Source organism: Rhodoferax sp. GW821-FHT07G04 (genome assembly GCF_059418585.1).
This window is the reverse complement of record NZ_JBWKQD010000008.1, coordinates 1-57,136: the sequence shown is the minus strand read 5'-3', so window position 1 is coordinate 57,136 and position 57,136 is coordinate 1. Positions and strand designations below refer to the sequence as shown.

Genomic DNA, 57,136 nt, shown 5'->3' with positions numbered 1-57,136 from the left:
TCCCTGCATAAGCGGCGCCTGCATTTCCATCAGGGCTTGCATATTCTTCTCAAGGTAGCCCCCCATGAAGCCCTGCATGGTGTGGCCGTAAAACCGGATGATGTTGGCCAGCACAGCAGCGGTAAACATGGGCGTGCCGTTGGCCTCTTCTTCCAAGATGATCTGCAACAGGATGCTGCGTGTCAGATCCTCACCCGTCTTGGCATCGCGCACAGCGACGGGCTCGTTCTCCATGACCAACTGCTTGATCTCGGCCAACGTGATGTAGCTGGATGTATCGGTGTCGTACAGCCGTCGATTGGGGTACTTCTTGATGACCCGTTGTGCGGGCTTTCTGTCTGTCGTAGATTTGTTTTGCATATCGCCGAACGGCTTCCCTGGGGATCCAATGTGTATTGCAGTGCAACAGATTCTAGGGATTCGATGAAGAGGCCCAACCTGGGATTACCCTATGGCCCCATTTGGCACAGGCATCAGAAACAAAAAAGCCCCGCCTCCACAAAGGAGACGGGGCATATTTTGGTAGGCGCAATTGGACTCGAACCAACGACCCCCACCATGTCAAGGTGGTGCTCTAACCAGCTGAGCTATGCGCCTACAAGTATTCGAGAGGCCGAAGTATAGCAGTAAAAATAAGGGCTCCCGAAAACGCGGCACCACGGCATCGGCTTGGGCCATAATTGACGTTAACGTAAACGTCAACCTTTCATCCACTCCACAAGGAAAACACCATGGAAATCGCAGGCAAAGTATTTATCGTGACCGGTGGCGCATCGGGTCTGGGCGAGGGCACAGCCCGCATGCTCACCGCCAAAGGCGCAAAGGTTGTCATCGCCGACATGCAAGCCGAAAAAGGCGAAGCCATTGCCAAGGAATTGGGAGGCGCCTTTGTGAAGTGCGACGTGAGCCAAGAAGCCGACGGCCAAGCTGTTGTCGCCAAAGCTGTATCTCTGGGCAAGCTGATGGGCTTGGTCAATTGCGCAGGCATTGCCCCCGCCGAGAAAACTGTTGGCAAGAATGGTGCACACAGTCTGGCCGTATTCAGCAAGACCATCACCGTCAACCTGGTCGGCAGCTTCAACATGATCCGCCTGGCAGCGTATGCCATGTCCAAGAACGAACCCGAATCCACTGGTGAACGCGGCGCCATCATCTCCACCGCATCGGTAGCAGCGTACGACGGACAAATGGGCCAGGCGGCCTACAGCGCGTCCAAAGGCGGCGTGGTCGGCATGACACTGCCCATCGCACGTGATCTAGCCCGCAACGGCATCCGCAACATGACAATTGCCCCCGGCATCTTTGGCACTCCCATGATGTTTGGCATGCCCCAGGAAGTGCAAGACTCTTTGGCAGCCGCCGTACCCTTCCCTTCCCGCCTGGGCACGCCACAAGACTATGCCAAGCTGGCCGTGCACATCTTTGAAAACGACATGCTCAACGGCGAAGTGATCCGTTTGGACGGCGCCATCCGCCTGGCACCGCGATAACCTGCTTACACGCCAAAGCCATCGTCAGCAGCGATCACCGCTCCGTTGACGAAATGGCTTTGGTCCGAGCACAGCATCACGATCAACGCGTCCAGATCCTGCGGCTGCCCTACCCGCTTGCGCGGCAGCATCTGGATCAGTTTTTGGCCGGCCTCGGTCTGCCAGTGGCGGTGGTTGATTTCGGTGTCAATGTAGCCGGGGCAGATGGCATTCACATTGACGCCAAAGCGGCCCCATTCCAAGGCCATGGCCTTGGTCATGTGAACCACAGCCGACTTGCTCATGCAGTACACGCCGATCTGCGGCAGCACCCGCAGGCCGGCCATGGAGGCCACATTGATGATGCGCCCACCCGTGTAGCTGCCCGGCGCAGAACCGGTAGCCCGCGCCAGCATGCGCTTGCCCACCTCTTGGGCTACAAAGAATGCACCTTTGACGTTAGTGTTGAACATGTAGTCGAAATCATCAGGCGACACGTCTTGCAGACGCTGCGTGGTGCTGACGCCCGAGTTGTTGACCAGAATGTCGATAGAACCTACCTCAGTCTCCGCATGGGCCACCGCGGACTTGATGGAGTCGTGGTCGTTGACGTCCAGTTCGATGACGTGGGCATCGCCGCCTTCGCCATTGATGGTGGCCCGCAAGTCTTTGAGCTTTTCGACGCGCCGAGCGGCCAGCACAACGGCCGCTCCCGCTGTCGCCAAGGTGCGCGCAAACTGTGCGCCCAAACCGCTGGATGCCCCGGTGATGAAGGCCACGCGGCCTGAAAGATCGATGGTGTATGCCATTTAGAGAACCTCCACGAATAAAAAAGTACGACCGTGCTTTTGCATAGATTCAACGCATAAAATGCCAAGCGAACCCAGCCAAGGCACTGCACGGTTTGGCTGAATCCTACAGTTCCCATTATTGAACGAGACACACCATGACCAACGAGGAAATTCTTGCCCAATTCGGCCCCCGTGAAGCGATGGAATACGACGTTGTTGTCGTGGGTGGCGGCCCCGGTGGCTTGGCATCGGCCATCCGCATCAAGCAGCTCGCCGCAGAAAAAGGCAAAGACGTTTCGGTTGTGGTGCTGGAAAAGGGTTCGGAGCCGGGCGCGCACATCTTGTCGGGTGCCATCATGGACCCGATCGCGCTGACCGAACTCTTCCCCAATTGGAAGGAAATGGGTGCACCGCTGAACCAGCCGGTGACGGATGACGCCTACATGTTCCTCGGTGAAAAAACTGGCGTGCGCGTACCCAACATGGTCCTGCCGCCCTTCGCGCACAACCACGGCAACTACATTGTCAGCCTGGGCGCTGTGACCAAGTGGCTGGCCGAACAAGCCGAAGCCCTGGGCGTCGAAATCTTCCCCGGCTTTGCCGCCGCCGAAGTGCTGTACAACGACAACGGTTCCGTCAAGGGCGTGGCCACCGGCAACATGGGCGTGGGCAAGGACGGTGAGCCGACTGAGAACTTCCAGCTCGGCATGGAATTGCTGGGCAAATACACGGTGTTTGCCGAAGGCGCACGCGGCCATTTGGGCAAACAATTGATCGCCAAGTTCAAATTGGACGAAGGCAAAGACCCACAAAGCTGGGGCATTGGCATCAAAGAGCTGTGGGAGATCGACCCCAGCCGCCACGAGCCTGGCTTTGTGATGCACACCGCCGGCTGGCCGATGGAATCCGACACCTATGGCGGCGCATTTTTGTACCACCTGGAAGGCAACAAGGTCGCACTGGGCTTTGTCACCGGCCTGGGCTATTCCAACCCCTACCTCAGCCCGTTTGAAGAATTCCAGCGCTGGAAAACCCACCCCAATATCCGCTACTACTTCGAGAACGCCAAGGGCGAAATCACCGCCAAGCGACTGTCGTATGGCGCACGCGCCATCAATGCCAGCGGCATCAACGCGCTGCCCAAGACTGTGTTCCCCGGTGGTTGCCTGATTGGTTGTAACGCGGGCTATTTGAATGTGGGCCGCATCAAGGGCAGCCACGCTGCCATCAAGACCGGCATGCAGGCCGCAGAAGCCGCCTACGACGCAGTGGTGGCAGGCCGCCAGCACGATGAGCTGAGCGCCTACCCCGAAGCCTTTGAGAAGAGCTGGCTATACACCGAGCTGAACAAGGACCGCAACTTCAAGAACTGGTTCAAGTACGGCCTGACCGTTGCCACCATCATGAACGGCTTTGAGCAACTGATTTTGCGCGGCCGCATGCCCTGGACGCTACGCCGCACCAAGCCCGACCACGCCTACCTGAAGCCCGCAGCCGAGTGCAAACCCATCGTCTACCCCAAGCCCGATGGCAAGCTGACGTTTGACCGCCTCTCCAGCGTGTTCATCAGCAACACCAACCACGAAGAACACCAGCCCGCGCATTTGACGCTGAAGGACGCATCGGTTCCGGTGAATGTCAACCTCGCCAAATATGCCGGCCCCGAGGCGCGCTACTGCCCAGCCGGTGTGTACGAGTTTGTGCCCGACACCGCCAAGGGTGGTGATGCCCAACGCTTGCAGATCAATGCGCAAAACTGCGTGCACTGCAAGACCTGCGACATCAAGGACCCCACGCAAAACATCGTCTGGGTCACGCCCGAAGGCGGTGGCGGTCCCAACTACGCCGGCATGTAAGAAGAGACTCGGCAGTGCCGGCCCAGGGCTCTGCCGTTACCCCTCACGTCTTGCAATCCCTGGGCACAGTGGTATTCTGAAGCTTCCATGCGCCACCTGTTGCTACTGATTGCGGGTTTATCCATTGGGCTCGCTGCCCGGGTTGATGCAGCAGACCGCGTGGTTGCCTGTGGCGGTGACAACAATTGGCCGCCGATGTCCTATGCGACGCCAGACAACCCACAGGTCAAGGGCTTTTCAGCAGATGTGCTGCGCGCCATCTTCCCCCATGACCACGACTTGCTGATCCAGTTGCGCCCTTGGGTGCGCTGTTTGACCGAAGTCACACGCAGCGACGGTGCGGACATCGTGATGTCCTTTCTGCGCAATCCGGAGCGAGACAAACAGTTCCTGTTCTCGCGCCCCTATGTCAGCCTGACACCGGCCTACATCTACCTGAGCAGCCGCTACCCTACGCCACCGGTGCGCACGCTGGCTGATCTGGGTACGCTCAAGGTCTGCGCCCTGCGTGGGGCGTCCACGGCCTACACCAAGCTACCGCCCGAAACCATCGATGCCGGATCCAACGGCTACACCAGCCTGATGGTCAAGCTGAACAAAGAGTACTGCGATGTGGTCGTTGACATGCAGGAGGTCATCCAAGGTCATCGCAAATTGGGCACTATCCCCTTGGTAGCAGGCCAGCACACGGTGGCTCTTCTGCCAGAGACCGAGCCGCACCCCCTGCACTTCGGCATCGGCCGCAGCAACCCGCAGGCCAGCAGCCTGGTCGAGCGCCTGGACCGTGGCATCCAGAACCTGCAACGCACCGGCGCCTTGGCAAAAATGCAGGCCAACTACCAGCTCAGCCGGTAGTGGCTTGTTCCATGGTTTAACTAGCGGTTAACCCGCCATCCACTGGCAGACCAATGCCGGTCGTAAAGCCGGCCGCATCGCTGCACAGGTACAGCACGGCAGCCGCAATCTCTTCCACCTGGCCAATGCGGCCCACGGGGTGCACCAGCACCGCCATCTCAGCCTTCTTGGGATCCGAGTCCCGGGCGCGGCGGTACATCTCGGTGTCGATGACCGCAGGGCACACTGCGTTGATACGGATGTTCTTCTTGCCGTACTCCACCGCAGCGCTCTTGGTCAGACCCATGACGGCGTGTTTGGATGCTGCATAAATGCCCATCTTGGGCGCCGCGATCAGGCCTGCCACCGATGCCGTGTTCACAATCGCACCACCGCCCTGCTTCAGCATCGCGGCCAGTTCATATTTCATGCACAGCCACACGCCCTTGACGTTCACGTCCATGATGGCGTCGAACTCGGACTCCGTGCCATCGGCCAACTTACCTTTTTCAATGTCGATGCCGGCGTTGTTGAAGGCATAGTCCAGTCGACCGTAGGTAGCGACGGCTCCCTCGACCAAGGCCTTGACCTCGGCATCGCGCGCCACATCGCAGCGCACAAAGCTGGCCGTACCACCCGCATCGCGGATCTGGGCCACGGTGCCCTCGCCGCCATTCACATCCACATCCGACACCACGACCTTGATGCCTTGGGCTGCGAATGCCAGTGCGGTCGCGCGGCCAATGCCATTGCCTGCGCCAGTGACCAGTGCAACCTGGCCGGAGAATGCTGTCTTGCTCATCGAAATGTTTCCTTTTCCTTATGCCAAAGCGGCGAGATAGGGTGCGAGTTCCTGTTTGGCGATCGCGTTGTTGTGCACTTCATCCGGACCATCGGCCGTGCGCAGATGGCGTGCATAGGCGTAGTACGAAGTCAGCAAAAAGTCCTGGCTGAAGCCCCCCGCACCATGTGCCTGGATAGCCCAGTCAATGACCTTGCAGCAGTTGTTGGGGGCGGCGACCTTGATCATTGCAATCTCCTTGGCCGCTACTTTATTGCCAACCGTGTCCATTCGGTGTGCCGCATGTAACACCAACAGCCGCGTCTGGTCGATCAGCGTGCGGGATTTGGCGATGCGCTCGCGCCACACGCTCTGGTCCGACAGCGGCTTGTGAAAGGCCACGCGCGACACCACGCGCTTGCACATAAGCTCCAGCGCCGCCTCGGCCATGCCTACGACGCGCATGCAGTGGTGGATGCGCCCGGGGCCCAGGCGCCCCTGGGCGATCTCAAAGCCACGCCCTTCGCCAAGCAGGATATTGCTGGCCGGCACGCGCACGTTCTCGAACAGCACCTCGGGGTGGCCGGCCGGTGGGTCCATGAAGCCATAGAGGGCCATGTCCCGCACGATGGTCACGCCCGGCGTGTCCTTGGGCACCAGGATCATGGACTGCTGGCGGTGGCGGTTGGCGTTGTCCGGGTCGGTCTTGCCCATCAGCACAAACACCTTGCAGGCATCGGCCGCCGCGCCGGTGATGTACCACTTGCGGCCGTTGATGACGTAATCGTCGCCATCGCGAGTTATGCGGCATGCGATGTTCGTGGCGTCCGACGAGGCCACGGCCGGCTCGGTCATTGCAAACGCGGAGCGGATTTCGCCCGCCAGCAGCGGCTTGAGCCAGCGCTCCTGTTGCGCCGGCGTGCCATAGCGCTCCAGCACCTCCATATTGCCGGTGTCCGGGGCGGAGCAGTTGAAGACCTCGGCCGACCAGTACTGGTGGCCCATCATCTCGGCAATGGGTGCGTATTCCAGATTGCTCAGGCCAAAACCGTGGGCCGATTCGGGCAGGAATAGGTTCCACAGGCCTTCAGCTTTGGCTTTGGCCTTCAGCTCTTCCACCACGGGGACAGGACGGTAAGCATTGCCCGCCTTGGCGTTGGCAGCAATTTCGCGTTCGCGGCGCTCGTATTGTGGGAAGACGGATTCGTTCAAAAAGGTTTTGACCCGTTGGTGCAGGTCCTGCACCTTGGGAGAAAAATCGGTATGCATTGGGGGTCCTCTAACGCCCTTGGTGGGCCAATGGGGACGAGCTTAAGGCGCTGCCCACGGTCTGACCAATGCTTTGTTTTCAGCACAACTATTCGTTTGGTGCATGATCAAGGCCAACCATAATCAACCAGACCATGAAGAACATCAGCCGCATCGACCTGAACCTTTTTGTTGTCTTCGACGCCATCTACACCGAAGGCAGCATCACCCGCGCCAGCGAGGCGCTGGCTTTGAGCCAGCCGGCCGTCAGCCACGCGCTAGGCCGGCTGCGTACGCTGGTCGACGACCCGCTGTTTGTGCGCGTGGGCCACGCCATGACGCCTACTCCGGTAGCACGGGAGCTGATCGGCCCGATCCGCCGCGCCATCGGCGAGATTGACGGTTCGCTGCGCCAGCTGGAACGCTTCGACCCGCTGACCTCGCAGCGCGAATTCGCGATCGGCATGCGCTCCATCGTCGAGTCCACAGCCATACCCGAGCTGATGCGCCTGACCCGGGGCACGGCACCGGGCGTGCAAATCTCGGCAGTGCACCACAACCGCGCCGACTTTCAATCGGATCTGACGTCGGGTGCGCTCGCGGCTGTGGTGGACGTGCTGCTGCCGCTAACCCATGACATCCACAACCTGCGCCTGACCGGCGGGGCCATGGTGGTGGTTGCCCGCAAAGACCACCCGGTGGTCCAGGGCAGCATCGACCTGCAGACCTATCTGGCGCAGGAGCACATCCTGGCCAGCTCCCGCAAGACCGGGCCGGGCATCGAGGACATGGAGCTGTCACGCCTGGGTGTGCAGCGGCGCATCAAGCTGCGCTGCCAGCACTTCTGGACGGCCTGCAAGGTGGTCAGCACCTCGGACCTGCTGTTCACAATGCCCGAGCGCTATGCCCGGGCCACCAATGGTCTGCTGGGCAATCAGTTGATTCCCTTCCCAATAGCAGTCAGCGCGCACGACATCTTTTTGTACTGGCACGCCAGCGCCGACAACGACCCGGCCAACCGCTGGCTGCGGGACGCGATCATTGCCACGTTTGACAGCGCCTAACGCAGCGCCGACTCGCCGCTATGGTGTCAGGCTGGCAGCGACCAGCGGCCCAGCGTTTCGTGGATGCCCTGACCCACATGGCTTTTGATCAGCTTGAATTCAGTGGCGGTCCAGGTAATGGGGTCGATGTCGTGCCTAGGGATGGATTTGCGGTCGTAGGCTACCGTCATATGGGGTGTGAAGCTCTTCTTGACCTTGAGCCCGGCCTCCTGCATCGCAACGCCCAGGTTTTCACGAAAATCCACCAGCGGTGCGGTGCCCGCATCATTGCCACACACCACATAGGTTCCGCTGCTGGGAAAGCTCATGGCGTGGTCAAAGCTGACGTCGAATGCGCCGGACGCCATGGCGTTGCCGGCCGCTAGTGCTTGCTGGACCAGTTCCGGGGGTACCTCGGCAAAGTTGCCCAGGTCGTGCAGCGTGATGTGCAGGCGGTGCGGCAGCAGAGGCTTGCCCACCAGCCCTTGTTCACGGCCAAAGGCGGCCACCTGTGCAGCAATGGGCCTGGCAAAGTCTTGCGGCAAAAAGATGGAGAAAAACACGCTGAAAGGCAGCCTCTCCGGCCGCTTCTTGGGCACCGGTGTGGCCTTGGGTGGTGGACTCAGCACGGCATCTTCAAAACCCGGCAAGCTCGATTGGTCCGACATGCCCCCTCCTTTTGTTGGTGTTTGGCGCCGTTGGGCGATAGGCAGGCCAGCATAGACCAGTTTTGCCCCCCACGCGGACCAAGGACCGCCACCCCCTGTGCTGCAGGCTAGGGCCGTACTGGCGTCGGCAACAGGCCAACGCGGCCTTTCCAGCCAGACGGCTTTGGTAAAAGTGGCACCTAGCCCTCGTAGAATATAACTTACACGCTACAAATTCAATAGCAATCGCCAGTAAAACCATGGCAGCTATGCAGGGCCTGCCCATGCATCATGCGAGATGTGCATGGGTAATTGGCCTATTCGGGTTTGCAAACCTAGGGAAAACCCTTAATCTACCGGTATCGCAACTTTCCACCCTGACCGGTGGCACTTTTATGTATACCTTGTTTGCCCAGATCGCCCGTTTGCTGTCTACCCGCCGTGCGGCCCCAGAAGACCAAAGCTTGGCCCACCAGCTGATGGACAGCGCAGACGCTTGCGCCGGCAACAGCCCCCACCACGCGCAAGAGCTGCGCGAAGCCGCCTACGCCTACCTCAGCGTCGTCCGCTAAAGCTCCACCGGCGGGCGCGGCACAATCGCCGCATGCCCAGCTCCCGCCCCGCTCCACCTTCCCCCGCTTCGGGTGACGGCGCACCGCATGACCATGCCATAGCGCTGTGGGTCGCGGCACTTCGGCGCAAAGCTGACGCCGCCACACTGAACAGCCTGCCCACCCTCAGCGACGCGGACGCCGCGCGGGTCATGGCCCTGCTGCGCGGGGACACCGCTGTCGAACCGACCGCAGTCTCGGTGTCATCAGCCCCCGCCGCCCCACTTCCGCAGGAGCAGGCCGCGGAGTCGGCCGACGGCACCGTACAAGGCCACTTCCGCCCCCGCCTCACGCTGCAAACCCTGGGCCGCGGCGACGGCCTGTTGGGCCTCAAACCCCAGGGCAAGCTTGGGCCCCGTGGCGACAGCGTGACCCTGGCCCAGTTCGACTGGACCTACCGCACAGCAGCAGGCGACCACTGGGAAGCCCCGGCCCCCTCCTCCATCCTCAACAGCCGCCCGCCAGCGGTGCAAGAGCTGTTCGACACCGGCGGCCCGGTCGTGCGCATGCGCCGCGACTTGGCGGCCGAGGCAGACGCGATGGACCGCGTCTGGGACATGGGTTTCGTACCGCTGGCCGACAGCTCCTTCCAGTGGCGCAGCCGCACGCACCGCCCCATCCTGGGATCCGTGTGGACCCTGTCGCAGGAAGCCTTTTTTGGCGACTTCTGGGCCGACCAGGTGCCCCAACTACAGGCCCAAGGCTGGTCGGTCGTGGTCAAGCCCGGCTTCGCCCACGAGAGCGTACCCGTACAGCGCTGGAAGCTGGTGGTCGGCCCGGACACCGGTGAAGTCCTGTCCAAGGAGCCTGCAGACGCATTGGTACAGCCGGGGCGCGGTGTGCAGAAGCTGCAACTGCCGGCCCGCGAGGGCGCTTGGCTGCTCAGCCTGGGGATAGAGATCGACGGCCAAACATTGGACTTGGCGCCGATGCTGGCCGACCTGCTGCGCCGGGACGCGCGCTGGCTCAATGCGGCCTTGATCGCAACCATTGACGATCTGTCCATCGTGTCCTTGCGCGCGCCGGGTGGCAAGCGCATCGACGCGCCGGCCGCACCGCTGAAGGCCATCGTAGGGCATATGGTGGATTTGCTGACCGACCCGCAACGCGCCCAGAACCAGGGCTTGCAGCTGGGAGCCTGGGAGGCCCGGCGGCTGGACGCCCTGCGGGCCAGTCTGCTGGATGTGCACCGCGTAGGCCCACACAACGCATGGCAATTGCAGGGAAACATGGGTTTGGCAAGCTTGGCCAAGCGCCTGCAGGCCCTGGGCACGCCGCAGCCCGTGGCCTCACCCGAAGGCCTGCAGGTACAGCTGCGCCCCTACCAGTTGGAGGGCCTGGCCTGGCTGCAATACCTGCGTGCCCACCATCTGGGCGGCATCTTGGCCGACGACATGGGTCTGGGCAAGACGGCGCAGGCGCTGGCCCATGTGTTGATCGAGAAAAACGCCGGCAGGTTGGACCTGCCCGTGCTGGTGGTGTTGCCCAATTCCTTGATCTTCAACTGGCAGGCCGAAGCCCGCCGCATGGCACCCGACCTGCGCGTGTTGACGCTGCAAGGCCCAGACCGCGGCACATTGTTTGCGCACATGCCCGAGCACGACCTGGTGCTGACTACCTACCCATTGCTGTGGCGCGATGTTGATGCCCTGGCCGCCCAGCGCTTCCACTTGGTCATCCTGGACGAAGCGCAGATGGTCAAGAACGCAGGCAGCCGCAGCGCCCGCGCCCTGCGCCGCGTGCAAACCCGCCACAGTCTGTGCCTGACCGGCACGCCCATGGAAAACCACCTGGGCGAACTGTGGGCGCAATTCGACTGGTTGATGCCAGGCTTTCTGGGCGATGCCCGCCAGTTTGCGGCCCGGTGGCGCAAGCCCATCGAAGAAAACGGCGAGACCCTGCGCGCCGCGCTCTTGGCCCAGCGCGTGCGCCCTTTCATCTTGCGCCGGCGCAAGCAGGATGTGGCCAGCGAGCTGCCCCCACGCACCGAGGTCATCAAGCGCGTGCAGCTACAAGGGCGGCAGCGCGAGCTGTACGAGAGCGTGCGCGTGGCGGCCGACGTGCAGGTGCGCCGCGTGCTGCAACGCCAGGACTTCGGCGCTGCGCAAATCAGCATCCTGGACGCCTTGCTGAAGCTGCGCCAGGTGTGCTGCGACCCACGACTGGTGAAACACAGCGACGCTGGTTCAGCGCAGGGGCCACAACTCGCCGCCGGGCCGCCCCAAGGCGAGTTAACCCCATCAGGGGGCAGCGACCCGCGTAGCGGTGGAGCGTGGGGGTCCCATATGGAGAGGGCCAAGCTGGAGCTGCTGGCCGATATGCTGCCGGCCTTGGTGGAAGACGGCCGTCGCATACTGGTTTTCTCCCAATTCACCGCCTTGCTGGACCTGGTTGCGGACCAACTGGTGGCGCTGTCTTTACCCTTCTTGAGCCTGACCGGCAGGACCAGCTCGCAGGAACGCGGCACTGTAGTCCAGCGCTTCCAGGCGCAGGAAGTGCCTGTGTTGCTGCTGAGCCTGAAGGCCGGTGGCGTGGGCCTGAACCTGACCGCTGCCGACACCGTGATCCACATGGACCCCTGGTGGAACCCCGCTGTCGAAGAACAGGCCACCGCCCGCGCCCACCGCATCGGCCAGGACCAGCCGGTCTTCATCTACAAGCTGGTGGTGGAAGGCAGCATTGAAGAACGCATGCTGGAACTGCAGACCCGCAAACGCGTGCTCACGGACAGCGTGCTGGGGCACGACGCGGCCGGTGCCGTGAAATTCGACCAGGCCGACTTGGACGCCCTGCTGGCCCCGTTGGGCGCGCTAATGTCCAACCACGTAGACCAGGGTGACGCGGAACCGCGCTGGGGCAGCAGCGGCCGGCGGCGCTGATTCGCCCATGCTCCTAGGGTATCTCCCTAGAAATTTTCCGCTTCCAGGCATATCCAAACTTCATGTGATTTGGTATCTTATTGGTATTCAATAATCACTTGTAGAAAGTGAGAATTTTCGAGACTGGTATGTCATTGGTTAAAACCACAACCCAGTCCCGCTGTGCTCCACAAACTGGGCTCAGTGCCGGGTTACGCATCGCCGACCTGCCACCCGCAGGGGCAGGCAGGTGTTTTGGGCTTTACCACAAGCGCCATCAGCAACCTGGACCCGAGGGCTGTGCGCCCCAGGCAATCACCTTCTTGCGGCGGCCGTTTTAATGGTTTGAGCGGACGCACAGGGCGGGGGATGGCAGGGCGCAGACAGCGTGCAACGAGGGCTTTTGGCCCTCGTTTCATTTGTAAGGGCCACTATTGCATCGAGCCCCCGTCTTCGCCGCAGATGCGTTGCGCTTCATACCTCTTGTCAACAGCTTTGCACACGCTACCGGCTACAGTTGCGATCCGTGAATCGCATCAAGCATCAAATAGGGAGAGAAGAATGTTTTTGAAGCCAACCGCTTCAGGGTTCCGCTACTGGGCCGCAGTAGTGGCGCTCTGGGTACTTGCCACAACCACCCAGGGTGCTTTCGCACAGGTGGATGCAGCCCCCAAAACCATTCCCGCCGAGGTATTTTTCCGAGACGCCGACATCGGCGAAGCCATTTTGTCGCCCAACGGAAAGCGCCTGGCCCTGACCACGGCCCAGGGCGGCAAGCGCTTTGCGCTGTACGTATATGACCTGACCCAGAATACGCAGGCGACCCAGGCGGCGTATTTCAGCAATGCAGACGTGCGTCACGTCGAATGGCTGGACGACGAGCGCCTGCTCTTCAGTGCGGTGGACTATGCAGAAGGAAGTGGCCGCCCCAACGGCGCGCCTGGCCTGTTCATAGTCGGGGCCGACGGAACCCATTTGCGTTCGCTCATCAACCGGAAATCGTCGCGCGTCGTAGCGGGCAGTGGGGCCAGCAATGCACTGGAATGGAATCACATCCTGCTGAGCATCCCCTTTCCGCGACCGGGCAAACCCAATGATGAAGTCATCATTGGCAAGCTGCAGGACAACGCAGACAGTGACAGCGCCAATATCGCCCCATTGGTTCTGAATGTTGCCACGGGCCGCACGCGCAACCCCGGTTTCAACGCACCGCATGGCGTCACGGCATGGAAGTTTGACAGCAACGGGGAACCCCGCATTGCCATCACCCGCACCAACAACCGCGAAGCCATCTACTGGCGTGGACCGGGTGAGACAGAGTGGCGCAAGCTGGTTGAAGGCGATGCCCTGTTCATGCCCTTCTCCCCCCATACCGTGGACGATGCCGGGAATTTGTATGTCACGCGCAGCCAAGGGGTTGACCGCTTGCGCGTATTGACACGCTACGACTTCGAAAAAAACGCGCCCGTTGCCAAGCCACTGGTGACCACGCCAGGGTTTGACTTCAGGGGGCAACTCATTCTGGAGCGGGGTTCCGGCGCAGCGCAAGGTGTCCGCGTAACGACCGACTCTGAAACGACCGTCTGGCTGGACGAAACGCGCAAGCGCATCCAGACCGTTGTAGATGAAAAGCTGCCCGGCCGCATCAACCGAATCGGCTGCCGTCAGTGCGATGAGCCGGGTGCGGTTGTTCTCATCCGTTCATCCTCCGACCGCGACCCTGGGCGATTGCTGATCTACCGCCCCAACCCTGGCCCAGGCCAGCAGCAATGGCAAGGCATAGCCGCCATTCGCGCTGGAGTTGACCCAAACAGCATGGCAAGTGTTGGCTTTCAGCGCATCAAAGCACGCGATGGCCGCGACCTTCCGCTTTGGATCACGTCGCCACAGGGGCTGGCCCCCGGCAAGGCGGCCCCCACCGTGGTGCTGGTGCATGGTGGGCCCTGGGTGCCCGGCAAAACCTGGCACTGGGATCCCATGTCACAGTTCCTGGCGTCACGGGGCTACTTGGTCATCGAACCCGATTTTCGCGGTACGACCGGATACGGTGCGGCGCACTTCAAGGCGGGCTGGAAACAATGGGGCCAGGCCATGCAGAACGATGTGGCCGACGCCTTGCTGTGGGCACAGAAACAAGGTATTGCCAGTGACCGTGCCTGCATTGCCGGTGCAAGTTATGGGGGTTACAGTGCCCTGATGGGCCTTATTCGGCACCCTTCCTTATACCGGTGCGGGGTGGCTTGGGTTGCAGTCACGGATCTCCAGCTCTACGCCCATGGAAATTGGTGGGTGGGTGACGACATCGGTGAAATCAGTCGCAAATACGCGATTCCTGAATTGGTGGGCAGCGCAGACAAAGATGCGGACCTGCTGGCCAACAACTCCCCCGTATTGCTGGCGTCGGAAATCAGGGCCCCGCTGATGCTGGCCTACGGGGAAGGCGATCGGCGCGTCCCCTTGGCCCACGGTACCCGCTTGCGCGATGCGCTCCAAAAGCTCAATCGCGATCCGGACTGGGTCACCTATGCCGGCGAGGGCCATGGATGGGGCAAGCTGGAAACGCGCCTGGACTTTGCCCAACGCATGGAGGCCTTTCTGGCCAAGCACCTGTTGGCGCCGGATGCGCCAACAACCGCTACCAATACGACGAAGCCTTAACAAAACACCCGCTAGCCCTCGTCAACTGGACGTATTACGCTTCCAAATACATAGCAACGACTTCACTGCAGCAGCTTGCGCCGCACGCCCATGGAGAAACCGGGCAACTCACGGTCCGTGGTGGCGCTCTGCTCGGCCAGGGTTTGCAAATGGCGCAGCAGATGTGCCTTGCTGCCCTTCTCCAGCTCGGTCTGCAGCACGGCCGCCGTCTTCAGCGACTCCAGCGCCTGGGCCAAGTCACCCGCCTTCTCGGCGATCAGTGCGTTCTCGCGCTCGATGCGCAGCGCAATGTGCTTGGCGTTGGCCTTCTGCGCGGCCTGCCGAGCCGACACGATGGACGCACCGGCCTCGGTCAATTGACCTAGTGCCAACTGGCATTGGGCGCGCAGCAGGAACAGCGTCGCCAAACCCCACACGTGCGCGCAGGCCTTCAGTGCGCGCTGCGCCGGCACCAGCAACTCCAGCGCACGCTCAGGCTGCCCTTGCAAGGCGGCTACTTCGGCGATGCGCACCAGGCATTCGCTGGCAATGTCTTCCATCTGCTGGGCCTGCGCCATGGTCTGGCCCTGGCGCAGGCTGACCAGCGCGTCGTCGTACTGGCCTACATGCATCTGGTTGACGCCCAGATTGACGGTGTTGACGGCCTTGAGCTCGCGCAAACGCAAGTCAAAGCGCGCCCACTGGGTCAGCGGCAGACGCTGCGTGGAGCTGTCCAGCTTGGCCAGGTTGGCGCCCAGGTCCGAGAACATCTTGACGGCCATGGCCGGTGCATCCAGCGCATCGCAAATCTGGCCTATGCCCAGCTTGCACCAGCTCCAGCTGATGCGGTCGCCGTCGCGCTTGGCGACATCCATGCCCTCAGTCCAATAGCCCATGGCAACGCCATACTCTGCCCGCGAGTAGTAGGCGCGGCCTATCAGGTACAGCATGTGGGACTGCTCGCCAAACTCACCACAGCGCTTGGCGCATTCCACAGCCTCCTGCAGCCAGGCGATGGAGGCGTCCGAATAGCCGTCTTGGTCAATGACCAGGCCAAAGGTCTGTGCAATCAGCACCAGGGCGGCGTCGTCGCCCATGTCGCGGGCCTGTTGCAACGCGGCCAGGCATTCGTTGTACAGCGCGGCACTGCGGCCTTTGCGGCCAGCCTGCTGAAGTTGGGCAACTACGGGTCTGAGGGTGCGATGGGTGGCGTCAAATAGCAGCATGGGGGTGCGGAGTTGGGCTCTTACTTTCTACGGGCAAAGTATCGCAGTTCGCGCAACAGGTCTTAGCTGCGCAGGGCCTTTCAGCGCCGGGCCTTTTCGGCCTGCACCCAGTCCATGACGCTGGCACGCAAGACGCTCATCGGCAACTGACCCCCAGTCAACACCAGGCGGTGGAAGCGCTTCACGTCGAAACGCGCGCCCAAGGCAGCCTCGGCTTCGCGCCGCAGGCGGCTGATCTCAAGCTGGCCGATCTTGTAGCCCAGGGCCTGGCCCGGGCGGGCGATGTAGCGCTCCACCTCGGACACCACATCACTCTCCGCCATCGAAGAATTCGCCAACATGTAGTCGATGGCCTGCTGGCGGCTCCAGCCCTTGGCATGCAGGCCGGTATCCACCACCAGGCGCATGGCGCGCAATTGCTCGTCGGACAACCGGCCGTACCACTGGTAGGGGTCAGTGAACAACCCCAACTCCTTGCCCAGACTCTCCGCATACAGCGCCCAGCCCTCCACAAAGGCCACGTAATGGGTGTTGAAGCGCCGGAACTTGGGCAAAGCCGTATCTTCCTGCGCGATGGCCACCTGGAAGTGGTGACCCGGCGAGGCCTCGTGCAAGGACAGGGTCTCCATACCAAAGATGGGCTGTGCATTCAGGTTGAAGGTGTTGACGTAGAAGACGCCAGGGCGCGAGCCGTCGGCCGAGGGCGCTTCGTACATCGCACCGGCCGCGCTCTGGGCGCGGAAGGCCTCGACCTCACGCACCTCGTAGTCGGCTTTGGGCGCTATGTCGAACAGCTTGGGCAGCAGACCATTGATGCGGGTCTGCAGGCTGCGGTAACCGGCCAGCAGGTCTTCGGGCTTTTGGTAGTAGTAGCGGGGCTCGTCCTGCAAGTGCTTGAAGAAAGCCTTCAGGTCGCCATCAAACCGCACCTCGCGGCGCACGCCCTCCATCTCCGCCAGGATGCGCCCCACCTCTTGCAAGCCCAGGGTGTGGATGGCATCGGGCGACAGCGTGGTCGTGGTGCTGGCCCGCACACGCTGCGCATACCAGGCCTTGCCATCGGGCAGGTCCGACCAGGCTGTGCTGGCGCGCGCCTGGGGCAGGTAGACATCGCGCATGAACACGTGCAGGCGCTGGTACGCGGGCATGACCTTGTCTGTCAGCAAGGCACGCATCTGGGCCGCAATCCGCGTGCGATCGGCGGCGGGCACCGCGTCGGGGAAGGCCTGGATAGCCCCCCAGAAAATGCTTTGCTCCGGGTCCGCAACGATCAGGGCCGCAAGCTGCGGCAACACCTTGTCCACCACGGCACGCGGTTGTGTCACGCCCTTGGATAGGCCCACCCGCATATTGGCGATCATGCCGTCCACCATGGGCACGGCCAGGCTCAGGCGTTGCATCCAATCGTCATAGTCCTGGGTGGTGCGAAACGGCTGCAACGACTTGCCCGAGCCCAGGCGCGCCATAAAACTGGGCAGGCCGCCCGTCTGGCTGATGGGCAACATCCATTCGGGAAAACGCTCGGCCGACAGGGCCTCTTCCACATCGCGCTTCAGGATGCCGTAGGACAGCCGGTCTTTGTCGCCCAAGGCTTTGGGATTGAAGCCCTTGAGCTGCTGGAGTTGGCGCTGCAGGTAGCGTTTGTGCTCAGCCCGCCATGCGGCCGTGGTCTCGTCGACCAGACGGGCGTTGTAGCGCGGATCACCCAAAGAGGTGGCCAGAATAGGATCGCGCTGCAGGGTTTCTTCCCACTGGGTGTCCAGCCATTGGTTGAAACGCTCGCTCTCCGACGGCTTGGCAAACGCGGCCGCCGAAAGGGCCGCCATCAACAGGGCACAGAACACACGACGCATGCAAGGGACTCCAGACGATTGGGGGGAATGGGCCGGGAATTCGACCGGGTTCCTGGAGTATCGCAGCCTCAGAGCTGATGAGGCGGACATTCGGGCCGCCAGCCGGAAACGCTTATAAAAATTCAGCCGCTAGCCCCCGTCGAATATAACGGCAACGCTACCAAATTAGGAGCGCATTACTGGATGAGACTGTAGCCAAGGCCGTCAAACCACCAGACGGCCTTCCGGCAGTTGGTAGTTGCGCTCGTCAAACAGGTCCACGCCGCAGTACAGGTTCTCCGCCCAGTCAAAGAACTCGGCAATCGCCGGGCCGGTGATGGGCGCTCCGTGCTGGGGCACCAGCATGCTGATGTCCAGCTTGCTGGCCATGTTGACCCACAGACGCAGCACCTTGTTGCACACCATGTAGCGCTTGTGAAAACCCACCATGCGGGGAATGCTGGCAGCCAGGCTGGTTACGGGTGTCTGCGCCTCCTGGCCGCTGGTCAGGGACACGCCCAAGTCTCCGGTGAACAGGATGCGGCTGACCGGATCGTAGAAATGGAAATTGCCCTCGGAATGCAGAAAGTGCGCGGGCAGCACCCACAGCTCATTCGCACCCAGCGGCAGGCGCCCGCCCTGGTCGGGCACGCCGATGATGCGGTTGTCGGTCTTGCCCACCTTGGTGAAGTGCGGAGCGAACCGCTCCCACACGCGTGAGATCACCAGCTTGGCAGGGGTGGACGTCATCCAGCGGTCCAGCGAAGCGATGATGTCCGGGTCGGCGTGCGAGGCGAACAGGTAGCTCAGGTTTTGCGGGCTGAAGTGGCGGCTAAGCCCCATGAACAATTCGTTGAACGCCAGGTTGCCACCCGGATCGATGATGGCGCCGGTGCCGTGATCGATGATCAAAAACTGATTGGACTGCACCGCTTGCGCATCGCCATCAATCAGATCGGTAAACATCAGGCAGGCATGGTGGGCGTCACGGTACAGTTCAATGGGCATGGGGATAGCGGGTGAACGGTGCAGTGCACCGCCAAAATAGAGAGAGCCCGACTATAGGATCGCTGCTTGAATAGCGACTTGACCTAGGTCAACACCCACGCTTTACGGGCACTTGGGACCCGCGTGCTAGCATCCCGCCGATGAAACGCAAAGCCTCGGCACTTCTCCGTTGGGCGGCGGCGCTGCCGTGCGCTGCCGTACTGTTCGCGTCCAGCGCCTGGGCCCAGGGTTCGTCGACCCTGAACAAGATCGAGCAAACGGGCGTCATCGTGCTGGGCTACCGCGTGGGTTCGGTGCCCTTTTCCTATCTGGATGAAAAGCTCAACCCCATTGGCTACTCCATGGACCTGTGCTACCGCGTGGTGGATGTGGTCAAGCAGCGGCTGAAGCTGCGCAACCTGCAGGTCAAGCTGATGCCGGTGACATCGGCCACACGCATTCCCCTGGTGGTCAACGGCACGTTGAACCTGGAATGCGGCGTCACCACCAACACACAAGAGCGGCAGAAGAGCCAGGCCTTTTCCGTCACCACCTTCGTCGCGGTCAGCCGCTTGCTGGCCAAGAAGTCGTCCGACATCCAGTCGCTGCGGGACCTGCAGGGTAAGCCGGTCGCGTCCACCGTGGGCACCACCAGCATCCGCTATCTGCAAGAGGTCAACCAGGCGCGCAAGCTGGACATGAAAATTCTGGCCGGCCTGGAAGATGCAGATTCCTTCCAGATGGTGGAGACCGACCGCGCGGTCGCCTACGCGATGGACGATGTGTTGTTGCGCAGTTTGATCGTCAACGCCAAAAATCCGGCCGACTACGCCATATCTGACGAGAGCCTGTCCATCGAGCCCTATGGCATTGCGATGAGCAAAGACGACACCGTGTTCAAGCAACTGGTGGACGACGTGCTAATCGGCCTGTTCCGCAGCGGCGAGATTTACACCATTTACGACAAATGGTTCCAGTCACCCATCCCGCCCAAGGGCATCAACCTGCAACTGCCGATGAGTGCGGCGCTCAAGCGCGCCATTGCGGCGCCCAGCGACTCCAGCGACCCCAAGCATTACGAGTAGTAATTTGCCCCCACGGTTGCCTACTGCGTGTGGCGCCCTGCCCCCCGAGGGGGCCGTGTTTCGCCTTGGGGCGGCCCGGCGGCAAAACCGCCCCGCGCTAGCGGTAGCTATCGATGGACAGCCCGTGCCGGTGCAGCTTGTCGTACAGCGTCTTCTTGGCAATGCCCAGGGCCTGCGCCACGGCCACAGGGCGGCCTTTGTGCTCGCGCAGGGCCTGCTCAATCAGCACTTTTTCAACCTCGTCCATCTGTTGCACCAGGGTCGATGCGCGGGCTTCTTCCGCAACCGCCGCAGCCCCCTCACCCGCCTGCGGCAGCTCCAGCACAAAACGGTCCGCCACATTGCGGACCTCGCGCACATTGCCGGGCCAGTCGTGGGCCAACAGGTCTTGCATGCGGGGACCGGTCAGCTGGGGCACCTCACATCCATAGCGCTGGGCAGCCTGCGCCACGAAATGCTCAAACAGCAGTGGTACATCTTCCTTGCGCTCCCGCAAAGGTGGCAACTGCAGCACCGCCACGTTCAATCGGTAGTACAGGTCGCTGCGAAACTTTTGCTCGCGGCTCAGTGCCAAGAGGTCGCTCTTGGTTGCCGCGATAACGCGCAGATCCACGCGCACTTCTTCGTTGGAGCCTAGGCGCTCCACCTTTCGCTCTTGCAAGACACGCAACAGCTTGACCTGGAACAGCAGCGGCATGCTTTCAATCTCATCGAGCAACAAGGTGCCGCCATTGGCGTGTTCGATCTTGCCGATGCGCCGTTTGCTGGCCGTGGTGAAGGCCCCCGCTTCGTGACCAAACAGCTCGCTCTCGAACAGCGTGTCGGGCAGCCCACCGCAATTGAGCGCAACAAAATGCCGGTCCCGGCGCTTGCTGAAATCATGCAGGCAGCGCGCCACCAGTTCCTTGCCGGTGCCGGTTTCACCGACGATCATCACATCGGCGGATGTGGCGGCCAGCTTCAGCACCTGCTCCCGCACCCGAACCATGGCCGCGGAGTTGCCGAGCAGCGCGACGTCAATCCCATTCTTTTGCTGCAGTTGGGCGCGCAAGTCTTCGACGGCCATGCTCAGCATGCGCTTTTCCATGGCCCGCTGCGCGGTCTCTACAAAGCGCTCGGGTGAGAACGGCTTTTCCAGAAAGTCATAGGCACCGGCGCGCATGGCCTGCACTGCCATCGCCACATCGCCATGGGCGGTGATCAAGATGACCGGTATCGCAGGGTTGATGCCGCCCACCTGCTCCAGCAATTGCAGGCCCGTCATGCCCGGCAGCTGAATGTCGCTGATAACAATGCCTTGCAGGCCTACCCACAGGTGCGGCAGTGCGGCCTCTGCGGAATCGCAGGCCACCACCTCGATGCCGGTCAACTCCAGTGTCTGGGCCAGGCTGCGCCGCACCGTAGCGTCGTCCTCCACAAACACAACCTTGAAACCCTCAAACATGGTTCTCTCCCTGCGCGAGCGCCAGATCGAAATCGAATACCAAGCCCTGGCTACCCCTGCTAGCGCGCAGCGTACCGCCAAATTCGCGCACGATGTTGAACGAAATCACCAGCCCCAAGCCCAGCCCTTCGCCGCTGGCCTTGGTGGTGAAAAAGGGCTCGAACAAGCGCGCCAGCAATTCATCGGACATGCCACCACCCGTGTCTTCGACGCGGACCCGCACACGGTCTCCGTCTGGCCGCGCATGCACGGTAAGCAAACGCACGGGCTTGCCCCGCATGGCGTCTATGGCATTGCCCGCCAGGTTGATCAGCACCTGCTCCAGCCGATTGGAGTCACAGCAAACCAGCAGCCCTGCGGGTATGTCCACGTCCACGCGCACATCTTCGGCACGGATGCGGTGCTCCAACAAGCGCTGCATATATTGGACGGTGCTCACCAGCGCAACCGGCTGGTACACGCCTTCGGATCTGCGCGCAAATGATTTCAACTGCGCCGTGATGCTGCCCATGCGCTCCGTGACCTCACCGATGGCCTTGAGGTTTTCGTCCACGTCGGTCATGCGCCCAGCGGCTAACAATAAAGCGGTGTTTTTGGCCAACGCCCGCAGCGCCGTCAGGGGCTGGTTGATTTCGTGCGAGATGCCGGCCGACATTTGCCCCAACACCGCCAGCTTACCGGCCTGGACCAGCTCATCCTGCGCCAATTGGCGCTCCTGCATTTCACTGACCAGCTCCTCATTGGCCAAGCGCAACTCATGGGTGCGTTCGTCTACTTTGTTTTCCAATTGGGCGTTCGCATCCTGCAGCGCGTTGCGCGCGGACGATATCTGGTGCAAGGCCTTGCGGCGTTGCCCAATGTACAGAATCAGCAGGCCCAGGAACGCGACAAAGGCGCCCGAGCCCCAGGCGGCGTAACGGGCATTGCGCCACACGCTGTGCGGGTCCGACAAGACCAGCACGTGCCAGCCCAGGAGTGGAATCGTGCGCTCTTGCGCCAGGTACAGACTTACCTGGCCGTCCGGCCCGGCGATGCGGACCAAGCGCGTGCCGCGCGTGCCCAGCTTCTCCACCACCATATGCAGCGGATGGACCGTTTGCCTTGGGTATTTTTCCGGGTGGCGCAGCTTGGTGGCCACGCCCAGCCCTTCAGCGTTGACGGACCGGTACTTCCACTGGCGCACCGACGACATGATGGCCACGCCATCTTCATCCAGCACCAGCAACTTTTCACTTTCGGAGCGCACGCCCAGATCAATCCAGGTGGATTCCAGCGGGTCCAGGCTGACCTTGACACCCACCACGCCCAGGATGCGCATCTCCTGCCGCACAGTTTCGGTGAAGTAATACTCGGACGCGCCATTGTCCGAGTTGGCAATAAAGAACTGGGAGCGCTCTCCCTGCAGGGCCTGCGCAAACAAGGGCGGCAAGGTCAATGCGTCCGCATCGTTGGCACTGGTGCGGTAGCCATCGCTGGACGCCAGCAGAGACCCCACCGGGCTCAGCGCAAAGGTCGTGATGGCGCTGGAGCGGACCTTGATGCTCGCAAGCTTGCGGCTGGCGCGTGCGCGTGCCACCAGATTGCCAGGCGTTTCAAATAAGGCTGCGATGTCGGGGTCCGTTTCGATCAGGCTGGGCAGGTAGGCATGTTTGCCCAACTCGCTTTCCAAGGTCGACGCGTAAAGGTCCAGTTGGCGATTGGCCACGTCGTCCAATTGCTCAAACCCTACGCGCTCACTCCAGGTATAGGCCATGACCACGCTGGCCACCACGGCCAGCACCAAGCTCGACCAAATGGCCGCCGCGCGCAACCTGCGCGGGAAAAATGGATGGCGTTTTTGTGAGGGAGGGCCGTACATGGTGTGGACAAATACACAACCGCCAAGCGCCCACTTTCGGTGAGGTTCACGGTTGCATTGCGCGCAGTATCACCCCAAATTGGCGCAGGGCTGCTGCCTTCCGTGCGCCCCTCAAAAATTATTTTGGGCACCGATTTGCCTTGCGTGTAGAAGCCCGCACACCACAAACCGGGCTTGTGTAAAACGCCGCACAAATTGACCGCGCACACACACTGCCAGGCCAATATTTGCTTACAAATCAAGGGCTTGCAAGTCTTGTGCTTGCTTCGTAACTGGCATGTTCCGTGCTCAATAGTCAGCTACTTTTCTACACACCGTCAGCAGGACATTGCATGGAATCAACGGACACCTCAACCCAGCGCACACCAGCAACCGTATTCAAACCCAGGTCAGCCACAAGCAAGGCCATAGGTGCGAAGCTATCGGATCGGCAGCACACAGCCCCCGCGTTACCCAGCTTGAGTTTGCAAGAGCTCGTCAACCTGCCTGCCTCGCCGTCGCAAAGCGACGGATCTGCGCTCACCGATCTGGACCGCTGCGTTGCCGACGTGACCTTTGAATCCTTTGAAGGCGTTGTCGTAACGGACGCCGAGTTGCGAACGCTGAAGGTCAACAACTCCTTCACCCGCATCACCGGCTACAGCAAACGCGAAGCCGTGGGCCACAAGTCTTCCATCCTCTGCGACATCCACGAACATCTGCTGCGCGAGCGCGGCTGGAACGACGAAGTGCTGGGGCGCAAGAAAAATGGAGAGGCCTACTCCGCAAAACTCCGGGTCAAAGCCATCGTTGATGCGCACGATCGCGTGACGCACTACATCGCCACCTTCAATGATCTCAGTGCGAAGAAAGCTTTGCAGAAGAAGATCATCAACCTCAGTTTTGCGGATTCCTTGACCGGGCTGAAGAACCGCTCCTCGCTGCTGATCAGCCTGCAGCGCGCGATAGACAAATGCCGCGAACAGCAGGCGTATGCAGCCGTACTGCTGCTGGACCTGGATGATTTCAAGAGCTACAACGTGCGCCTGGGCCACCTGGCCGGAGACATGATCCTGCAACAGTCCGCACGCCGCCTGAGCCACACCCTGGGCACCAACGTGGCGATAGCCCGGCTGTTTGCCGACAAGTTTGTGATGGTCCTGGAAGACCTGGGTTCCGATGTCGATGAAGCGGGGGCCAATGCCCACCGGCTTGCCAGCGGCGTTCGCGACAGCTTTGCCGACGCATTCGACATCAACGGCACGGAGGTCTGCCTTTCGGTCAGCATGGGGCATTGCCTGATCGGCACGCAAGACATCAGCACCGATGTGCTGATCGACCGTGCGGAGCTGGTGACCTACAACGCCAAACAGGCCGGTGGCGATTGCATCTACTCTTTCGAGTTTGGCGCCATGGAGCACGAGGTGCAAGACGCCTGACCCGGCTTCAGCTCACTGAGCAAGACCGCCACCACTACCAAGGCCCCGCCGAAAGCCGCGCGGGTGCTGAGCACTTCGCTCAGCCAGATCCATCCGAACAATGCTGCGAACACCGGCTCCATCGCATAGATGACCGATGCCTTGTCGGCAGGCACATGGCGCTGCGCGATGGCCTGCAACAGCAGCATGCCGGCGGTGGCGATGACACCCAGGTACAGCAGCGGCAGCCAGTGTGGCGTCAAGCGCACAACCAGCGTGTCCAGCGTGTGGTCTGCAACACCCGCACAACCAATCCAGACACTGGCAAATACCGCCATGAATGCAATTTGGGTGGCAGTCAGTTGGCGCGAGTCATGGCCGTTGGCGCGCTGCGACAGCACAATCACATACAGCGCGTAGGCCAAGGCACACAACACCGTCGCACTATCGCCCACCACGTGCGCGCCGCCCTCCCAAGACATGAAGCCAATCCCCACGCAGGCCAATAGCGCTGCACCCAAGGTGATGGCCGACAGTTTTGCGCCCCAGAACAGGCCCAGCAAGGGCACCATCAGCACCGCCAGACTGGTCAGGAAAGCGCTGCGGTTGGAAGAGATGTACTGCATGCCAAAGGCCTGCGACACGTAGGACACCAGGGCCAGCGCACCCAGTAGAGCACCATCCAGCCAGGTACGCCAAGGCACCTTGCGCATGAACGGGGCCATGCAGATGGCCGCCAGCGCAAAGCGGATGCCCGAGATTTCGACCCCACTCAGGGTGCTGGCCGCCGTCTTCAATAGCGGAAAGGTCGTACCCCAGACCAGCGTGACAAGCAGCAGAATGGCCAGATTGAAGTTCATGTGCGTGGCCCCGCACACGCAGCTGCTAGTTGGGGCAAACCGTCTCGCCCGTGGATTCGCGCTTGAAGCACAGTTCGTTTTTCTTGGCCGACGTGGAGCCGGCGTCTTGTGCGGCCTGGGCGTTCGCCTTCAGCTTCATTTCCTTGTCAAAGGCCGCTTTGTCTTCCTTGGCCTGCTTCTCACACGCCGCCCGCGCGTCCGGCGTGGGAATCTTCAGGCACGATTGCTCGGCACGCCACAGTGCGTTGCCCTGGGCCTGCACATTCCCCATCGCAGTGCCGAACACAACGACGACGAGGCTCACTAACAGCTTGTTCATATCTTCCCTTTGGTCTATGCGGTCTTGGCCGATATTTTGCCTGCACGCGGCACCCTACAGATGCATCGCGTGCAAATCAAAGACCCGTACTTCCTACCTACTAAACACAAGTCCCTCTGAGCTCGGTCTTGCGCTCAATGATGCGCGACACCAGCCCATACTCCACCGCCTCCTCGGCAGACAGCCAGCGGTCCCGTTCGATGTCGGCCAGGACGACCTCCAGCGACTTGCCAGTCTCGCGTGCGATGGTGCGGGCAATGCGCTCGCGGGCCTTCATGATCTCCCGGGCCTGGATGGCGATGTCGCTGGCTGGCCCGCCGGAGCCGCCGCTGGGCTGGTGGATCAGAAAACGCGTGTTGGGCAGGCAGTAGCGCCGCTCGCGCGGCACGGCCAGATACAGGTGTGTGGCCGCGCTGCCGACCCAGCCGGTGCCGATCATGTTCACCGGTGCAGCAATGAAGCGCAGCATGTCGTGGATGGCATCGCCGGACTCCAGGTGGCCGCCCGGCGAACTCACCAGCACGTCAATGGGGTCTGCACTATCGGCGTCCAGTGCGATGAGGCGGCGCGTTACGTCAGCAGCCATCACATCGGTCACGGTGCCGAAGATCAATAGCGTGCGTGCCTTGAAGGCCTTCTCCTCCAGATAAGAGGTCGTGCGCGGATCGGCGGTGTTGGCAGGCGGTGCGGAGGTGTTGTCTGGGGTGTCCATAGTGGCTTCCTTGTGGTTGAACTGCTATGACGAACGAGACGTGGTTTGTGTGACACCCCATCCATCGCCACGCTGTGGCACCATGCCGGTATGTACGACGCACACCCGCCCACCCTGCCCAACCCCGAACGCGACCACCGCCATCTCGTGCGCGCCGCCACCCGCCTGCTTGGCCCTTCGGACGCGGAGGATGCGGTGCAAGACGCCTATGTGCGTGCGCTGGAAGGCGAGCAGCGTGAACTCAACTCCACCCAGGCCTGGCTGCTGACCGTGGTGCGCAATCTGGCCATAGACCACCTGCGCCGCCGCAACTGGATGCAGCAGTGGCTGGCAGAGATGAGCGCCGCCGGCACAACGGAAGCCGCTCCCTCAGCCGAAGCAGACGCCGCGCTGACCCAACAGGCCATCCGCGCCCTGCGCCTGCTGGCAGCCCATCTGGCGCCGGAAGATGGAGCCGCCCTTCTCTTACACGCGGTGTTTGAAGTGGGCCATGCCGAGATCGCAGAGGCTGGTGGCCGATCCGAAGCCGCAAGCAGGCAGCAGTTGCGCCGGACCCTCTTAAGGCTGCGGCAGGCGCGTGGCACACCGGAGGGCTCCTCACAGCCCGATCCGACGGAGGACACCGTCTTTCGCCTGTACCTGCAGTCCCTGCAGTTGCGCGATCCCCAAACCCTGTGGGCCATGCTGCGCAATCCGCCCATTAGCGCGGTGGCATGCAGTATCCCCGCAGCAGCTACTGGGGCCGCATCCACATCGCATGCCACCACCCGCAGTGGCGTTGTGCAGGTGGGCGGGCAACTGGGCTTGGTGCTCACGCTGGATGGCATCCAGCTATGTGTGGTGCCACTGGGCGTGCGCCCCGCCTGCGACCTGGAAGCTGGTGCACTTCAGTAAAAAGTGTACTCAGCCCTCGTAGAACCTCACTAGACCGCTTCTGTTTTGATAGCAACCAGAACGTGGGAGCGTCAAATGGCAGCGTAAGCCCCAGTCCCACCCGGCCACGCCGTCAACACCTCATACCCTGTCGGCGTCACTGCCACCATATGCTCCCACTGGGCCGATAAAGACCGATCCTTGGTCACGACCGTCCAGCCGTCGGCCAGTTGTTTGGTGTCGCGTCCGCCGGCGTTAAGCATGGGTTCGATGGTGAAGACCATGCCCGCCTCCAGCTTCAGGCCCAGGCCACGCTGCCCATAGTGCAGCACCTGGGGTTCGTCGTGGTAGATCTGGCCAATGCCGTGGCCGCAGTATTCGCGGACCACGCTGAACCGCTCGCGGTGCGCAACCGACTGGATGGCGTGGCCCACATCGCCCAATGTCGCCCCGGGCTTGACCTGTTGGATGCCGGCGCGCAGGGCCTCATACGTCGTGTCCACCAGGCGGCGCGCCAGCAGGCTGGGCTCGCCCACAAAGAACATGCGGCTGGTGTCGCCAAACCAGCCGTCCTTGTTGACGGCCACATCGATGTTGACGATGTCACCTTTCTTCAAAATCTTGTTCGCCGAGGGGATGCCGTGGCACACCACCTGATTAACCGACGTGAGAATGGTCTTGGGGTAGCCCTGGTAACCCACATTGGCAGGGATCGCCCCCTGCACGTTGACGATGTGGTTGTGGCAGATGCGGTCCAGCGCCTCGGTGCTGACACCTGGCACCACATGGGGCTCGATCATGGCCAACACCTCCGCAGCCAGTTGGGCGGCCCGCCGCGAAAGTGCAAGCTCCTCGGCGGACCGGATGGGAACGCAGTGCCCCATCGTCGTCAGTGCCTACCAGTCACCGTAGAGGCTGGCGGCTTGCCCAGTTGGGCGCTGACGGCCGCTACGATGTCCAGCCCTCCGGCCAACTCGGCCCGTATCAGCAGTTGGCAGATTTCCCGGTGGTCGAGCTCCGGGTACATCTCAGTCAGCATGCCCACGCGCAACCAGTGCTCGGCCTGCGCATTGATGGACCGGCTCAGCGCACTCCCCGCCACGCGCAAGTTCTCGTGCATCTGATCGGAAATTTTGACAATGCCCATCCGTCAACTCCACATGAAATATATACGAATTATATATGTTTCATGTATTGATGACCATTTAGCTGTCACAGCATCCACTCGGGCACTATCAGCGACTGGAGATTCAGTTTGACGTTGCTCCAGAAATCCAGCCCCGGCTCGCTGCGCTGCACATCCTCTTCACCACGCGCATTGGTGCGAACCCACTGCAAGCCCCCGGACGGGTCCAACCGCAATTGCCAGCAGGCCATGCGCTGAATCAGCGTGACCAACTGGTGCGCGTCGCGCGCCATTTCCGGGCTTTGGATGATCAGGCCCGCCTCGGTGTTGAGCCGATCCGAACGCGGATCGAAATTGATGGAGCCCACGACCAGCGTCTGCTGATCCACGATGACACTCTTGGCGTGCCAGCGAAACCAGGCATGGTCTGGCACAAAATCCTTGGTGTAAAAGCGCCGGGTATCCTCGGGGCTCAATTCAAACAGGGCTATGCCCGCGGCGAGCATGTCGTCGCGGTAGCGCCGGTAACCGGTGTGGACCGTTGGCTCGTCGGTGGAGCGGTAGGAATTGGTCAGCAGACTCTGCTTGACGCCCTGGGCCGACAATGCACGCATGCGTTGCAGCGTCTCCTGCCCCGGCACGAGGTAGGGTGATGTCACCACCACCTCGGTCTTTGCCTTGCGGATTTCCTGCGAGACGGCGGCACGCACCTGGCTCATGTCGGACCCGCCATACAGCGTGACCAGACCGGCCTTGCCGGTAATCTTGGCCGGCGGATCGGCAATGTACCGGGCCACACCCCAGGCCAGATGGAGGCTGCCACTATTCAGGTCAACGGACAGCGGCGCCTTGCCCAACAGGTCCTTTGCCGGCAAAGGGATGGACGCCCCCGAGGGACGTGTCACCACGTCGAAGGCCTGCCTGTCTGCGTCAGCATTGTCTGATGGCGGCACGACGGCCTGCAAAGGATAGACCTGTGGGCTATTCCAATAGGTATCGAAAACATCGGCCATCTGGGCGACGACCGGGCCTAGCGCCACCATCTCAAAGTCGAGAAAGTTCGTATCCTCGTGGTAGCCGTGGTACGCGTCGCCGACGTTGCGCCCGCCCGTCAATGCAATCGCGCCATCGGCCACCAATAGCTTGTTGTGCATGCGCCGATTGACGCGGTTGAAGTCCAGCAGCGAAAGGGAGAACCGGCGCAGCGTACTGCCGCGCGTGGCGAAGGGATTGAAGAGCCGCACACTGACATGGGGGTAAGACGCCAGGGCCGACAGCAAGTCATCGACATCGGTGGTGTACATATCATCCACCAGCAACCGCACGCGCACCCCGCGCGCAGCGGCATCGCGCAAGCCGCGCAGGATCATTCTCCCGGTTGCGTCGTTATGGACGTGGTAGTACTGCAGGTCCAGCGACCGCTCAGCCCGCTGAATCAGCTCCATGCGCGCATGCAACGATGTAGGTCCCATGTGCAGCAGGCGAAACCCGGACTGCTCGGGGGCGCCGTGCGCAGTGGCGGTGGCGATGGCCACCTGGTCGAGCGCGCTGTCGCGGTCCATGGGGATGGCCAAGCTGGGCTCGCGCTGAACGTCCGTCGGAAGGGACGCGCAACTGGTGCATGCGACCAGGCCGACAACCGCAAAAAACTGAGAGATACCGCGTCGCACTACGCACAAGAAATTCAACCGCATGCGGCCAAGTATGGCATGTGCTGAAAAGCCCGAAACGCCTCCGGCATCCACAGCGAGCACGAGGCCTCGACAAGGAAGTGCTCGCAGACAGAGGCACCGCCCTCGTCGCGCGCGAACAACATATCGGAGTCCACATGTGGAAGTCCACACTTGCTTTGCCGCGCAGCACTACAAAAAATGGCTGCGACACGTCCAATTCCCATACCAATCCCAGGAGACACCATGCAACGATTCCCCAGAAGTATTAGGCCCCGAAGCTTGTCAGTGCTTGTGTGGCACTCCCTTCCGAGAGCGCGTAGCCTATGGATAGGCCTTGCCCTGGCAGCCCTGGTGCCCGCGCTCCAGGCGGAACCTGTAAAAGACATATACGAGCGATCCGCAGGCTACAAGGATGAGGCCCTCCAACTGCTTGAGCGCTTGGTCAACGTGGATTCCGGGTCAGGCAACACCGCCGGTCTGGACTCCGTGCGTGGCATCGCCATTGAAGAGCTGCAAAAGCTGGGCGGCAAGATTGAGACCTTCCCCGCCACACCGCACCCCGGCACCAACGTGACCGCAACTTTTGAGGGCAGCGGAACCCGCAAGATTCTGCTGATGGCGCATATGGACACGGTATTTCCGGACGGTACCGCCAAGGCCAAGCCTTTTTACATCAAAGACGGTCGCGCCTACGGTCCCGGTGTGATGGACAACAAGGGCGGGATCGTGGCCGGCCTGTATGCGATCAAGATTTTGAAGGCAATCAATTTCAAGGACTACGGGCGCATTACCTTTCTGCTGGATACCTGCGAAGAGGTTGGATCAGAGGGGTCGACGGCGCTGATTCGCCGGGTTGCCAAGGAGCACGACGCCGTGTTGAATCTGGAACCTGGTCGCCCGGCGGATGGACTGGTCGTTTGGCGCAAGGGCAGTGCCACGGCGCTGATCGAGGTCAAGGGGCGCGCGGCGCATGCGGGCGTGGCACCGCAAGACGGCCGCAATGCAGCGACTGAAGTAGCCCATCAGGTGCTGCAACTCGGCAAGCTGGGGGACGCAGAAAAGCTCACCACCGTCAACTTCACGGTGCTCAGCGCCAATGGTGCGACCAACGTGATTCCCGAAAATGCATCGGCCAAGGGCGATGTGCGAGCGGTGACCCGCGAAGAGTTTGACCGCGTGGAACGTGACCTGGCCCGCATTTCGCAGAACAAGCTCATTCCCGACACACAAGTGAAGACCACGCTGACACGCGGCTTGCCACCCATGCCGCGCACGCCGCAGTCCGAAGCATTGGTCAAGACGGCTGAAACCATCTACGCCGAAATTGGCAAGAAACTCACCATCGAAGGGTCCGGTGGTGCCGCGGACGCCAGTTTGGCTGCGGATGTCGGCGTGCCCACATTGGATGGCTTTGGCATCGTCGGAGGTGGTATCCATACGCCCGACGAATATGCAGAGGTTGGCAGCGTGACGCCGCGCCTGTACCTGCTCAGTCGCATGATCATGGAACTCAGCAAGAAGCCTTGAATGAAAATACCGTGTAGCCCCCGTGGAATCTGCGTAGCCAGCTACTGATTTAGTAGCATCTGGGTATCAGGTGGCCAAGGCTGGGCTGAGGGTGTTGCGCTGCAGTTGCCACAGCAATACCGCAGCGGTCACCGATGCCCCCAGCACCACATAGCCCGCCACATCAAAATGCTGCAGCTTGCCATCGGCTCCGATGGTGACAATGTGCCCGGCGATGACGGAGGCAATACCACCCGAGAGCTGCTGCAGGGAGCCACTGATCGCGTTGAACGATCCGCGCTGTGAGACAACCGGCACCGAGGCCATCAACGCCCGGAATGGAATCATGCGCGAGAAAATACCCACGAACAGGACGGCATTGACAACCACCACCACCGCCAGGGACACCGGGCCGAGGTGCGTGTAGACCAGCACCATGACGATGGTCACTGCCGTGCCGAACATGAATACGCGCAGTTGGCCGAAGGCGTCGGCCGCCTTGCCGATCAAGGGCCCGAAGGCAATGGTGCACAAACCGGTGATCAAATAGACCGTTGGCAGATGGTCCAGGCTGATGCCGAGGTTGCTGACGGTATACGCACTGCTGAAGGGCATCAGCATGAACCCGCCGGTTGCCACCAGCGTCGTCGTCGCAAAGGCCAGCAGGTAGCGCGGCTCCGCCAGGGTATGGAACAGGTGCATCCAGGGGCTGTGCTCTTGGGGCAGTTTCAGATGGTCGGCGACCGGTCGCATGAGCCAGGCAACGGCTAAACCACCGAGCAGGCCAAGCACCGCCATCGCCAGGAAGGGCATGTGCCAACTCCATTGGTTCGACAGGTACAAGCCGAGGGGGATGCCCAGCACCTGGCTGGCCGCAAACGCGGTCTGCACCACGCCCATCACGCGGCCACGCATCTGGGGCGGGAACAGGTCGGTCGCAATGGCCAGCACCACCGAGCCGATGACGCCGCCAAACAGGCCGGTGGCGATACGTGCCATCAGCAAGGTCTCAAAGCTTTGCGCGAGCCCGCACCATAGCGTGCCGAGGACGAAGCCGGCGTAGAAAAACAGCAGCAACTTCTTGCGGTCGTAAAGGTCGGCAAAGCCCGCAATGAGCAAACCCGCCGCGCCCGCGCTGAAAGCATAGGCAGACACCACCAGCCCGAACTGGCTGGGGCTGATGCCCAGCGTCGGCATGATCACCGCGCCCAGCGGCGCCATGAGCATGAAATCCAGAATGACGGCAAACTGCAGAAACGCCAGGATGACGACAACGGTTTTCTGGTAGCCCGAAAACTTCAAGGGCAAGGCCTTGGCATCGGCCGAAGTTGAAGTGGTTGTATTCATTGTTGGTCTCCAGTCGATCTGCCCCAGGGGCCGCGTCGCCGAAACTGCTCGCGCTCCTCGGGCGTCATGGATTGCCACTTGTTCCAGCGGTTGCGCCCGTGCCAACCGCCGTGCCCGCGAAAGCCCCCAAACAGGATGCGGCACAGCACCAACAAGCCCAGCGCGTGCAAGTAGTCGATCTGGCGGGCATCACCAAACAGTGCGGGGGCCACGGCATTCCACAACAGCATCACCGCCCCGCTCATCACAGCCACCGCCAGCAGGCCCCAAACAGGCCAGGCCACATACCGCCAAAAGCCAAGTTTTGATCTCATGGTTCTTCTCCTTCACATGTCATCATCAGGTTTCAAATTCGTCATACACATCCTGCAAACGTGCGCGCAGAGCCAGGACCGCGTAACGCTTGCGTGCCAGCAAGGTGTTGACGGCAACGCCACTTTCGGCCGCCATGTCCTTGAAGCTGCGGCCCTCGATCTCGTGCGCCACAAAGACATCCCGTTGGTTGTCCGGCAACGCGTCCAGAGCCAGTTGCAGGGCCTCCAGCAAAGCAGCTCTGGCGTACTGCGCCTCTGGCCCCGCGTCCAGCGATGGCAGAGCCAGGTCGAGCCGGTACGCTTCACCGTCTTCATCGTCGTCAGGATCACCGCCCATTGCGTCGTTCCAAGACTGCTCGCCCTTCTTGCGGAAGCGGTCAATGATGCGATGGCGCGCCACCTGAAACAGCCATGCGCCAACCTGTTCAATCGGTTCGGGAAGCCGATAGGCTTCCACGAACTCGTAGAACACGTCTTGCAGGATGTCTTCGGCATCCGTCGGGTTGCGCACACGATTCCGGATGAAATTCCCCAGCCGGGAGCGCTCGCGCAACACCACAGCAGCGATGTCGCGGTTGGGGTCAGTCATTCACAAGGTGCAACGAGAGCATCAGCAAGTCCATACCTCTGATGACGTTTCAGAGTGGGCAATATTGTGCGCCGTTTGGTTTTTTCTCAAATGTGCGTTTTTTTACAAGCCCCAAAGCAGGCCGATCCCTAGACTGCCTTCATCAGCAACAACTTGATGGAGCTATCACCATGAATCAGCCAACCCCCTTCCAAATCGCTGTTCCCGACGCGCAACTTGCCGACCTGAAGTCCCGCCTTTCGCACACACGCTGGCCCGACGAACCTGCAGACGCGGGGTGGATGATGGGCACCCATCTCCGCTACATGCGGGCACTAACCGAGTACTGGCTGAACACCTACGATTGGCGCCAAGCCGAAGCACGCCTGAATGCACAACCCAACTTCATGGTGCAGATAGGCGGTGAGGCCTTGCACTTTGTGCACAAGCCGTCCAAAAAGAAGAATGCGCCCGCACTCTTGCTCTTGCATGGCTGGCCAGACAGCTTCTACCGCTACCACCGCGTGATTGACGCTTTGGCCGAGGAGTTCCATGTGGTGGTCCCGTCGCTGCCGGGCTGCGGGTTCTCGTCCAAGGTGGCCATGTCTGCTGACAGGATGGGCGACGTGTTGGTGCAGCTCATGGGCGATGTGCTGGGCTACAACCGGTTCATGACGGCCGGTGGCGACCTCGGTTCATTGATTGCAATGTCGATGGCGCAACGCCATCCCGAGCGGCTCATCGGCTGCCACGTCACGGACGTGGGCTACCCTGACCACACCACCGATTTCGCCGCCCTGAGCACGCCAGAACAGGCCTATGCAGGTGCTATCCAGCAATGGTTCTTCGCCCACGGCGCTTTCAACCTGGTTCAGACCACCAAGCCGCAAAGCCTGGCATTCGCCATGCAGGATTCGCCGGTCGGACTCGCGGCCTGGATCGTGGGTTGCATGGCCAGCATGGGCCTGGGTGACCGCATGGATGCCACGCTGGGCCGGGACGAACTGCTGACCAACATCATGGTCTACTGGTTCACAGAAACCGCAGCCTCCTCATTCCGCATCTACCAGATGAACGCCATAGAGCCTCCGACCACCAAAGGGCATAGCAACAAAGTTCCCTTCGCGGTCGCAAGCGAAGTGCCCACCCCCGGCGGTGTGCGCCTGCCCTACGAATGGGCGCAACGGCAGACCGCAGGCAACGTGGTGCAGTTCCACGACATGGAGACCGCGGGCCATTTTGCCGCGTGGGAGGACCCGCAATTCTTCGTCCAAGACCTCAAGGCCTTTGCGGCCAAGGTCGCCAAGTAGTCAAGCGCGAGGCGTACTCAAATCTTGTGTATGCCGTCCAGGTCTGAAGGCGTTGAGCCCATGATCTTCTTGATGGACTTGACCATGTGCGGCTGGTCGGTGTAGCCCAAGTCCATGGCTACCGCGACGGCCTCCTCGCCCGCCTTCAGCCGCCGCACCGCCTCTTGTGCGCGCCGGATCAACTGAAAGTCTTTTTGCGTAATGCCGGTGATCTTCTTGAAATGCTGCTGAACGGCGCGCGGCGACGCAGGTTTGGGGCGTGCGGTGAAGGCCCGGGCGACGATGTCATTGGTGGACAGCAGGTCCGCAGCAACCATGGCCGTAACCAGCGCTTCCGCGTTGTCGAAGGTTGGTAGAGGCAGCCTCACCCCATTCAGAATGAAATGCTCCCCCTCGACATCCAACATGCGCACCACCGCACCCGTCCGTGCCGCGTGGCCTTGCGCCAGGTACACATGTGCGCACAGGGAGATGACCACCGAATGCTCATGTGCCTGATACGGCACTTCGACCGGCTCCGTCGACTGACCCGTCAAAAACACCAGGGGGGCCCTGCCCGGTGCATCACTGCGTATCAGGTCCCACGACCCGTCCGGCGTTGCCTTGTAGATACCGTCGGTCAGGCACACCGTCTGCCACACGGCGTCAATCCAGGGGTGGTCGGAGTTTCGCCGTGTGTGCTTCTGGGTCATGGTTGCGATGCGCTGTCCAAAAAGATACGAGGAATGCAATGGTAGCCATACACGAAAAAGCCGCATAGCCCTCGTGGGATCTATGCGGCTAGCTACTGAAGTTGTAGCGCGTGCGAGAGCGCTATTGCATCACTTCTTCTGCGGCGGCACATCCGTGCAACTGCCATGCGCAATCTCTGCCGCCATGCCGATGCTCTCGCCCAGCGTGGGGTGCGGGTGAATCGTCTTGCCGATATCCACGGCGTCCGCACCCATCTCAATCGCCAGCGCGATCTCGCCAATCATGTCGCCCGCATGCGTGCCGACCATGCCGCCGCCCAGGATCTTGCCGTGGCCATGGGCCTCGGGGGAATCGTCGAACAGCAGTTTGGTGACACCTTCGTCGCGGCCGTTGGCAATGGCGCGGCCGGATGCGGTCCAGGGGAACAGGCCCTTCTTGACCTTGATGCCCTGGGCCTTGGCCTGGTCTTCGGTGAGGCCGACCCAGGCCACTTCGGGGTCGGTGTAGGCCACGGAAGGGATCACGCGGGCGTTGAAGGCAGCAGATGCCAGTTCCTTGTTGCCTTGGAGTTCACCGGCAATCACTTCGGCCGCCACATGGGCCTCATGCACAGCCTTGTGCGCCAGCATGGGCTGGCCCACGATGTCGCCAATGGCAAAGATGTGGGGCACATTGGTGCGCATCTGGATGTCGACGTTGATGAAACCGCGGTCGGTCACCGCCACACCGGCTTTCTCAGCGGCGATCTTCTTGCCATTGGGCGTGCGACCCACGGCCTGCAGCACCAGGTCATACACCTGCGGCTCGGGGGCGGTGCCGCCCTCTTCCGCTGGCGCGAAGCTGACCTTGATGCCTTCGGGCGTGGCTTCGGCGCCCACGGTCTTGGTCTTCAACATGATGTTGTCAAAGCGCTTGGCATTCATCTTCTGCCAGATCTTGACCAGGTCGCGGTCGGCACCTTGCATCAGGCCGTCCAGCATTTCCACCACGTCCAGGCGTGCGCCCAATGTGCTGTAAACGGTGCCCATTTCCAGGCCGATGATGCCGCCACCCAGGATCAGCATGCGCTTGGGCACGCTACTCAATGCAAGCGCGCCGGTGCTGTCCACCACGCGCGGGTCGTTGGGCATGAAGGGCAAGCGCACGGCTTGACTACCTGCGGCGATGATGGCGCGCTTGAAGGCGATGACCTTCTTGCTGCCCGTCTTCTCCTGCGCAGTTCCGCTGGTCTCTTCCACTTCCAGGTGGTTGGCGCCGACGAAATTGCCATAGCCGCGCACGGTGGTGACCTTGCGCATCTTGGCCATGGCAGCCAGGCCGCCGGTCAGCTTGCCAATAACCTTTTCCTTGTGGCCACGCAGCTTTTCGATGTTGACCACGGGCTTGCCGAATTCCACACCCAGGTCGGCCATGTGGCTCACTTCGTCCATGACGGCGGCCACGTGCAACAGCGCCTTGCTGGGGATGCAGCCCACGTTCAGGCACACGCCGCCCAGGGTGGCATAGCGCTCGACAACAATGACTTTGAGCCCCAGGTCTGCCGCGCGGAAGGCTGCGCTGTAGCCGCCTGGGCCACCACCCAACACCACCACGTCGCATTCCAGGTCGGCTGTGCCACCAAAGCTGGCGGCTGCGGGAGCGGGCGCAGCAGGCGCTACGGAAACAGGAGCGGCTGGTGCAGCAGCGACGGGGGCTGGAGCCGGTTTTGATTCAGGCGCTACCGCGCCAGAGGCCTCCAGCAGCACGACCACAGAGCCTTGCTTGACCTTGTCACCCAGCTTGACTTTGAGCTCTTTGACGACACCACCCGCGCTGGACGGAATCTCCATGGAGGCCTTGTCGCTCTCGACGGTGATCAGGCTTTGCTCAGGTTTGATGGTGTCGCCAACCTTGACCAGCAGCTCGATGACGGCCACTTCGTCGAAGTCGCCAATGTCGGGAACCTTGATTTCTACGATTGCCATGGTCAGATTCCTTAGAGCAGCACGCGGCGGAAGTCAGCCAGGATCTGGCCCAGGTACACGTTGAAGCGCGCAGCGGCGGCGCCGTCGATGACGCGGTGGTCCCAGGTCAGCGACAGCGGCAGCATCAGGCGCGGCTGGAAGGCTTTGCCGTCCCACACCGGCTCCATCTGGCTCTTGCAGACACCCAGGATGGCGACTTCGGGCGCGTTGATGATGGGCGTGAAGTAGCGCCCCCCAATGCCGCCCAAGCTGGAGATGGTGAAGGTAGCGCCCGACATTTCAGCAGGGCTCAGCTTGCCTTCGCGTGCCTTCTTGGCCAGTTCACCCATCTCGGTGCTGATCTGGAAGATGCCCTTCTTGTCGGCATCCTTCAGCACCGGCACCATCAAGCCGTTGGGCGTGTCGGCGGCAAAGCCGATGTGCCAGTAGTTCTTGTAGACCAGGGCGTCACCGTCCAGGCTGCTGTTGAACTCGGGGTACTTCTTGAGCGCGGCCACACAGGCCTTGATCAGGAAGGCCAGCATGGTCACCTTGATGCCGGCTTTCTCGTTCTCCTTGTTGGTCGCCACGCGGAAGGCTTCCAGGTCGGTGATGTCGGCATCGTCGTGGTTGGTGACGGCCGGAATCATGATGGCGTTGCGCGTCAGGTTGGCGCCGCTGATCTTCTTGATACGGCCCAGTTCCTTGCGCTCAACGGGACCAAACTTGGCAAAGTCCACCTTGGGCCAGGGGATCAGGCCCAGGGCTGCGCCATCGCCACCACCACCGCTGGCCTTGTGCTGGGCCGCCGCGGCCTGGGTTTGCACTGTGCCGCTCATCACGGATCGGGTGAAGCCTTGCACGTCGGCCTCGGTGATGCGGCCTTTGAGGCCCGAGCCCTTCACTTCATTCAGCGGCACGCCCAACTCGCGGGCAAACTTGCGTACCGACGGCGACGCGTGGGGCAGGCCCAGCGTGGTGCCGCCCGGCGCGTGGGCGGGCACGGCAGCGGCAGCGACCGGAGCAGCGGCGGCAACAGCAACCTGAGCGGGAGCGGATGCACTAGCCGGTGCAGCAGCGGGTGCCGCAGGTGCGGCCACTGCTACGGGTGCGGCACCAGCCACGCCTTCCAGAATAACGACCAGGTCACCAATATTGACGGTGTCGCCAATCTTGACCTTGAGTTCCTTGACAACACCGGCGGTGCTGGATGGAATCTCCATCGAGGCCTTGTCGGACTCCACGGTGATCAGGCTCTGTTCCACCTTGACGGTGTCGCCCACCTTGACCAGCAGTTCGATGACGGCCACGTCCTTGAAGTCGCCGATATCGGGCACGCGCACTTCCACGGGGCCGGACGCAGCTGGGGCAGGGGATGCAGCCGCTACAGAAACGGGAGCAGCTTGCGTAGCCGCGGCGGGGGCTGGAGCCGGTTTTGACTCAGCGGCAGGGGCTGCAGCGGCGCCGGCAGCCTCCACCATCACAACGACCGAGCCCTCTTTCACCTTGTCGCCCAGCGCGACCTTGATCTCTTTGACCACACCGGCGGTGCTGGACGGTATCTCCATGGATGCCTTGTCGCTCTCCACGGTGATCAGGCTCTGTTCCACCTTGACGGTATCGCCCACTTTGACCAGCAGCTCAATGACTGCCACCTCATCGAAGTCGCCGATATCCGGGACTTTTACTTCTACCAATGCCATGTTGTTGTCTCCATTCCTAAACGGTTGGGGACAGAGCGACGCAGCGCTCCGGTCTGTCCCGCAAGGGCTTTGTTATGCGTACAGCGGGTTCACCTTGTCGGCATTGATGCCGTACTTCTTGATCGCTTCGGCCACCTTGGCAACGGGCACGGTGCCCTCCTCGCTCAGCGCCTTCAGCGCGGCGACCACGACGTAGTGGCGGTTCACCTCGAAGTGCTCGCGCAGTTTAGAGCGGAAATCGCTGCGGCCAAAGCCGTCGGTGCCCAGCACCTTGTAGGTACGGCCCTTGGGGATGAAGGGGCGGATCTGCTCGGCATAGGCCTTCATGTAATCGGTGGACGCCACGACCGGCCCCTTGGCCTTGTCCAACTGCTGCGCGACGTAGGACACGCGCGGCGTCTCCAGCGGGTGCAGCAGGTTCCAGCGTTCGCAATCCTGGCCTTCGCGGGTGAGTTCGTTGAACGATGGGCAGCTCCACACATCAGCGGCAATGCCCCAGTCCTTCTCCAGCAGTTCCTGCGCCGCGATGCTCTCGCGCAGGATGGTGCCGCTACCCAGCAATTGCACGCGCGGGGTGAGCTTGGCGCCCTCTTTGCACAGGTACATGCCCTTGATGATCTGCTCTTCGGTGCCGGCGGTCAGACCGGGCATGGGGTAGTTTTCGTTCAGCAGGGTCAGGTAGTAGAAGACGTTCTCCTGTTTCTCCACCATGCGCTTCAAGCCGTGCTGCATGATGACCGCCACTTCGTGCGCGAAGGTGGGGTCGTAGCTGATGCAGTTGGGGATGGTGCCCGCCAGGATGTGGCTGTGGCCGTCCTCGTGCTGCAGGCCTTCGCCATTGAGCGTGGTGCGCCCGCTGGTGCCGCCCAGCAGGAAGCCGCGCGCCTGCATGTCGCCAGCAGCCCAGGCCATATCGCCAATGCGCTGGAAGCCGAACATAGAGTAATACACGTAGAACGGGATCATGATCCGGTTGTTGGTGCTGTAGCTGGTGGCCGCGGCAATCCAGCTACCCATGCCACCAGCCTCGTTGATGCCCTCTTGCAGGATCTGGCCGGCCTTGTCTTCGCGGTAGTACATCACCTGGTCACGGTCCACCGGTGTGTAGAGCTGGCCCTTGGGGTTGTAGATGCCGATCTGGCGGAAGAGACCTTCCATGCCGAAAGTACGCGCCTCATCCACCAGGATGGGTACCACGCGTGGGCCTAGCGCCTGGTCGCGCAGCAACTGCGTGATGAAGCGCACATAGGCCTGGGTGGTGGAGATTTCACGGCCTTCGGCAGTGGGTTCCAAAATGGCCTTGAAGGTGTCCAGCGCGGGCACGGTGAAACTCTCGTCGGCCTTTTGCCGGCGGTGCGGCAAATAGCCGCCCAGGGCCTTGCGGCGCTCGTGCAGGTAGCGCATCTCGGGCGTGTCTTCGGCCGGCTTGTAGTACGGCAGCTTGGAAAGTTCGCTGTCGGGCACGGGGATGTTGAAGCGGTCGCGGATGTATTTGATGTCTTCGTCGGTCAGCTTCTTGGTTTGGTGCACGGTGTTCTTGCCTTCACCGGCCTTGCCCATGCCATAGCCCTTGACGGTCTTGACCAAGAGCACGGTGGGCTGGCCCTTGTGGGCGTTGGCGGCATGGAAGGCGGCGTACACCTTCTCGGGCTCATGGCCGCCGCGGCGCAGCTCGAACACCTCTTCATCGGTCATGTGCTCAACCAGTTTCAGTGTCTCGGGGTAGCGGCCAAAGAAGTTCTTGCGCACAAAGGCACCGTCGTTGGCCTTCATGGCCTGGTAGTCGCCGTCCAGGGTTTCCATCATCAGCTGGCGCAGCTTACCGGTGGTGTCGCGGGCCAGCAATGCGTCCCAGCCAGCGCCCCACAGCAGCTTGACGACATTCCAGCCGGAACCACGGAACTCGCCTTCCAGCTCTTGCACGATCTTGCCATTGCCGCGCACCGGGCCGTCCAGGCGCTGCAGGTTGCAGTTGATGACGAAGATCAGGTTGTCCAGGTTCTCGCGCGCGGCCAGGCCGATGGCGCCCAGGGATTCGGGCTCGTCCATTTCGCCATCGCCGCAGAACACCCAGACCTTGCGGTTTTCGGTATTGGCAATGCCTCGGGCATGCAGGTACTTCAGGAACCGGGCCTGGTAGATGGCCATCAATGGTCCCAGCCCCATGGACACGGTGGGGAACTGCCAGAACGCCGGCATCAGCTTGGGGTGGGGGTAGCTGGACAGGCCCTTGCCATCCACTTCCTGGCGGAAGCTGTCGAGCTGCTCCTCGGTCAGGCGGCCTTCCAGGTAAGCGCGGGCGTAGATGCCGGGCGAACTATGCCCCTGGATGTAGAGGCAGTCGCCGCCATGGTTTTCGCTCTCGGCATGCCAGAAGTGGTTGAAGCCGGCGCCGAACATGCTGGCCACGGATGCGAAGGAGCCAATGTGACCACCCAGATCGCCGCCATCCGCGGGGTTCAGGCGGTTGGCACGCACCACCATGACCATGGCATTCCAGCGCATATAGGCACGCAAACGCTTTTCGATCTGGATATTGCCGGGGCAATGGGCTTCCTGGTCGGGCTCTATGGTGTTGACATAACCGGTATTCGCCGAAAAGGGCATATCAATGCTCTTTTGGCGGGCATGTTCCAGCAATTGCTCCAAAAGAAAGTGGGCGCGCTCTGGGCCTTCGGCCTCAATCACGGCGGACAGCGCATCCATCCATTCGCGGGTTTCCTGGCTGTCCAGGTCAAGACTCAGGGCGCTCGTGGCGCCCGCGGGAACTGCTGACATGGGTGTGTCTCCTCGTTGGTGTCGAAGCAATTTAGTACGTTCTACCTATTCTCACACAGGTTTTTTAAAATTTCAATATGCGCATATTGATTTCATATTGTGAATTACAAAAATCCGCACCTTTGAGGGCTCACCTACACTAGAGCCATGCCCTTGCCCAAGCTGATTTCCCTGCCAAGCCCCCTGGCGTTCAACACGGTGGACCGTGCGCGCCGGTGGTGGCACAGGCTGGCACCGCACCGCCAGGACCGCCTGGCCGTGCTGGCCCCGCTATTGGCCGTACTGTTGTTTTTTGCCGCCATCGTCGCCGCCCTGGGCTATTTGCGCCTGGAAGAAATGGACCGTGAGCAACAAGCTGTGCAGCGCGATGTGGAATACACCCAGCAGCGCCTGCGCCTGCGCCTGCTGGAGCGCCAGGAGCAGCTGATGCGCATTGCGCGCGAGATATCCAACCGCGAGATGGACGTGGAAGAGTTCCGCACCCGCTCCCGCGCGCTGCTGAACCAATACCTGGAGTTGCAAGGCCTGGCCTGGATCGACGAGCGCCGGAGGGTCAAGTCCGCACTGGGTACGGCCGTGCTGGTCAGCAACCAGTTGAATGCGGGCAGCGACGGCGCACAACGCAATGAGACGCTGGGCGGCTTCCTGGCCGCCCGCGAGCTGCAGCAACCCGTGTATGTGCAGCCTCTAGGTACCGCCAACGACACCCCGCTGCTGCAAATGCACTTGCCGCTGACCGACCGCACGCGCTTCTCGGGCGTACTACTGGCCCAGTATTCGGTGGATGGCCTGTACCGCTACGGCGTGCCCAACGAGGTGACCTCGCGCTACGCCATCTCGCTGCAAGACGCCAAGGGCAGCTTGCTGGCCGGTATCGCCCTGCCAGCCAAGAAGACGGTCAAGAACCTGCTGCCCTGGACCGGGCCTACCAACGAATACACCATGCCGGTCTCGCCCGTGGGCAGTGCGCTGGTCGTGCGCGGCCAGGCATACCGGGCGTCGCTGGGCGTCATCGGCAGTGGCTTGTTCTGGTTGGTCAGCACCTTGAGCGTGATGACGGCCTGGATGCTGATCGCCAACTGGCGCCACACACGCCGGCGCATGCAGGCCCAGCAGGCGCTGATTTCAGAAACCACCTTCCGCCGCGCCATGGAAAACTCCATGCTGACCGGCATGCGGGCCATGGACCTGCAAGGCCGCATCACCTATGTGAATGCCGCGTTTTGCCAGATGACGGGCTGGACCGAGCCCGAGCTGGTAGGCCGCACGGCGCCCTTCCCCTACTGGCCAGAGAACGACCGCGAGCAATTGCACTCGCTGCTGGATGAGGAACTGTCGGGCAAGTCCTCCCCCGGTGGCATCCAGGTGCGCGTCAAGCGCCGCGACAACACCTTGTTTGATGCCCGCTTGTATGTGTCACCGCTGATCGATGCCGTGGGCAAGCAGACCGGCTGGATGACCTCGATGACCGACATCACCGAGCCCAACCGGGTGCGCGAACAGTTGTCGGCCTCGCACGAGCGCTTCACCACCGTGCTGGAGGCGCTGGATGCATCCATCTCGGTGGCCCCCTTGGGCAGTGACGAACTGCTGTTTGCCAACAAGCTCTACCGCCAATGGTTTGGCCTGCAAGCCAATGGCCACCTGCAGTTGGTGGCTCAGGCCGGTGTGCCGGACGCCCCACCCAATGACGAGTCCACCGACAGCGTGGATTCCTTTGCCGGCCTGCCCACCACCGCCCTGCCCGATACGGAAACCGAGAGCGCGGAAATCTTCATCGCCGAGCTGAACCAGTGGCTGGAGGTGCGCACCCGTTACCTGAGCTGGGTGGATGGCCGTCTGGCGCAAATGGTCATCGCCACCGACATCACATCGCGCCGCCTGACCGAGGAGCAGGCCGCCAGCCAGACCGAGCGCGCCCAGACCGCCAGCCGCCTGATCACCATGGGTGAGATGGCCTCCAGCGTAGCCCACGAACTGAACCAGCCGCTGACCGCCATCAACAATTACTGCAATGGCATGGTGTCACGCATCAAGGCCCAGCAGATCAGCGAAGAAGACTTGCTGGGCGCACTGGAAAAGACCGCCAAACAGGCCCAGCGCGCGGGCCAGATCATCCACCGCATACGCTCCTTTGTGAAGCGCAGCGAGCCCAACCGCACGCCATCCGAGGTCAGCAGCATCGTGGCCGAGGCCGTGGAGCTGGCCGAAATCGAACTGCGCCGCTTCAATGTGCGGCTGAACCACTATGTGGCGGCCCGCATGCCCACGCTGATGGTGGACCCCATCCTGATCGAGCAGGTGCTGATCAACCTGCTGCGCAACGCCGCTGAATCCATCGACATGGCGCTGCGCCAGACCTCGCAGCGCATTGTGGAGCTGCGCGTGGTGCCCCGCATCATGGAAGACAAGCAGGTCGTGGAGTTCTCAGTACAAGACACAGGCAAGGGCTTGGCGCCGGAAGTCATGGCCCGACTGTATGAGGCTTTCTACTCGACCAAGTCCGACGGCATGGGCATCGGCCTCAGCTTGTGCCGCTCGATTGTCGAATCCCATTTGGGGCGGATGTCAGCGGAGAACCTCTACAATGGTGACGATGTATCGGGGTGCCGGTTTTCATTCTGGATACCGCTGACCGAAGTGAGCCCCAGTTTGGCGCGCATACCGCACCCAAGCAATTAGAACCCTGGAAACCGAATGAGCCTGCTTCCCAAAAAAGGTACCGTGTACGTTGTGGACGACGACGAGGCCGTGCGCGATTCGCTGCAATGGCTGCTCGAAGGCAAGGGCTTTAGGGTCCGCTGTTTTGACTCCGCAGAATCTTTCCTCAGCCGCTACGACGCGCGCGAAGTGGCATGCTTGATCGTCGATATCCGCATGGGCGGCATGACGGGCCTGGAGCTGCAAAGCCGCTTGATCGAAGCCCGCTCACCGCTGCCCATCGTCTTCATCACCGGCCACGGCGACGTGCCCATGGCGGTGGACACCATGAAGAAGGGCGCGATGGACTTCATCCAGAAGCCCTTCAATGAAGACCAATTGGTGGGCCTGGTGGAGCGCATGCTGGACCACGCCAAGGACTCTTTCAGCGACTTCCAACTGGCCGCCAGCCGCGACGCCCTGCTGTCCAAGCTGACACTGCGCGAATCGCAAGTGCTGGAGCGCATCGTGGCCGGCCGCCTGAACAAACAGATTGCCGACGACCTGGGCATCAGCATCAAGACGGTGGAGGCGCACCGCGCCAACATCATGGAAAAGCTGGGCGCCAACACTGTGGCCGACCTGCTCAAGATCGCACTGGGACAGAACGCACCGAAAACCTGACGCTATTCCTGCCATAGCATTCCACGCCCGCCCCGCAAGGACTGCGGGCGTTTTACCTTTGAAAGCACGACATGACCTCCCCAGCAAAAATCATTGACGGCAACGCCCTGTCCAAACAACTGCGCGAAGACGTAGCTGCACGTACGGTGGCCCTCAAAGCCCGTGGACTGACACCCGGCCTGGCCGTGGTCTTGGTGGGTGACAACCCCGCCAGCCAGGTCTATGTGCGCAACAAGGTCAAGGCCTGCCAGGACGCAGGCCTGCACTCGGTGCTGGAAAAATACGATGCCTCCATGACCGAGGCAGAACTGCTGGCGCGGGTTGACGCGCTGAACAACGACCCCGCCATCCACGGCATCCTGGTACAACTGCCCTTGCCCAAGCATATTGACGACCACAAGGTCATCGAGGCCATTTCCCCCGCCAAAGACGTCGATGGCTTCCACGTTGCCAGCGCCGGCGCGCTGATGGTGGGCGAAACCGGCTTCAAGGCCTGCACCCCCTATGGCTGCATGAAGATGCTGGAATCCATCGGCATGAAGGACTTGCGCGGCAAGCACGCCGTGGTCATTGGCCGCTCCAACATCGTGGGCAAACCCATGGCCATGATGCTGCTGCAGGCCAATGCCACGGTCACCATCACCCACAGCGGCACAGCCGACCTGGCCGCCATGACACGCCAAGCCGATGTCGTGGTTGCGGCCGTGGGCAAGCGCAATGTGCTGACAGCCGATATGGTCAAGCCGGGCGCCGTGGTCATTGATGTCGGCATGAACCGCGACGATGCCGGCAAGCTATGCGGTGACGTCGATTTTGCCGGCGTCAGCCAGGTGGCAGGCTATATCACGCCGGTACCCGGCGGCGTCGGCCCGATGACCATCACCATGCTGCTGGTCAACACATTGGAAGCGGCGGAGCGCGAAGCAGCTTCCATTTGATTCCGCGGGAAAAGCCCCCATATGCTCCCGTAGCAAACCGCCCCTTACCAATCGACGCCCTATGAATCCCCTGCTGACCCCCTCCTCCACCCTGCCCCTGTTTGACCAGATCCTGCCCGAGCATGTGGCGCCGGCCGTCGAATCTCTGCTAGCCCAGACCAATGCGGCGTTGGAGACGGTCACCGCGCCGGACTTCCCGGCGCAATGGGAGGCCATCGCCAAGGTACTGGACGTAGCGACCGAGAGGCTGGGCCGGGCCTGGGGTTCCGTGAGCCACCTGAACAATGTCGCCGATACGCCCGAGTTGCGCGCAGCCTACAACGCGGCGCTGCCCGCCGTGACCGAGTTCTGGACGCGCCTGGGTGCCGACGAGCGGCTCTATGCCAAGTACAAGGCCATCGACGTACTGAGCCTGAATGCTGAGCAGCGCCAGGCCCACAAGAACGCACTGCGTAACTTTGTGCTGGGCGGCGCGGATCTGGTGGGTGCCCAACGCGAACGCTTTGCCGAAATCCAGGAGCAACAGGCCGCATTGAGCCAGAAGTTCAGCGAAAACACGCTGGATGCAACCGATGCCTTCAGCTACTACGCCAGTGCAGACGAGATGGCTGGAGTGCCCGACGATGTGCAGCAAACCGCACTGGCCACCGCGCAGGCCGAGGGCAAGACCGGCTACAAGCTGACGCTCAAAATGCCGTGCTACCTGCCCGTCATGCAGTTCGCCCACAGCAGCGCACTGCGCGCCACGCTGTACCGCGCCTTTGTGACCCGTGCTTCGGACCAAGCGGAGGGGGACTCCCAGAAGTACGACAACTCGCAGGGCATACGTGACATCCTCAGCCTGCGCAAAGAAGAAGCCGCGCTACTGGGCTACCCCAACTTCGGCAGCCTGTCGCTGGTGCCCAAAATGGCCTCGTCACCCGACGCGGTGATCGGCTTCCTGCGCAACCTGGCCCACAAAGCCCGGCCCTTTGCCGAGAAAGATCTGGCCGATCTGCGCGCCTTTGCCAAGGACGAGCTGCAATTGAACGATCCCCAGCCCTGGGACTGGCCTTACATTGGTGAGAAGCTCAAAGAGGCGCGCTACGCCTTCAGCGAGCAGGAGGTCAAACAATACTTCACCTTGCCCAAGGTGCTGGCCGGCCTGTTCAAGATATCTGAGACCCTATTTGACATTGCCATCACCCGCGACCAGGCCCCGGTATGGAATGCCAATGTGGAGTTCTACCGCATCTCCCGCGCGGGTGCCGACGGCAACCAGCAATTGATTGGCCAGTTCTACCTGGACCCGACGGCGCGCAGTGGCAAGCGTGGCGGCGCCTGGATGGACGATGTCTGCGCCCGCTGGCTGCGCCCCGACACCGCCCAACTGCAGACCCCGGTGGCCCATCTGGTGTGCAATTTTGCCGACGGTGTCGAAGTAGACGGCAAGAAGCAGCCGGCCCTGCTGTCGCACGACGATGTGACCACCTTGTTCCACGAGTTTGGACACGGCTTGCAGCACATGCTGACCCAGGTCAATGAGCACGATGTGTCCGGCATCAGTGGTGTGGAATGGGATGCGGTAGAGCTGCCCAGCCAGTTCATGGAAAACTTCTGCTGGGAATGGAGCGTGCTGCGCCACATGACAGCGCATGTGGACACCGGCGAGCCACTGCCCCGCGCGCTGTTCGACAAGATGCTGGCGGCCCGCAATTTTCAAAGCGGTTTGCAGACGCTGCGCCAGATCGAGTTCTCGCTGTTCGACATGCTGCTACACACGGCGCACGATCCGCAGCAAGATTTCATGCCGCTGCTCAACCAGGTGCGCAACGAGGTGGCGGTGATGTTCCCACCCGCATGGAGTCGCACGGCCCACACCTTCAGCCACATCTTTGCTGGGGGCTATGCCGCGGGCTACTACAGCTACAAGTGGGCCGAGGTTCTGAGTGCCGACGCCTACGCCGCCTTTGAAGAAACCGCCGGCCCCGATGGTGCGCCCAACGTGGAAACCGGTAGAAAATACCGCCAAGCCATTTTGGAATCCGGTGGCAGCCGGCCGGCCATGGAGTCGTTCAAGGCCTTTCGCGGCCGCGAACCCACGCTGGACGCCTTGCTGCGCCACCAGGGCATGGCGACGGCGTAAGCGCCGGTACAGACGTCTTATGCAACACTACGGTCATCGAATAGGAGCTCGCAGATGAAGAACAACAACCGGCAACACGTCGCCACAGCATTCCTGCTGGGTAGCATCGCGCTGCTGTCCGCGCTGGGCGGTGCCCAGGCACAAGGCGTCTACCGCATCGTGGGCCCCGATGGCAAGGTGACCTTCTCCGACAAACCCCCAGCCAGTGCCGAGCAGGGCAAGGTGGCCAATACCGGCGTAGGCGCTACAGCCGCAGCAGGCAACAGCACCGGCCTGCCGTATGAGCTGCGCCAGGTCGTCTCCAAATACCCCGTGGTGCTGTACACCGGCTCGCAATGCGCGCCCTGCAATACCGGGCGCGCGTTGCTCACCGGTCGTGGCGTGCCATTCAATGAGCGCACCGTCACTACCAACGAAGATGTTGCTTCCTTGCAGCGCCAAATGGGTGATACCTCCCTGCCCTACCTGACCATCGGGGGACAGAAGATCAAAGGCTTCTCCGATTCCGAGTGGACGCAGTACCTGGATGCTGCCGGCTACCCCAAGACCTCGACCCTGCCCGCTACGTACAGGAATGCCCCGCCAGCACCCTTGGTAGTCGTGCAAGCCACAACCCCTGCTGCCAAGGCATCCGACAAGGCGTCATCTGCAGCTGCTGCCGCAGAACCCGCCTACCAGGCACCACCGCCCCGGGTCACCCCGTCCAACCCGGCCGGCATCACGTTTTAAGCTGCAAGCCCTTCAACAACAAGCCCTCTCGACGGGGCTTGTGTACGATCAAAACGCCAGCGTCTTCACACCGCTGGCCGTGCCCAGCAGACAGACCTGGGCACGCTGAAACGCAAACACGCCCACCGTCACCACGCCAGGCCATTGGCTGACCTCGGCCTCGAAGGCCAACGGATCGGTGATCTTCAGGCCCGTCACATCCACAATAAACTGCCCGTTGTCGGTGACCAGGGGCTTGCCGTCCTTCAGGCGCACCGTGCCCACACCACCCTTGGCGGCAAACTGGGCGATGACACGTTGTGTGGCCATGGGAATCACCTCTACCGGCAGCGGAAAGGCGCCCAGCGTCTGCACCAGCTTGGATTCGTCGGCAATGCACACAAAGCGGTCGGACTGCGCCGCCACGATCTTCTCGCGCGTCAGCGCCGCACCACCGCCCTTGACCATATTGCCCTGGCCATCAATCTCATCCGCACCATCGATATAGACCGACAGGCGCGGCACGTCGTTGGAGTCGAATACGGGGATGCCCAGCGCCAGCAGGCGCTCCGTACTGGCCACCGAACTGGAGACCGCCCCCTTGATCTGGTCCTTCATAGACGCCAGCGCGTCGATGAATTTGTTGACCGTGGAGCCCGTGCCCACACCGACGATCTCGCCTGGCACCACGTATTGCAAGGCCGCCTGGCCTACCAAAGTCTTGAGCTGGTCCTGGGTCAAAGGCGTGGACGGAGAGGCTGAGGAAGGAGTGGTTGGGCTCATAGACGAAAATTGGGGAAGTTACACACACGAAATAATTGCAGGAATTATCCAATGTCTCTTGTCCCCTACGGCCTAGCCCGCGCGGCCTTATTCAAACTCGACCCCGAGGTTGCCCATGAGATTACGATGGCCGGCTTGGCCCGTGCACAGGGAACCCCCCTGCAAATGGCCTATTGCGCCGCCCGCGTGGACGACCCCATTGAGCTAGCCGGTCTGCGCTTTCCCAACCGCGTAGGCCTGGCCGCCGGTCTAGACAAGAATGCCCGCTGCATCGACGGCCTGGCAGCCATGGGGTTTGGCTTTGTGGAAGTGGGCACGGTCACGCCCAAGGCCCAGCCGGGCAACCCCAAGCCACGCATGTTCCGCCTGCCCAAGGCCAACGCGCTGATCAATCGCCTGGGCTTCAACAACGACGGCCTGGACGCCTTTGTGGCCAATGTGCAGCGCTCGGCCCTGCGCCGCCAGAAAAACCCCGCCCTGCTGCTGGGTCTGAACATTGGTAAAAACGCCGCCACCCCGATCGAGAATGCCACCGACGACTACCTGATCTGCCTGGACGGCGTCTACCCGCATGCTGACTATGTGACGGTCAACATCTCCAGTCCCAACACCAAAAACCTACGGGCCCTGCAGAGCGACGAAGCGCTGGATGGCCTGCTGAGCGCGATTGCCGAGCGGCGCACCGCCTTGGCCCAAAAACACGGCAAGCGCATTCCTATTTTTGTGAAGATTGCGCCGGACCTGGATGAGGCCCAGGTCGCGGTCATTGCCGCCACGCTGCAACGCCACGGCATGGACGGCGTCATTGCCACCAACACCACGCTGGGCCGCGATGCTGTCAAGGGCCTGCCCCATGCCGAAGAGGCCGGTGGCCTGTCCGGCGCGCCGGTATTCGAGGCCAGCAACCGGGTGATAGGCCAATTGCGCACGGCACTGGGCCCGCAGTTCCCCATCATCGGTGTGGGCGGCGTCATGAGCGCCGCCGATGCCGTGGCCAAAATCAAGGCGGGAGCCGATGTGGTGCAGATCTACACCGGCCTCATCTACCGCGGGCCTGAACTGGTGCGGGACGCGGCTCTGGCCATCAAAGGCCGCGTGCCACGCAGATAACGGTCGGCATCCCGGTTGCCGTACTGCGCACCGGGTTTGTCCCTAGAGTTTTGGACAGCCGATTGACAGGCTGCCGCCGCACCATTGCTCCAGGTTCCACAACCCGGAGAAGCCCGCATGCAGCACGCCCAACGCCGCCAATTCCTAGGCGCCATCGCCGCAACCTGCATGGGGACCGCCTGGCCCGGCATGCAGACCCAAGCCGCTGAATCCACGGTTAAAGCGGCCTCCAAACTGGCGCAAAAACTGCGCATCGTGATCCCGGCCAACCCCGGCGGCGGCTGGGACCAGACCAGCCGCGCCCTGGGCGCTGCCATGCTGTCCAGCGGCGTGGTGGACAGCGTCGAATACGAAAACAAAGGCGGCAAAGGCGGCACCATCGGGCTGGCCTACTACGCCGAAAAGTACAAGGACGATCCCAATAGCCTGCTCATGGGCGGTGCCGTGATGGTGGGCGCCGTGGCCTTGCAAAAGCCGGCCATTGACATGGGCCAGATTCTGCCGGTGGCGCGCTTGACCAGCGACTTCGAGGTCTTGGTGGTCGCAAGCCAATCGCCGATCAAAACCATCGCGGACCTGGCCGATGCCATGCGCAAAAACCTCAAGGCCGTTCCCCTTGCCGGAGGCTCCGCTGGCGGGGTAGACCATCTGTTCGCCGGCGTGCTGGCACGCGCGGTGGGCGCCAACCTGGAAGACCTGAACTACCTACCCTTTGCCGGAGGCGCAGATGTGTCAGCCGCAGTATTGAGTGGCAAGGCCATGGTGGGGATATCGGGCTTCAGTGAATTCAGCGCGCAGCTGGCCGAAGGGCAACTGCGCGCCATCGGTCTGTCGTCCAAGCGCGCTCTGTTCGGCGTACCCTCGCTGCGCGACCAGGGCGTTCAAGTGGAGATGGCCAATTGGCGGGGCGTTTTCACCGGCACCGGCGTATCTGCACCGCGCCGCGCGGAAATGGTGGAGGCCCTGCAACGCACAACCTTGCACGAGGCCTGGAAAACCACACTCAAACAAAACCATTGGACCGCATCCTGGTTGGCCGGGGCCGACCTCAGCAGCTTTGTCGATTTTGAGATGACCACCACGCGGGTGATGGTGCACTTGCTGAAGTTCAAGGTTTGAGGAAACGCCTGCACTTAGGCCAACAGCTCGGCCACCATCTCGGCAATCGCCAGCGCGCTGGTCAAGCCCGGCGACTCAATGCCAAACAGATTGACCAAGCCTGCAACGCCATGCTCCTGGGGGCCTTGGATGCAGAAGTCGCGCGCCGGTTCGTTCGGGCCGCTGATCTTGGGGCGTATGCCGGCATAGGCCGGCACCAGCGCGCCATCGGGTAGCGCGGGCCAGTATTTGCGCACCTCGGCATAGAAGGCATCGCCGCGCGCGGGCTGCACCGTCGTGTCATCAGGGCCGTCCACCCATTGCACATCGGGACCAAAGCGGGCCTGGCCACCCAAGTCCAGCGTCAGATGCACGCCCAGGCCAGCCGCTTCGGGCACCGGGTAGATCAGGCGCGAAAACGGCGCGCGGCCGGCCAGCGTGAAGTAGTTGCCCTTGGCGAAATAGGCTTGCGGCACATGGCGGGCATCCAGCCCGGTAAAGCGCGCCGCCAGCGCGGGTGCCAGCAAGCCCGCGGCGTTGACGACCGAATGGGCAGAGAGGCGCGTACCATCAGTCGCTACCAATTCAATAGCATTACCATAAAATTTGGCGAGGGCTAGCGGCGAATTTACCGCAAGCATTCCGCCCAGACGCTCGATGTCTCCCAACAGCGACAGCATCAGTCCATGGCTGTCCACAATGCCGGTAGACGGCGAGTGCAAGGCCGCCAGGCAATGCAGCGCGGGCTCCTGAGCTTGCGCTGCCTCGGCGTCCAGCCAGGCCAGATCGTGCACGCCGTTTGCAACGGCGCGCGCCTGAATAGCCTGCAGTTGTTCCAGGTGATGCGCCGCCGTGGCGACGATGAACTTGCCACAGCGCCGGTGGCCAATACCCCGCTCTTGGCAATAGACATACAGCAGAGCCCTGCCCCGCACGCACAGTTGTGCCTTCAGCGAGCCGGTCGGGTAGTACATGCCGGCGTGGATGACCTCGCTGTTGCGCGAGCTGGTCTGCGTGCCAATGGCGTTGCAGGCCTCCAGCACCAGGACCTCGCGCCCAGCCAAGGCCAACGCGCGTGCCACAGCCAGACCGACCACGCCGGCGCCAACGACCACGCAGTCCACATGCTCCACGGCTCAGGCTACCGACACTACGGACGTCACTTCATCTCCAGGCCAGGGCCAGTGCTGGCTTCCACCAATTGTTTACCCACCGGGGCGACCAGGTGGGCCCGAGCCTCCATGGGACCCATGCCAAAGGTCAGGCTGGCAGCGCCGGTGGCGGTCTGACCATAGCCATAGCCACGGGTTTCACCGATGAGCGCCATGCGCACATCGACGGCGGAGCCTTCGTTGCAGCGCAAATCGATGACGCCATAGGTAGACGCCGTGTAACGAAAACGCCCCAGACAACTGTTCAGGACTGGGCGCTCGGCCGCAGGCTTGGGAGGTGGGCTGGGGGCGGAAAACTCGGACACCGGTCCAGCGCTTTGCTGCGCTATCTCGCCAGCCCGCAGCGCTACGGTGCCGGTGTGATCCGGGTAAAGCGTCATCTCGCCCTGCACCAGTTGTTCGTTGACCACGGCAAAGGCCTGCACACGGGTGGCCAGAGCCGCCAGGCCGGTGTCGTTCAGATCGGCACAGGCGCTCAGCATCAGGCACAGCGAGCATGCGCTTGCAGCAGTCAGGGTATGGCGTATCGCCAGCTTGTCCATTTTGAACTCCTAGAGCCGGCCAGCGCCCAAAACCGACGCCCCGGCGGTGTACTATCTTAGCCACTCGCCCAGCCGCGAAAGCCCGATAAAGCACTCGAAAGCGCACCCATGAGCCAAGATGACTCCGCCGCCGCCAGTCCCGACGTCAGCCGCTTACCCCTGAAGGCCCTGGGCCTGCGCACCGGCATGGCGCTGCAGACCCGGCGGCTGGTAGAAGGTGCCAGCAAGAAGGAGGCGCAGTTCTACGGCGCCATCGAGGGCAAGGGTGTCATGGTCGGACCGCTGGGGCCCGATGGCGTCAAGACCGAGCTGCTGGACGGCGAAATCTGCGTGGTGCGGGGCTTTACTGGCCAATACGAGTTTTCTTTTTTGAGCAAGGTGCTACAGACCTTCCAGAAGCCCTTTGCCTACGCGCTGTTGGCCTACCCCGCGATGGTAGACGCCACGCTGGTGCGGCAGAGCATGCGCACCAAGACCTCGTGGCCTTCCACCGTGCATGTCCCCCCCAAGAACGGCAGTGCCGATGCCGGGCCGCGGCCCGCCAGCCTGGTGGACATCAGTCCGCAGGGCGCAATGATCAAGACCGAGTCGTCACTGGGCAGTGTGGGTGACACGGTGACGCTGGGCATCACCGTGACCTTTGACAACGCGCCGGTCCAGTTGAATCTGGCCTCCGGCATTTGCCACAACAACCGCGGCGCCAGCGATGGGGCCTACTACATGGGGCTGGCCTTCAAGAACCTGACCCAGCATGACAAGCTGGTGTTGCACTTTGTGACCCAACCGCCGCAAACACCGGCGTCTTGACAGCACGACCCGAGCCGGCACCGGCCTCTAAGTGCTACTTTGCATAGGCTTCCAGCCCCACGACACCGATCTTCAACAGCCCTTGGCGCTGGGCTGCAGTCAGCACGGCCGCTACCGCGTTGTACTGGGTCTTGGCGTCGGCATGCACATGGATCTCGGGCTGCACCGGTTGCTGTGACGCCAGCATGAAGCGTGCGTCCAGCGCGGCGCGATCGGCCACCGGTTCGCCGTCCCAGGTCAGTTGATTGGTGCTGGACAACTCCAGCCGCACGACGACGGGCTCGGGCGCGTCGGGCGGCGGCAGGCCGGCTGGCAAATCCATGTTGACCGAATGCAACTGAATGGGGATGGTGATGATGAGCATCACCAGGAGCACCAGCAGCACGTCGATCAGCGGCGTGGTGTTCATGCTGGGCTCGGCGTGGTCTTCGTCCTCACCCGCGTCGTCGTGGAAATCGATGGCCATGGTCGTGGGTGCTCGGCTCAGGGGGGCGGCTCGGTCAGAAAGCCAATACGGGCAATGCCTGCGGTCTGGCAGGCATAGACCACCTTGGCCACAGCGGCAAAGTCGGCACGGGCGTCCGCACGGATATGCACCTCGGGTTGTGGCATTTGCGTGGCGATCTTGGCCAGGCGCTGCTGCAGCAATTCAGGCCCGGAGAGTTTGGCGTCAAACCAATAGCTGGCCCCGCTGGCGTCGACGGACACGATAACCGTCTCCGGAAAAGCTTGGCGCAACTGGTTGCTCTCACGCGGCAGCTTCACGGCCACCGCAGCGTTTACCACCGGGATGGTGATCAGAAAGATGATCAGCAAAACCAGCATCACATCCACCAGGGGCGTGGTGTTGATCTCGGACAGCATCTCGTCGTCGCTGTCCGGCCCGATCAGGCCATCACTAGCCGATTCAAAACTGATGGCCATGTTCGCTCAGGCCGTTGTCTTACCGGCACCGCGCCGGCTCTTTTCGATCTCGATCAGGAACAGCGTGTGCAGATCAGAGCCAAAGCCCTTGACGCTATGCAGCGCGATGCGGTTGCGCCGCACCAGCCAGTTGTAGCCCAGCACCGCCGGCACGGCCACTGCCAGGCCCAAGGCCGTCATGATCAGTGCCTCACCCACCGGACCTGCGACTTTGTCGATGGAGGCCTGACCGGTGGAGCCAATGGTGACCAGCGCCGTGTAGATGCCCCAGACCGTACCGAACAGGCCCACAAAGGGGGCGGTAGAGCCCACCGTGGCCAGGATGGACAAGCCGGACTGCATGCGCATCTGCAGCGTGCCCACATTGCGCACGATGTCCTGGCTCAACCAGGCACCCACTTCGATCTGCCCGGCCAGGGCCTCGTACTTGCGCAGGGCGTCCATGGCCGAATCCACCAGGAAGCGGAACGGGCTGTCCTTGCTCAACGCGGTGGCACCTTTTTGCAGCGAGTCGGCATTGGCAAAGGCCGTGCGGGCCGACAGCGCTTGCGCGGCCTGGCGGCGCTGCTCCAGCAGCTTGGACACGATCACATACCAACTCAGTAGCGACATCAAGCCCAGCAGGATCAGCGTGGTGCGGGCCACCAGGTCGCCCTGCCCCCAGACCAGGCGCAATCCATAGGGGTTGGCACCGCCACCGCTGGCAGCGCCCAGCGCGGACGACATGGCCTGTGCCGCGTTGTCCGCCGGTAGCGCATTGGCAACCGGCGTCGGTACTGCTGCTGCCGGCGCCGTGGTGGTAGCAGGCGTCTGCGCCAGCGCTGGCAGACTACCCAGACAAGCCGCGGCCAACACGCCGACGCAGGCCAGCCCAGCCAATGCGCGCAGCGGGCTGCGGGCTGCGGGCACAGCCGCGGAAACAAAGAGGGGTGTGGAGTTCATTGCCAGTCTTCCTGTGAAGTGTTTGCTCATTTGCATTTGCCCTGCAAGGCTTGGGCGGCCAGTGCCGGGCCTGCCATCAAACCGTTGAAATTGACCTGTCCTTGGCTCACGCTGCCGGTCTGGTTCTTGCCCAGGCAGTCGGGTCGTTCTGCCTCTTCAATGGCGCCTGCGAATTTGTTCTTGCGCCCGCCGGGGTTGAGCTGTTCGCTAGCCATCTCGGCAAAGCTCTTCTGGCGCGGCTGCATCTTCATGTAATCAGGATAGATGCCGCCTGTGCCCGAGGGCCCACCCGTTGCCGCAGGCCCACCGGCCGCCGGGGTGCCTCCGCAGGCGG

The 57,136-nt window shown here is 62.1% G+C and carries 50 protein-coding genes and 1 tRNA gene (1 of these 51 cut by a window edge); 20 read left to right on the top strand and 31 right to left on the bottom strand.

The window, feature by feature from the left end:
• Together phaR and AC07OO_RS25185 are read right to left on the bottom strand one after the other, a co-directional pair.
• Positions 1–360: the 5' portion of a polyhydroxyalkanoate synthesis repressor PhaR gene (phaR, locus tag AC07OO_RS25190; protein ID WP_495084922.1), read on the bottom strand. It extends 90 nt beyond the left edge of the window; the window shows 360 of its 450 coding nt (coding positions 1–360); it begins with the start codon at positions 358–360; the stop codon falls past the left edge of the window.
• A gap of 160 nt (positions 361–520) precedes the next feature.
• Positions 521–597: transfer RNA gene (locus AC07OO_RS25185), tRNA-Val, on the bottom strand.
• Between the two features lie 134 nt (positions 598–731).
• Here AC07OO_RS25185 and AC07OO_RS25180 point away from each other — a divergent pair.
• Positions 732–1,490 (top strand): 3-hydroxyacyl-CoA dehydrogenase, encoded by a 759-nt coding sequence (locus AC07OO_RS25180; RefSeq protein WP_495084921.1) that lies wholly within the window; start codon positions 732–734, stop codon positions 1,488–1,490.
• A 5-nt stretch (positions 1,491–1,495) separates the two neighbouring features.
• Here AC07OO_RS25180 and AC07OO_RS25175 read toward each other — a convergent pair whose 3' ends face one another.
• On the bottom strand, positions 1,496–2,278 hold the full coding sequence (locus tag AC07OO_RS25175) for an SDR family oxidoreductase (protein WP_495084920.1): 783 nt from the start codon (positions 2,276–2,278) through the stop codon (positions 1,496–1,498).
• Positions 2,279–2,415: 137 nt separating this feature from the next.
• Here AC07OO_RS25175 and AC07OO_RS25170 point away from each other — a divergent pair, with 137 nt between their 5' ends.
• Together AC07OO_RS25170 and AC07OO_RS25165 are read left to right on the top strand one after the other, a co-directional pair.
• On the top strand, positions 2,416–4,116 hold the full coding sequence (locus tag AC07OO_RS25170) for an electron transfer flavoprotein-ubiquinone oxidoreductase (RefSeq protein ID WP_495084919.1): 1,701 nt from the start codon (positions 2,416–2,418) through the stop codon (positions 4,114–4,116).
• Between the two features lie 87 nt (positions 4,117–4,203).
• Positions 4,204–4,971 carry a substrate-binding periplasmic protein gene (locus AC07OO_RS25165; RefSeq protein WP_495084918.1) on the top strand — a complete coding sequence of 256 codons (768 nt, stop codon included), beginning with the start codon at positions 4,204–4,206 and terminating at the stop codon, positions 4,969–4,971.
• A 16-nt stretch (positions 4,972–4,987) separates the two neighbouring features.
• On the opposite strand, the gene AC07OO_RS25160 is transcribed toward AC07OO_RS25165, so the two are convergent.
• Both AC07OO_RS25160 and AC07OO_RS25155 read right to left on the bottom strand, forming a co-directional pair.
• Positions 4,988–5,752 carry an SDR family oxidoreductase gene (locus AC07OO_RS25160; RefSeq protein WP_495084917.1) on the bottom strand — a complete coding sequence of 255 codons (765 nt, stop codon included), beginning with the start codon at positions 5,750–5,752 and terminating at the stop codon, positions 4,988–4,990.
• A gap of 18 nt (positions 5,753–5,770) precedes the next feature.
• Positions 5,771–7,000 carry an acyl-CoA dehydrogenase family protein gene (locus AC07OO_RS25155; protein ID WP_495084916.1) on the bottom strand — a complete coding sequence of 410 codons (1,230 nt, stop codon included), beginning with the start codon at positions 6,998–7,000 and terminating at the stop codon, positions 5,771–5,773.
• Between the two features lie 134 nt (positions 7,001–7,134).
• Here AC07OO_RS25155 and AC07OO_RS25150 point away from each other — a divergent pair, with 134 nt between their 5' ends.
• Entirely contained in the window at positions 7,135–8,043 is a 909-nt protein-coding gene (locus AC07OO_RS25150; RefSeq protein WP_495084915.1) for a LysR family transcriptional regulator, read from the top strand.
• 26 nt (positions 8,044–8,069) lie between these two features.
• Here the strand turns inward: AC07OO_RS25150 and AC07OO_RS25145 are convergent, their stop codons facing one another.
• Entirely contained in the window at positions 8,070–8,690 is a 621-nt protein-coding gene (locus tag AC07OO_RS25145) for a 2'-5' RNA ligase family protein (RefSeq protein WP_495084914.1), read from the bottom strand.
• Between the two features lie 374 nt (positions 8,691–9,064).
• On the opposite strand from AC07OO_RS25145, the gene AC07OO_RS25140 reads away from it, so the two are divergent.
• From AC07OO_RS25140 to AC07OO_RS25130, 3 genes are all read left to right on the top strand, one after another.
• Positions 9,065–9,241 (top strand): hypothetical protein, encoded by a 177-nt coding sequence (locus tag AC07OO_RS25140; RefSeq protein ID WP_495084913.1) that lies wholly within the window; start codon positions 9,065–9,067, stop codon positions 9,239–9,241.
• A gap of 32 nt (positions 9,242–9,273) precedes the next feature.
• Positions 9,274–12,159: a DEAD/DEAH box helicase gene (locus tag AC07OO_RS25135; protein WP_495084912.1), complete on the top strand. Its 2,886-nt coding sequence runs from the start codon at positions 9,274–9,276 to the stop codon at positions 12,157–12,159.
• 540 nt (positions 12,160–12,699) lie between these two features.
• The gene (locus AC07OO_RS25130; protein WP_495084911.1) at positions 12,700–14,796 is read left to right on the top strand and encodes an alpha/beta hydrolase family protein; all 2,097 of its coding nucleotides are present in this window, start codon (positions 12,700–12,702) and stop codon (positions 14,794–14,796) included.
• 62 nt (positions 14,797–14,858) lie between these two features.
• On the opposite strand, the gene AC07OO_RS25125 is transcribed toward AC07OO_RS25130, so the two are convergent.
• From AC07OO_RS25125 to AC07OO_RS25115, 3 genes are all read right to left on the bottom strand, one after another.
• The gene (locus tag AC07OO_RS25125) at positions 14,859–16,001 is read right to left on the bottom strand and encodes a hypothetical protein (protein ID WP_495084910.1); all 1,143 of its coding nucleotides are present in this window, start codon (positions 15,999–16,001) and stop codon (positions 14,859–14,861) included.
• Between the two features lie 80 nt (positions 16,002–16,081).
• Positions 16,082–17,854 carry a DUF885 domain-containing protein gene (locus AC07OO_RS25120; protein WP_495084909.1) on the bottom strand — a complete coding sequence of 591 codons (1,773 nt, stop codon included), beginning with the start codon at positions 17,852–17,854 and terminating at the stop codon, positions 16,082–16,084.
• Positions 17,855–18,058: 204 nt separating this feature from the next.
• Positions 18,059–18,841: an oxygen-binding di-iron domain-containing protein gene (locus AC07OO_RS25115; RefSeq protein ID WP_495084908.1), complete on the bottom strand. Its 783-nt coding sequence runs from the start codon at positions 18,839–18,841 to the stop codon at positions 18,059–18,061.
• A 140-nt stretch (positions 18,842–18,981) separates the two neighbouring features.
• Between AC07OO_RS25115 and AC07OO_RS25110 the strand changes: the two genes are divergently transcribed.
• The gene (locus AC07OO_RS25110) at positions 18,982–19,905 is read left to right on the top strand and encodes an amino acid ABC transporter substrate-binding protein (RefSeq protein WP_495084907.1); all 924 of its coding nucleotides are present in this window, start codon (positions 18,982–18,984) and stop codon (positions 19,903–19,905) included.
• Between the two features lie 97 nt (positions 19,906–20,002).
• Here the strand turns inward: AC07OO_RS25110 and AC07OO_RS25105 are convergent, their stop codons facing one another.
• Complete coding sequence (locus tag AC07OO_RS25105; protein WP_495084906.1) at positions 20,003–21,349, bottom strand: sigma-54-dependent transcriptional regulator; 1,347 nt, start codon at positions 21,347–21,349, stop codon at positions 20,003–20,005.
• Entirely contained in the window at positions 21,342–23,207 is a 1,866-nt protein-coding gene (locus AC07OO_RS25100) for a sensor histidine kinase (RefSeq protein WP_495084905.1), read from the bottom strand. Before AC07OO_RS25100 ends, AC07OO_RS25105 begins: the two co-directional genes overlap by 8 nt.
• 458 nt (positions 23,208–23,665) lie before the next feature.
• Between AC07OO_RS25100 and AC07OO_RS25095 the strand changes: the two genes are divergently transcribed.
• Positions 23,666–24,625 (top strand): sensor domain-containing diguanylate cyclase, encoded by a 960-nt coding sequence (locus AC07OO_RS25095; RefSeq protein ID WP_495084904.1) that lies wholly within the window; start codon positions 23,666–23,668, stop codon positions 24,623–24,625.
• Here AC07OO_RS25095 and AC07OO_RS25090 read toward each other — a convergent pair.
• The 3 genes from AC07OO_RS25090 to AC07OO_RS25080 form a co-directional block, all read right to left on the bottom strand.
• Positions 24,577–25,464 carry a DMT family transporter gene (locus AC07OO_RS25090; protein WP_495084903.1) on the bottom strand — a complete coding sequence of 296 codons (888 nt, stop codon included), beginning with the start codon at positions 25,462–25,464 and terminating at the stop codon, positions 24,577–24,579. The two genes, AC07OO_RS25095 and AC07OO_RS25090, sit on opposite strands and share 49 nt — an antisense overlap.
• 25 nt (positions 25,465–25,489) lie before the next feature.
• Positions 25,490–25,783 carry a hypothetical protein gene (locus tag AC07OO_RS25085; RefSeq protein ID WP_495084902.1) on the bottom strand — a complete coding sequence of 98 codons (294 nt, stop codon included), beginning with the start codon at positions 25,781–25,783 and terminating at the stop codon, positions 25,490–25,492.
• Positions 25,784–25,883: 100 nt separating this feature from the next.
• Positions 25,884–26,495, bottom strand: coding sequence for an ATP-dependent Clp protease proteolytic subunit (locus AC07OO_RS25080; RefSeq protein WP_495084901.1), 612 nt, complete (start codon positions 26,493–26,495; stop codon positions 25,884–25,886).
• Positions 26,496–26,540: 45 nt separating this feature from the next.
• Here AC07OO_RS25080 and AC07OO_RS25075 point away from each other — a divergent pair, with 45 nt between their 5' ends.
• Positions 26,541–27,389, top strand: a complete 849-nt coding sequence (locus AC07OO_RS25075; protein ID WP_495084900.1) for a sigma-70 family RNA polymerase sigma factor — start codon at positions 26,541–26,543, stop codon at positions 27,387–27,389.
• A gap of 71 nt (positions 27,390–27,460) precedes the next feature.
• Here the strand turns inward: AC07OO_RS25075 and map are convergent, their stop codons facing one another.
• The 3 genes from map to AC07OO_RS25060 all read right to left on the bottom strand — a co-directional run bounded on the left by map (position 27,461) and on the right by AC07OO_RS25060 (position 30,188).
• The gene (gene map / locus AC07OO_RS25070) at positions 27,461–28,252 is read right to left on the bottom strand and encodes a type I methionyl aminopeptidase (RefSeq protein WP_495084899.1); all 792 of its coding nucleotides are present in this window, start codon (positions 28,250–28,252) and stop codon (positions 27,461–27,463) included.
• A 5-nt stretch (positions 28,253–28,257) separates the two neighbouring features.
• Entirely contained in the window at positions 28,258–28,515 is a 258-nt protein-coding gene (locus tag AC07OO_RS25065; RefSeq protein ID WP_495084898.1) for a ParD-like family protein, read from the bottom strand.
• A 65-nt stretch (positions 28,516–28,580) separates the two neighbouring features.
• The gene (locus tag AC07OO_RS25060) at positions 28,581–30,188 is read right to left on the bottom strand and encodes a phospholipase D-like domain-containing protein (protein ID WP_495084897.1); all 1,608 of its coding nucleotides are present in this window, start codon (positions 30,186–30,188) and stop codon (positions 28,581–28,583) included.
• A 327-nt stretch (positions 30,189–30,515) separates the two neighbouring features.
• Between AC07OO_RS25060 and AC07OO_RS25055 the strand changes: the two genes are divergently transcribed.
• Positions 30,516–31,694: a M20/M25/M40 family metallo-hydrolase gene (locus AC07OO_RS25055; RefSeq protein ID WP_495084924.1), complete on the top strand. Its 1,179-nt coding sequence runs from the start codon at positions 30,516–30,518 to the stop codon at positions 31,692–31,694.
• Positions 31,695–31,760: 66 nt separating this feature from the next.
• Here AC07OO_RS25055 and AC07OO_RS25050 read toward each other — a convergent pair whose 3' ends face one another.
• The 3 genes from AC07OO_RS25050 to AC07OO_RS25040 all read right to left on the bottom strand — a co-directional run bounded on the left by AC07OO_RS25050 (position 31,761) and on the right by AC07OO_RS25040 (position 33,923).
• Complete coding sequence (locus AC07OO_RS25050; protein ID WP_495084896.1) at positions 31,761–33,020, bottom strand: MFS transporter; 1,260 nt, start codon at positions 33,018–33,020, stop codon at positions 31,761–31,763.
• Positions 33,017–33,265 (bottom strand): hypothetical protein, encoded by a 249-nt coding sequence (locus AC07OO_RS25045; protein ID WP_495084923.1) that lies wholly within the window; start codon positions 33,263–33,265, stop codon positions 33,017–33,019. The genes AC07OO_RS25050 and AC07OO_RS25045 overlap by 4 nt, the downstream gene beginning before the upstream one ends.
• A gap of 94 nt (positions 33,266–33,359) precedes the next feature.
• Positions 33,360–33,923, bottom strand: coding sequence for an RNA polymerase sigma factor (locus AC07OO_RS25040; RefSeq protein WP_495084895.1), 564 nt, complete (start codon positions 33,921–33,923; stop codon positions 33,360–33,362).
• Between the two features lie 170 nt (positions 33,924–34,093).
• Between AC07OO_RS25040 and AC07OO_RS25035 the strand changes: the two genes are divergently transcribed.
• On the top strand, positions 34,094–35,212 hold the full coding sequence (locus AC07OO_RS25035) for an epoxide hydrolase family protein (protein WP_495084894.1): 1,119 nt from the start codon (positions 34,094–34,096) through the stop codon (positions 35,210–35,212).
• 17 nt (positions 35,213–35,229) lie between these two features.
• Here the strand turns inward: AC07OO_RS25035 and AC07OO_RS25030 are convergent, their stop codons facing one another.
• The 4 genes from AC07OO_RS25030 to aceE all read right to left on the bottom strand — a co-directional run bounded on the left by AC07OO_RS25030 (position 35,230) and on the right by aceE (position 42,329).
• Positions 35,230–35,904 (bottom strand): helix-turn-helix domain-containing protein, encoded by a 675-nt coding sequence (locus tag AC07OO_RS25030; protein WP_495084893.1) that lies wholly within the window; start codon positions 35,902–35,904, stop codon positions 35,230–35,232.
• Positions 35,905–36,033: 129 nt separating this feature from the next.
• On the bottom strand, positions 36,034–37,869 hold the full coding sequence (gene lpdA / locus AC07OO_RS25025) for a dihydrolipoyl dehydrogenase (protein WP_495084892.1): 1,836 nt from the start codon (positions 37,867–37,869) through the stop codon (positions 36,034–36,036).
• An 11-nt stretch (positions 37,870–37,880) separates the two neighbouring features.
• A complete protein-coding gene (gene aceF / locus AC07OO_RS25020; protein WP_495084891.1) occupies positions 37,881–39,551 on the bottom strand; it encodes a dihydrolipoyllysine-residue acetyltransferase in 1,671 nt (556 codons plus the stop codon).
• 72 nt (positions 39,552–39,623) lie between these two features.
• Positions 39,624–42,329, bottom strand: coding sequence for a pyruvate dehydrogenase (acetyl-transferring), homodimeric type (aceE, locus tag AC07OO_RS25015; protein WP_495084890.1), 2,706 nt, complete (start codon positions 42,327–42,329; stop codon positions 39,624–39,626).
• A gap of 147 nt (positions 42,330–42,476) precedes the next feature.
• On the opposite strand from aceE, the gene AC07OO_RS25010 reads away from it, so the two are divergent.
• The 5 genes from AC07OO_RS25010 to AC07OO_RS24990 all read left to right on the top strand — a co-directional run bounded on the left by AC07OO_RS25010 (position 42,477) and on the right by AC07OO_RS24990 (position 49,445).
• Entirely contained in the window at positions 42,477–45,011 is a 2,535-nt protein-coding gene (locus AC07OO_RS25010) for a PAS domain-containing sensor histidine kinase (RefSeq protein WP_495084889.1), read from the top strand.
• Between the two features lie 15 nt (positions 45,012–45,026).
• Positions 45,027–45,653, top strand: coding sequence for a response regulator transcription factor (locus tag AC07OO_RS25005; RefSeq protein WP_495084888.1), 627 nt, complete (start codon positions 45,027–45,029; stop codon positions 45,651–45,653).
• Between the two features lie 71 nt (positions 45,654–45,724).
• Positions 45,725–46,591: a bifunctional methylenetetrahydrofolate dehydrogenase/methenyltetrahydrofolate cyclohydrolase FolD gene (gene folD / locus AC07OO_RS25000; protein WP_495084887.1), complete on the top strand. Its 867-nt coding sequence runs from the start codon at positions 45,725–45,727 to the stop codon at positions 46,589–46,591.
• Positions 46,592–46,652: 61 nt separating this feature from the next.
• Positions 46,653–48,716, top strand: a complete 2,064-nt coding sequence (locus AC07OO_RS24995) for a M3 family metallopeptidase (protein ID WP_495084886.1) — start codon at positions 46,653–46,655, stop codon at positions 48,714–48,716.
• Between the two features lie 54 nt (positions 48,717–48,770).
• A complete protein-coding gene (locus AC07OO_RS24990; RefSeq protein ID WP_495084885.1) occupies positions 48,771–49,445 on the top strand; it encodes a glutaredoxin family protein in 675 nt (224 codons plus the stop codon).
• 48 nt (positions 49,446–49,493) lie between these two features.
• Here AC07OO_RS24990 and rpiA read toward each other — a convergent pair whose 3' ends face one another.
• A complete protein-coding gene (rpiA, locus tag AC07OO_RS24985; protein ID WP_495084884.1) occupies positions 49,494–50,207 on the bottom strand; it encodes a ribose-5-phosphate isomerase RpiA in 714 nt (237 codons plus the stop codon).
• 51 nt (positions 50,208–50,258) lie between these two features.
• On the opposite strand from rpiA, the gene AC07OO_RS24980 reads away from it, so the two are divergent.
• Both AC07OO_RS24980 and AC07OO_RS24975 read left to right on the top strand, forming a co-directional pair.
• Positions 50,259–51,317: a quinone-dependent dihydroorotate dehydrogenase gene (locus tag AC07OO_RS24980; protein ID WP_495084883.1), complete on the top strand. Its 1,059-nt coding sequence runs from the start codon at positions 50,259–50,261 to the stop codon at positions 51,315–51,317.
• Positions 51,318–51,434: 117 nt separating this feature from the next.
• Positions 51,435–52,436 (top strand): Bug family tripartite tricarboxylate transporter substrate binding protein, encoded by a 1,002-nt coding sequence (locus tag AC07OO_RS24975; protein ID WP_495084882.1) that lies wholly within the window; start codon positions 51,435–51,437, stop codon positions 52,434–52,436.
• 14 nt (positions 52,437–52,450) lie between these two features.
• On the opposite strand, the gene AC07OO_RS24970 is transcribed toward AC07OO_RS24975, so the two are convergent.
• Positions 52,451–53,548 (bottom strand): NAD(P)/FAD-dependent oxidoreductase, encoded by a 1,098-nt coding sequence (locus tag AC07OO_RS24970; protein ID WP_495084881.1) that lies wholly within the window; start codon positions 53,546–53,548, stop codon positions 52,451–52,453.
• Between the two features lie 26 nt (positions 53,549–53,574).
• Entirely contained in the window at positions 53,575–54,129 is a 555-nt protein-coding gene (locus AC07OO_RS24965) for a hypothetical protein (protein WP_495084880.1), read from the bottom strand.
• Between the two features lie 108 nt (positions 54,130–54,237).
• Between AC07OO_RS24965 and AC07OO_RS24960 the strand changes: the two genes are divergently transcribed.
• Positions 54,238–54,936, top strand: a complete 699-nt coding sequence (locus tag AC07OO_RS24960; RefSeq protein WP_495084879.1) for a PilZ domain-containing protein — start codon at positions 54,238–54,240, stop codon at positions 54,934–54,936.
• 34 nt (positions 54,937–54,970) lie between these two features.
• Here AC07OO_RS24960 and AC07OO_RS24955 read toward each other — a convergent pair whose 3' ends face one another.
• The 4 genes from AC07OO_RS24955 to AC07OO_RS24940 all read right to left on the bottom strand — a co-directional run.
• The gene (locus AC07OO_RS24955; RefSeq protein WP_495084878.1) at positions 54,971–55,402 is read right to left on the bottom strand and encodes an ExbD/TolR family protein; all 432 of its coding nucleotides are present in this window, start codon (positions 55,400–55,402) and stop codon (positions 54,971–54,973) included.
• Positions 55,403–55,419: 17 nt separating this feature from the next.
• Positions 55,420–55,860 (bottom strand): ExbD/TolR family protein, encoded by a 441-nt coding sequence (locus AC07OO_RS24950; protein WP_495084877.1) that lies wholly within the window; start codon positions 55,858–55,860, stop codon positions 55,420–55,422.
• Positions 55,861–55,866: 6 nt separating this feature from the next.
• Positions 55,867–56,802: a MotA/TolQ/ExbB proton channel family protein gene (locus tag AC07OO_RS24945; protein WP_495084876.1), complete on the bottom strand. Its 936-nt coding sequence runs from the start codon at positions 56,800–56,802 to the stop codon at positions 55,867–55,869.
• Positions 56,803–56,828: 26 nt separating this feature from the next.
• Positions 56,829–57,136 (bottom strand): hypothetical protein (locus AC07OO_RS24940; RefSeq protein ID WP_495084875.1); only part of this gene is annotated, 308 nt, incomplete at its 5' end.

Bases quoted from the DNA above. Each gene is read 5' to 3' on its own strand.
- AC07OO_RS25180 (WP_495084921.1), top strand. From the start codon at position 732: ATGGAAATCGCAGGCAAAGTATTTATCGTGACCGGTGGCGCATCGGGT.
- AC07OO_RS25100 (WP_495084905.1), bottom strand. From the start codon at position 23,207: ATGTACGGCCCTCCCTCACAAAAACGCCATCCATTTTTCCCGCGCAGG.
- AC07OO_RS25080 (WP_495084901.1), bottom strand. From the start codon at position 26,495: ATGGACACCCCAGACAACACCTCCGCACCGCCTGCCAACACCGCCGAT.
- AC07OO_RS24950 (WP_495084877.1), bottom strand. From the start codon at position 55,860: ATGGCCATCAGTTTTGAATCGGCTAGTGATGGCCTGATCGGGCCGGAC.
- folD (WP_495084887.1), top strand. From the start codon at position 45,725: ATGACCTCCCCAGCAAAAATCATTGACGGCAACGCCCTGTCCAAACAA.
- map (WP_495084899.1), bottom strand. From the start codon at position 28,252: ATGGGGCACTGCGTTCCCATCCGGTCCGCCGAGGAGCTTGCACTTTCG.
- lpdA (WP_495084892.1), bottom strand. From the start codon at position 37,869: ATGGCAATCGTAGAAATCAAGGTTCCCGACATTGGCGACTTCGACGAA.
- AC07OO_RS25105 (WP_495084906.1), bottom strand. From the start codon at position 21,349: ATGTTTGAGGGTTTCAAGGTTGTGTTTGTGGAGGACGACGCTACGGTG.
- rpiA (WP_495084884.1), bottom strand. From the start codon at position 50,207: ATGAGCCCAACCACTCCTTCCTCAGCCTCTCCGTCCACGCCTTTGACC.
- AC07OO_RS24945 (WP_495084876.1), bottom strand. From the start codon at position 56,802: ATGAACTCCACACCCCTCTTTGTTTCCGCGGCTGTGCCCGCAGCCCGC.
- AC07OO_RS25110 (WP_495084907.1), top strand. From the start codon at position 18,982: ATGAAACGCAAAGCCTCGGCACTTCTCCGTTGGGCGGCGGCGCTGCCG.
- AC07OO_RS25090 (WP_495084903.1), bottom strand. From the start codon at position 25,464: ATGAACTTCAATCTGGCCATTCTGCTGCTTGTCACGCTGGTCTGGGGT.
- AC07OO_RS25125 (WP_495084910.1), bottom strand. From the start codon at position 16,001: ATGCTGCTATTTGACGCCACCCATCGCACCCTCAGACCCGTAGTTGCC.
- AC07OO_RS24975 (WP_495084882.1), top strand. From the start codon at position 51,435: ATGCAGCACGCCCAACGCCGCCAATTCCTAGGCGCCATCGCCGCAACC.
- AC07OO_RS25135 (WP_495084912.1), top strand. From the start codon at position 9,274: ATGCCCAGCTCCCGCCCCGCTCCACCTTCCCCCGCTTCGGGTGACGGC.
- AC07OO_RS25115 (WP_495084908.1), bottom strand. From the start codon at position 18,841: ATGCCCATTGAACTGTACCGTGACGCCCACCATGCCTGCCTGATGTTT.
- AC07OO_RS25040 (WP_495084895.1), bottom strand. From the start codon at position 33,923: ATGACTGACCCCAACCGCGACATCGCTGCTGTGGTGTTGCGCGAGCGC.
- AC07OO_RS25045 (WP_495084923.1), bottom strand. From the start codon at position 33,265: ATGAGCGGGGCGGTGATGCTGTTGTGGAATGCCGTGGCCCCCGCACTG.
- AC07OO_RS25065 (WP_495084898.1), bottom strand. From the start codon at position 28,515: ATGGGCATTGTCAAAATTTCCGATCAGATGCACGAGAACTTGCGCGTG.
- AC07OO_RS24965 (WP_495084880.1), bottom strand. From the start codon at position 54,129: ATGGACAAGCTGGCGATACGCCATACCCTGACTGCTGCAAGCGCATGC.
- AC07OO_RS25030 (WP_495084893.1), bottom strand. From the start codon at position 35,904: ATGACCCAGAAGCACACACGGCGAAACTCCGACCACCCCTGGATTGAC.
- AC07OO_RS25085 (WP_495084902.1), bottom strand. From the start codon at position 25,783: ATGAACAAGCTGTTAGTGAGCCTCGTCGTCGTTGTGTTCGGCACTGCG.
- AC07OO_RS25160 (WP_495084917.1), bottom strand. From the start codon at position 5,752: ATGAGCAAGACAGCATTCTCCGGCCAGGTTGCACTGGTCACTGGCGCA.
- AC07OO_RS24955 (WP_495084878.1), bottom strand. From the start codon at position 55,402: ATGGCCATCGATTTCCACGACGACGCGGGTGAGGACGAAGACCACGCC.
- AC07OO_RS25005 (WP_495084888.1), top strand. From the start codon at position 45,027: ATGAGCCTGCTTCCCAAAAAAGGTACCGTGTACGTTGTGGACGACGAC.
- AC07OO_RS25060 (WP_495084897.1), bottom strand. From the start codon at position 30,188: ATGCGGTTGAATTTCTTGTGCGTAGTGCGACGCGGTATCTCTCAGTTT.
- AC07OO_RS25155 (WP_495084916.1), bottom strand. From the start codon at position 7,000: ATGCATACCGATTTTTCTCCCAAGGTGCAGGACCTGCACCAACGGGTC.
- aceE (WP_495084890.1), bottom strand. From the start codon at position 42,329: ATGTCAGCAGTTCCCGCGGGCGCCACGAGCGCCCTGAGTCTTGACCTG.
- AC07OO_RS25175 (WP_495084920.1), bottom strand. From the start codon at position 2,278: ATGGCATACACCATCGATCTTTCAGGCCGCGTGGCCTTCATCACCGGG.
- AC07OO_RS24980 (WP_495084883.1), top strand. From the start codon at position 50,259: ATGTCTCTTGTCCCCTACGGCCTAGCCCGCGCGGCCTTATTCAAACTC.
- AC07OO_RS25010 (WP_495084889.1), top strand. From the start codon at position 42,477: ATGCCCTTGCCCAAGCTGATTTCCCTGCCAAGCCCCCTGGCGTTCAAC.
- AC07OO_RS25120 (WP_495084909.1), bottom strand. From the start codon at position 17,854: ATGCGTCGTGTGTTCTGTGCCCTGTTGATGGCGGCCCTTTCGGCGGCC.
- AC07OO_RS25165 (WP_495084918.1), top strand. From the start codon at position 4,204: ATGCGCCACCTGTTGCTACTGATTGCGGGTTTATCCATTGGGCTCGCT.
- AC07OO_RS25130 (WP_495084911.1), top strand. From the start codon at position 12,700: ATGTTTTTGAAGCCAACCGCTTCAGGGTTCCGCTACTGGGCCGCAGTA.
- AC07OO_RS25145 (WP_495084914.1), bottom strand. From the start codon at position 8,690: ATGTCGGACCAATCGAGCTTGCCGGGTTTTGAAGATGCCGTGCTGAGT.
- AC07OO_RS25035 (WP_495084894.1), top strand. From the start codon at position 34,094: ATGAATCAGCCAACCCCCTTCCAAATCGCTGTTCCCGACGCGCAACTT.
- aceF (WP_495084891.1), bottom strand. From the start codon at position 39,551: ATGGCATTGGTAGAAGTAAAAGTCCCGGATATCGGCGACTTCGATGAG.
- AC07OO_RS25050 (WP_495084896.1), bottom strand. From the start codon at position 33,020: ATGAATACAACCACTTCAACTTCGGCCGATGCCAAGGCCTTGCCCTTG.
- AC07OO_RS24995 (WP_495084886.1), top strand. From the start codon at position 46,653: ATGAATCCCCTGCTGACCCCCTCCTCCACCCTGCCCCTGTTTGACCAG.
- AC07OO_RS25150 (WP_495084915.1), top strand. From the start codon at position 7,135: ATGAAGAACATCAGCCGCATCGACCTGAACCTTTTTGTTGTCTTCGAC.
- AC07OO_RS25140 (WP_495084913.1), top strand. From the start codon at position 9,065: ATGTATACCTTGTTTGCCCAGATCGCCCGTTTGCTGTCTACCCGCCGT.
- AC07OO_RS25170 (WP_495084919.1), top strand. From the start codon at position 2,416: ATGACCAACGAGGAAATTCTTGCCCAATTCGGCCCCCGTGAAGCGATG.
- AC07OO_RS24960 (WP_495084879.1), top strand. From the start codon at position 54,238: ATGAGCCAAGATGACTCCGCCGCCGCCAGTCCCGACGTCAGCCGCTTA.
- AC07OO_RS24990 (WP_495084885.1), top strand. From the start codon at position 48,771: ATGAAGAACAACAACCGGCAACACGTCGCCACAGCATTCCTGCTGGGT.